Source organism: Flavobacterium sp. DG2-3, assembly GCF_030730925.1.
GTDB lineage: Bacteria > Bacteroidota > Bacteroidia > Flavobacteriales > Flavobacteriaceae > Flavobacterium.
This window is the reverse complement of sequence record NZ_JAVAMB010000025.1, coordinates 1-57,671: the sequence shown is the minus strand read 5'-3', so window position 1 is coordinate 57,671 and position 57,671 is coordinate 1. Positions and strand designations below refer to the sequence as shown.

Annotated in this window: 52 protein-coding genes (1 of these 52 running past the window's edge); 30 read left to right on the top strand and 22 right to left on the bottom strand. The window is 35.0% G+C overall.

Annotated elements, in window-relative coordinates:
* Positions 1 to 99 carry the 3' portion of an ATP-binding protein gene (locus Q9Q97_RS21810; protein ID WP_306161001.1) on the top strand. Its footprint begins 1,146 nt before the window's first position, so the window shows 99 of its 1,245 coding nt (coding positions 1,147-1,245); the start codon falls outside the window, past its left edge; its stop codon occupies positions 97 to 99.
* Positions 96 to 500: a response regulator gene (locus Q9Q97_RS21805; protein ID WP_306160998.1), complete on the top strand. Its 405-nt coding sequence runs from the start codon at positions 96 to 98 to the stop codon at positions 498 to 500. The genes Q9Q97_RS21810 and Q9Q97_RS21805 overlap by 4 nt, the downstream gene beginning before the upstream one ends.
* Positions 501 to 560: 60 nt before the next feature.
* On the opposite strand, the gene Q9Q97_RS21800 is transcribed toward Q9Q97_RS21805, so the two are convergent.
* Positions 561 to 1,919, bottom strand: coding sequence for a hypothetical protein (locus tag Q9Q97_RS21800; RefSeq protein ID WP_306160996.1), 1,359 nt, complete (start codon positions 1,917 to 1,919; stop codon positions 561 to 563).
* A 318-nt stretch (positions 1,920 to 2,237) separates the two neighbouring features.
* Between Q9Q97_RS21800 and Q9Q97_RS21795 the strand changes: the two genes are divergently transcribed.
* Both Q9Q97_RS21795 and Q9Q97_RS21790 read left to right on the top strand, forming a co-directional pair.
* The gene (locus tag Q9Q97_RS21795; protein ID WP_306160994.1) at positions 2,238 to 3,026 is read left to right on the top strand and encodes a polysaccharide lyase; all 789 of its coding nucleotides are present in this window, start codon (positions 2,238 to 2,240) and stop codon (positions 3,024 to 3,026) included.
* A gap of 290 nt (positions 3,027 to 3,316) precedes the next feature.
* The gene (locus Q9Q97_RS21790; protein WP_306160993.1) at positions 3,317 to 4,054 is read left to right on the top strand and encodes a DUF3667 domain-containing protein; all 738 of its coding nucleotides are present in this window, start codon (positions 3,317 to 3,319) and stop codon (positions 4,052 to 4,054) included.
* A gap of 10 nt (positions 4,055 to 4,064) precedes the next feature.
* Here Q9Q97_RS21790 and Q9Q97_RS21785 read toward each other — a convergent pair whose 3' ends face one another.
* Both Q9Q97_RS21785 and Q9Q97_RS21780 read right to left on the bottom strand, forming a co-directional pair.
* Positions 4,065 to 4,760, bottom strand: a complete 696-nt coding sequence (locus Q9Q97_RS21785; RefSeq protein WP_306160991.1) for a LytTR family DNA-binding domain-containing protein — start codon at positions 4,758 to 4,760, stop codon at positions 4,065 to 4,067.
* 1 nt (position 4,761) lies between these two features.
* Positions 4,762 to 6,402: a histidine kinase gene (locus Q9Q97_RS21780; RefSeq protein ID WP_306160989.1), complete on the bottom strand. Its 1,641-nt coding sequence runs from the start codon at positions 6,400 to 6,402 to the stop codon at positions 4,762 to 4,764.
* Positions 6,403 to 6,537: 135 nt separating this feature from the next.
* Here Q9Q97_RS21780 and Q9Q97_RS21775 point away from each other — a divergent pair, with 135 nt between their 5' ends.
* Positions 6,538 to 8,916, top strand: coding sequence for an outer membrane beta-barrel family protein (locus Q9Q97_RS21775; RefSeq protein ID WP_306160987.1), 2,379 nt, complete (start codon positions 6,538 to 6,540; stop codon positions 8,914 to 8,916).
* A 67-nt stretch (positions 8,917 to 8,983) separates the two neighbouring features.
* Here the strand turns inward: Q9Q97_RS21775 and Q9Q97_RS21770 are convergent, their stop codons facing one another.
* Both Q9Q97_RS21770 and Q9Q97_RS21765 read right to left on the bottom strand, forming a co-directional pair.
* On the bottom strand, positions 8,984 to 9,475 hold the full coding sequence (locus tag Q9Q97_RS21770) for an energy transducer TonB (RefSeq protein WP_306160985.1): 492 nt from the start codon (positions 9,473 to 9,475) through the stop codon (positions 8,984 to 8,986).
* Between the two features lie 2 nt (positions 9,476 to 9,477).
* Positions 9,478 to 9,762 carry a hypothetical protein gene (locus Q9Q97_RS21765; protein WP_306160983.1) on the bottom strand — a complete coding sequence of 95 codons (285 nt, stop codon included), beginning with the start codon at positions 9,760 to 9,762 and terminating at the stop codon, positions 9,478 to 9,480.
* 380 nt (positions 9,763 to 10,142) lie between these two features.
* On the opposite strand from Q9Q97_RS21765, the gene Q9Q97_RS21760 reads away from it, so the two are divergent.
* Complete coding sequence (locus Q9Q97_RS21760; protein ID WP_306160981.1) at positions 10,143 to 11,123, top strand: hypothetical protein; 981 nt, start codon at positions 10,143 to 10,145, stop codon at positions 11,121 to 11,123.
* 52 nt (positions 11,124 to 11,175) lie between these two features.
* Here Q9Q97_RS21760 and Q9Q97_RS21755 read toward each other — a convergent pair whose 3' ends face one another.
* Positions 11,176 to 12,198 carry an LLM class flavin-dependent oxidoreductase gene (locus tag Q9Q97_RS21755; RefSeq protein ID WP_306160979.1) on the bottom strand — a complete coding sequence of 341 codons (1,023 nt, stop codon included), beginning with the start codon at positions 12,196 to 12,198 and terminating at the stop codon, positions 11,176 to 11,178.
* Between the two features lie 178 nt (positions 12,199 to 12,376).
* The gene (locus Q9Q97_RS21750; RefSeq protein ID WP_306160977.1) at positions 12,377 to 13,984 is read right to left on the bottom strand and encodes an arylsulfatase; all 1,608 of its coding nucleotides are present in this window, start codon (positions 13,982 to 13,984) and stop codon (positions 12,377 to 12,379) included.
* Positions 13,985 to 14,273: 289 nt separating this feature from the next.
* Here Q9Q97_RS21750 and Q9Q97_RS21745 point away from each other — a divergent pair, with 289 nt between their 5' ends.
* Positions 14,274 to 14,954 carry a metal-dependent hydrolase gene (locus Q9Q97_RS21745; protein ID WP_306160976.1) on the top strand — a complete coding sequence of 227 codons (681 nt, stop codon included), beginning with the start codon at positions 14,274 to 14,276 and terminating at the stop codon, positions 14,952 to 14,954.
* Positions 14,955 to 15,122: 168 nt separating this feature from the next.
* Here Q9Q97_RS21745 and Q9Q97_RS21740 read toward each other — a convergent pair whose 3' ends face one another.
* Positions 15,123 to 15,959 carry an alpha/beta fold hydrolase gene (locus Q9Q97_RS21740; protein WP_306160974.1) on the bottom strand — a complete coding sequence of 279 codons (837 nt, stop codon included), beginning with the start codon at positions 15,957 to 15,959 and terminating at the stop codon, positions 15,123 to 15,125.
* Positions 15,960 to 16,238: 279 nt separating this feature from the next.
* On the opposite strand from Q9Q97_RS21740, the gene Q9Q97_RS21735 reads away from it, so the two are divergent.
* Complete coding sequence (locus tag Q9Q97_RS21735; protein WP_306160973.1) at positions 16,239 to 17,027, top strand: alpha/beta hydrolase; 789 nt, start codon at positions 16,239 to 16,241, stop codon at positions 17,025 to 17,027.
* Between the two features lie 282 nt (positions 17,028 to 17,309).
* On the opposite strand, the gene Q9Q97_RS21730 is transcribed toward Q9Q97_RS21735, so the two are convergent.
* Complete coding sequence (locus tag Q9Q97_RS21730; protein ID WP_306160971.1) at positions 17,310 to 19,283, bottom strand: sigma 54-interacting response regulator; 1,974 nt, start codon at positions 19,281 to 19,283, stop codon at positions 17,310 to 17,312.
* A gap of 202 nt (positions 19,284 to 19,485) precedes the next feature.
* Here Q9Q97_RS21730 and Q9Q97_RS21725 point away from each other — a divergent pair, with 202 nt between their 5' ends.
* The 5 genes from Q9Q97_RS21725 (at position 19,486) to Q9Q97_RS21705 (ending at position 25,443) form a co-directional block, all read left to right on the top strand.
* Complete coding sequence (locus tag Q9Q97_RS21725; RefSeq protein WP_306160969.1) at positions 19,486 to 21,933, top strand: sensor histidine kinase; 2,448 nt, start codon at positions 19,486 to 19,488, stop codon at positions 21,931 to 21,933.
* A 313-nt stretch (positions 21,934 to 22,246) separates the two neighbouring features.
* Complete coding sequence (locus Q9Q97_RS21720; protein ID WP_306160965.1) at positions 22,247 to 22,990, top strand: hypothetical protein; 744 nt, start codon at positions 22,247 to 22,249, stop codon at positions 22,988 to 22,990.
* 13 nt (positions 22,991 to 23,003) lie between these two features.
* The gene (locus Q9Q97_RS21715; protein ID WP_306160963.1) at positions 23,004 to 24,035 is read left to right on the top strand and encodes an alpha/beta hydrolase; all 1,032 of its coding nucleotides are present in this window, start codon (positions 23,004 to 23,006) and stop codon (positions 24,033 to 24,035) included.
* Positions 24,036 to 24,125: 90 nt separating this feature from the next.
* Positions 24,126 to 24,665, top strand: a complete 540-nt coding sequence (locus tag Q9Q97_RS21710) for a hydrolase (RefSeq protein ID WP_306160962.1) — start codon at positions 24,126 to 24,128, stop codon at positions 24,663 to 24,665.
* 7 nt (positions 24,666 to 24,672) lie between these two features.
* Entirely contained in the window at positions 24,673 to 25,443 is a 771-nt protein-coding gene (locus tag Q9Q97_RS21705; protein WP_306160961.1) for a carboxylesterase, read from the top strand.
* Between the two features lie 334 nt (positions 25,444 to 25,777).
* Here Q9Q97_RS21705 and Q9Q97_RS21700 read toward each other — a convergent pair whose 3' ends face one another.
* The 6 genes from Q9Q97_RS21700 to Q9Q97_RS21675 all read right to left on the bottom strand — a co-directional run bounded on the left by Q9Q97_RS21700 (position 25,778) and on the right by Q9Q97_RS21675 (position 33,622).
* Positions 25,778 to 26,332, bottom strand: coding sequence for a transposase (locus tag Q9Q97_RS21700; protein WP_306160960.1), 555 nt, complete (start codon positions 26,330 to 26,332; stop codon positions 25,778 to 25,780).
* 422 nt (positions 26,333 to 26,754) lie between these two features.
* Positions 26,755 to 28,179 carry a SusD/RagB family nutrient-binding outer membrane lipoprotein gene (locus Q9Q97_RS21695; protein WP_306160959.1) on the bottom strand — a complete coding sequence of 475 codons (1,425 nt, stop codon included), beginning with the start codon at positions 28,177 to 28,179 and terminating at the stop codon, positions 26,755 to 26,757.
* Between the two features lie 11 nt (positions 28,180 to 28,190).
* The gene (locus Q9Q97_RS21690) at positions 28,191 to 31,367 is read right to left on the bottom strand and encodes a SusC/RagA family TonB-linked outer membrane protein (protein ID WP_306160958.1); all 3,177 of its coding nucleotides are present in this window, start codon (positions 31,365 to 31,367) and stop codon (positions 28,191 to 28,193) included.
* A 641-nt stretch (positions 31,368 to 32,008) separates the two neighbouring features.
* Positions 32,009 to 32,452, bottom strand: coding sequence for a hypothetical protein (locus Q9Q97_RS21685; RefSeq protein ID WP_306160957.1), 444 nt, complete (start codon positions 32,450 to 32,452; stop codon positions 32,009 to 32,011).
* Positions 32,453 to 32,626: 174 nt separating this feature from the next.
* Positions 32,627 to 33,262, bottom strand: a complete 636-nt coding sequence (locus Q9Q97_RS21680; protein WP_306160956.1) for a hypothetical protein — start codon at positions 33,260 to 33,262, stop codon at positions 32,627 to 32,629.
* Positions 33,263 to 33,421: 159 nt separating this feature from the next.
* Positions 33,422 to 33,622: a hypothetical protein gene (locus Q9Q97_RS21675; protein ID WP_306160955.1), complete on the bottom strand. Its 201-nt coding sequence runs from the start codon at positions 33,620 to 33,622 to the stop codon at positions 33,422 to 33,424.
* A gap of 248 nt (positions 33,623 to 33,870) precedes the next feature.
* On the opposite strand from Q9Q97_RS21675, the gene Q9Q97_RS21670 reads away from it, so the two are divergent.
* From Q9Q97_RS21670 to Q9Q97_RS21650, 5 genes are all read left to right on the top strand, one after another.
* A complete protein-coding gene (locus Q9Q97_RS21670) occupies positions 33,871 to 34,488 on the top strand; it encodes an isochorismatase family cysteine hydrolase (RefSeq protein WP_306160954.1) in 618 nt (205 codons plus the stop codon).
* Between the two features lie 2 nt (positions 34,489 to 34,490).
* Entirely contained in the window at positions 34,491 to 35,021 is a 531-nt protein-coding gene (locus Q9Q97_RS21665; protein ID WP_306160953.1) for a hypothetical protein, read from the top strand.
* A 44-nt stretch (positions 35,022 to 35,065) separates the two neighbouring features.
* Complete coding sequence (locus Q9Q97_RS21660; RefSeq protein WP_306160952.1) at positions 35,066 to 35,917, top strand: alpha/beta fold hydrolase; 852 nt, start codon at positions 35,066 to 35,068, stop codon at positions 35,915 to 35,917.
* A 148-nt stretch (positions 35,918 to 36,065) separates the two neighbouring features.
* On the top strand, positions 36,066 to 37,472 hold the full coding sequence (locus tag Q9Q97_RS21655) for an NAD(P)/FAD-dependent oxidoreductase (RefSeq protein WP_306160951.1): 1,407 nt from the start codon (positions 36,066 to 36,068) through the stop codon (positions 37,470 to 37,472).
* Positions 37,473 to 37,632: 160 nt separating this feature from the next.
* Positions 37,633 to 37,833: a hypothetical protein gene (locus Q9Q97_RS21650; protein WP_306160950.1), complete on the top strand. Its 201-nt coding sequence runs from the start codon at positions 37,633 to 37,635 to the stop codon at positions 37,831 to 37,833.
* Positions 37,834 to 37,881: 48 nt separating this feature from the next.
* Here Q9Q97_RS21650 and Q9Q97_RS21645 read toward each other — a convergent pair whose 3' ends face one another.
* The 7 genes from Q9Q97_RS21645 to Q9Q97_RS21615 all read right to left on the bottom strand — a co-directional run bounded on the left by Q9Q97_RS21645 (position 37,882) and on the right by Q9Q97_RS21615 (position 45,668).
* Positions 37,882 to 38,127 (bottom strand): hypothetical protein, encoded by a 246-nt coding sequence (locus Q9Q97_RS21645; protein WP_125723558.1) that lies wholly within the window; start codon positions 38,125 to 38,127, stop codon positions 37,882 to 37,884.
* A gap of 961 nt (positions 38,128 to 39,088) precedes the next feature.
* Complete coding sequence (locus Q9Q97_RS21640; protein WP_306160949.1) at positions 39,089 to 40,108, bottom strand: cytochrome-c peroxidase; 1,020 nt, start codon at positions 40,106 to 40,108, stop codon at positions 39,089 to 39,091.
* Positions 40,109 to 40,454: 346 nt separating this feature from the next.
* Positions 40,455 to 41,321, bottom strand: coding sequence for an MbnP family protein (locus tag Q9Q97_RS21635; protein ID WP_306160948.1), 867 nt, complete (start codon positions 41,319 to 41,321; stop codon positions 40,455 to 40,457).
* Positions 41,322 to 41,517: 196 nt separating this feature from the next.
* Complete coding sequence (locus Q9Q97_RS21630) at positions 41,518 to 41,886, bottom strand: hypothetical protein (protein WP_306160947.1); 369 nt, start codon at positions 41,884 to 41,886, stop codon at positions 41,518 to 41,520.
* A 157-nt stretch (positions 41,887 to 42,043) separates the two neighbouring features.
* Positions 42,044 to 44,023, bottom strand: a complete 1,980-nt coding sequence (locus Q9Q97_RS21625) for a TonB-dependent siderophore receptor (protein ID WP_306160946.1) — start codon at positions 44,021 to 44,023, stop codon at positions 42,044 to 42,046.
* A 4-nt stretch (positions 44,024 to 44,027) separates the two neighbouring features.
* A complete protein-coding gene (locus Q9Q97_RS21620) occupies positions 44,028 to 44,951 on the bottom strand; it encodes a hypothetical protein (protein WP_306160945.1) in 924 nt (307 codons plus the stop codon).
* Between the two features lie 339 nt (positions 44,952 to 45,290).
* The gene (locus tag Q9Q97_RS21615) at positions 45,291 to 45,668 is read right to left on the bottom strand and encodes a hypothetical protein (RefSeq protein ID WP_306160944.1); all 378 of its coding nucleotides are present in this window, start codon (positions 45,666 to 45,668) and stop codon (positions 45,291 to 45,293) included.
* 534 nt (positions 45,669 to 46,202) lie between these two features.
* Between Q9Q97_RS21615 and Q9Q97_RS21610 the strand changes: the two genes are divergently transcribed.
* From Q9Q97_RS21610 to Q9Q97_RS21555, 12 genes are all read left to right on the top strand, one after another.
* Entirely contained in the window at positions 46,203 to 47,018 is an 816-nt protein-coding gene (locus Q9Q97_RS21610) for an alpha/beta fold hydrolase (RefSeq protein WP_306160943.1), read from the top strand.
* 56 nt (positions 47,019 to 47,074) lie between these two features.
* The gene (locus Q9Q97_RS21605) at positions 47,075 to 47,392 is read left to right on the top strand and encodes a phosphoribosylpyrophosphate synthetase (RefSeq protein ID WP_125723550.1); all 318 of its coding nucleotides are present in this window, start codon (positions 47,075 to 47,077) and stop codon (positions 47,390 to 47,392) included.
* A gap of 140 nt (positions 47,393 to 47,532) precedes the next feature.
* Entirely contained in the window at positions 47,533 to 48,165 is a 633-nt protein-coding gene (locus Q9Q97_RS21600; protein ID WP_306160942.1) for a hydrolase, read from the top strand.
* Between the two features lie 183 nt (positions 48,166 to 48,348).
* Positions 48,349 to 49,641: an alginate export family protein gene (locus Q9Q97_RS21595; RefSeq protein ID WP_306160941.1), complete on the top strand. Its 1,293-nt coding sequence runs from the start codon at positions 48,349 to 48,351 to the stop codon at positions 49,639 to 49,641.
* A gap of 263 nt (positions 49,642 to 49,904) precedes the next feature.
* On the top strand, positions 49,905 to 50,639 hold the full coding sequence (locus Q9Q97_RS21590) for a M17 family peptidase N-terminal domain-containing protein (RefSeq protein ID WP_306160939.1): 735 nt from the start codon (positions 49,905 to 49,907) through the stop codon (positions 50,637 to 50,639).
* Between the two features lie 5 nt (positions 50,640 to 50,644).
* The gene (locus Q9Q97_RS21585) at positions 50,645 to 52,531 is read left to right on the top strand and encodes an amidohydrolase (RefSeq protein WP_306160936.1); all 1,887 of its coding nucleotides are present in this window, start codon (positions 50,645 to 50,647) and stop codon (positions 52,529 to 52,531) included.
* Positions 52,532 to 52,542: 11 nt separating this feature from the next.
* Positions 52,543 to 52,977: a DoxX family protein gene (locus tag Q9Q97_RS21580; RefSeq protein ID WP_306160934.1), complete on the top strand. Its 435-nt coding sequence runs from the start codon at positions 52,543 to 52,545 to the stop codon at positions 52,975 to 52,977.
* A gap of 262 nt (positions 52,978 to 53,239) precedes the next feature.
* Positions 53,240 to 53,713: a Dps family protein gene (locus Q9Q97_RS21575; protein ID WP_306160932.1), complete on the top strand. Its 474-nt coding sequence runs from the start codon at positions 53,240 to 53,242 to the stop codon at positions 53,711 to 53,713.
* A 9-nt stretch (positions 53,714 to 53,722) separates the two neighbouring features.
* On the top strand, positions 53,723 to 54,391 hold the full coding sequence (locus tag Q9Q97_RS21570; RefSeq protein ID WP_306160929.1) for a YoaK family protein: 669 nt from the start codon (positions 53,723 to 53,725) through the stop codon (positions 54,389 to 54,391).
* A 52-nt stretch (positions 54,392 to 54,443) separates the two neighbouring features.
* Positions 54,444 to 55,376, top strand: a complete 933-nt coding sequence (locus tag Q9Q97_RS21565) for a sensor histidine kinase (protein WP_306160927.1) — start codon at positions 54,444 to 54,446, stop codon at positions 55,374 to 55,376.
* 15 nt (positions 55,377 to 55,391) lie between these two features.
* Positions 55,392 to 56,753, top strand: coding sequence for a sigma-54 dependent transcriptional regulator (locus Q9Q97_RS21560; protein ID WP_306160925.1), 1,362 nt, complete (start codon positions 55,392 to 55,394; stop codon positions 56,751 to 56,753).
* A 301-nt stretch (positions 56,754 to 57,054) separates the two neighbouring features.
* Positions 57,055 to 57,345, top strand: a complete 291-nt coding sequence (locus tag Q9Q97_RS21555; protein ID WP_095929144.1) for a GNAT family N-acetyltransferase — start codon at positions 57,055 to 57,057, stop codon at positions 57,343 to 57,345.
* Positions 57,346 to 57,671 lie beyond the last annotated feature (326 nt).

Genomic DNA, 57,671 nt, shown 5'->3' with positions numbered 1-57,671 from the left:
TGCAAAAAAATAATGGAAAACCATTCCGGATCTATAACCGTAGAAAGCCTACCAAACCAAGGTACAACTTTTGACCTTAACTTTCCGCCTATTTTATGACAAAAAAAACTCAATTCAACATCATCATTGCAGAAGACGACATGGATGATACAGAGGTAATCTTAGATGTATTCGAAAGAAATCCTAATTTTAATCAAATCATATTAGTTTCAAATGGCGAAGAACTCCTTAGCTATTTGAACAATCCTTCCAATTTAATACCCGATGTTATTCTGACAGATATAAACATGCCTATCATGAATGGCATTGAAGCCCTTCAGCAGATTTCAGAAATAAACAGTCTTAAAGATATTCCTTGTTTTGTCTACTCTACTGGCCTAAATCCGATTTACCAGCAAAAGTGTGACTTTCTTGGTGTTAAAGCTTGTTTGATCAAACCGTATACGATTAAAGAATTTGAACAGATTCCAGAAAGTATTGTTCGTTTTTTAGAGAAATAATACGAAACTGGAATCTGCATTACAATAAAGGAAAGAATAAGCCTTTTAGATATCGATATCTTACATTTCTTTTAAGTTGATTTCCTTTTTCTCTCCATCCTTATCAATCGTTACGCGTTTCTCAATACTGGCTTTATCAGTATAGTATTGCCTTGCCGAACCATAATTGGTCGTTGAACCTGCATATCCGTAATAGTTATAATAATTGGTGTAACCGCTAACATAAGAATAATTATAAGAATTAGAAAAATCAAAGCTGGCCATTACAACATAGGTTCCTGGCATCAGATCTGCAAATTCAAAATGTCCTTGATCATCATACACTTTTGCTTTTTTTACACCATAGCCAAAATCACTATTCAAGGGAACTTCTGGCATTTTGTTCTGTTTGCGAATTTTCTTGTTGACTTCTACCCATTCTTCATAATAAGCAGAACTTGGAAAAAGCGTAATCTCAGTTCCTCTTGGCGCATATTGTTTCTTAGCCGTATTCACCAAACCGCCTAATCTTTTACCCGAGTCTGCTCGCGCGTAGGCTGTTCCTATAATCACACTATTTCCTTTTGAAATTTGCTGAATAGAAAGTTCTTTATCAAATTGATTCTTGATAGGCTGATAATCCAGCTCTTCATTAACTGTAACTTCCCACATGTTTTTTCCCATAGACATTTCGCGACGCCAAAGACGATGGTCTTTTTTGTCTATGATATAATTATAAATACCTCCTGAAGCTTCTTCTAAAACAGTTACGAGCCAAGAATCGTGCTTTCCTGTTTTCGGAGAATAATAAACAAAACTTTTAACTTCTTTAATCGTATAATATTCTACATACACTTTGGACTCATCGCTATAGTAGAATTGTGGAAAACGGCCCTTATAGCCAACATCTAATGGCAATGTTACGATTAGATGGTCGCTCCAGTTGAAGTCAAAATAAGGTTCTTTTACATTTAATGTCAATTTTTTATCCTTTTTGGTTTTCTTCGAATAATAATTTCCTGTAATCGTACCGACAAAATCCAGATTTAATTTTGTTTCCTTTCGGTCACCGTTGTAACTAATCGCTTTCAGTGTTTGAGCATCTGCCACAGAAATGTGGGAAGTAGTTCTACTGTTGTCTTTTGGAGTATAAAGATTGGTTAAACTTAGCTGATTATTGGCTAATGCAATATCATATGTTAATGATCCTTGTTTTACCCAACTGGTATCTTTTACATAATAAACCGTATATAATGATTTTCCAGTTTTGATATATTTAGTATTTATATCCTTACTGCCTGGCTCAATTGCTTTTTGACTAACTGCAGCAAATGGAAGCAGCATGATTATATAGAAAATCTGTTTAACTACACTTGATGTTGCAACTTCTAAAAATGCTGATCTCTTTAATAAAGAACTTTTAATAGTAATGTTTCTCATTATTGATACTTTTTGGTTGAGACAAATTTACTGATGTCAAATGCGGAAAACAATACCTGATTTCATTGGTATTTGCACCAAAAAAGCTCTATTCTAAAATTGAGAAAAAACTTCCATTTTTCTAGAAATGAAACCATTAGCTTAAAAACAAGTCATTTTGTACAAATTATTTATTTCTCAGGATTATTGTATACGTAAAATCGTACTTAATTGCTCCTCTTATAAATTAATAATAATCAACTTTACACCTTTCGGTATCAAATACTTACTACTACTATTTACTAACTATTAATTGTTACTAACCTTAAAATTTAAAAGATGAAAAGAATCTTAAAATTAACTAGTTTGCTATTTACCATAGCATTAGTGTTTAATTCCTGCGAAAAGGAACAAGATTTAGAAGTGCCTCAAACTGCTAAAAAAGAAATACCGCAAGCTGCTAGCAAAGATAGCATTTCTGCCAATGCTGCATTGGAAGGAAGTACCACAGCCAAAGGTTCGGCTGGAGCAAGAACGATCACTCTGCAAACCAATACATTATCATGTCCTGGTGGTTTGTGCACATCGTATGGAGTTTGGTCTACCGGCGTATATACAGTTTGGTTTCAAATGAAATTCAACAACGGATTCTACTGGAGCCGTGGCGGTAAATGCGGATACGGAATCTTAATTGGTGACCAAAATACAGGTGGCGATGCAGCATGGGATGGAAACGGAGGAAGCGCCAGATTTATGTGGTATTGCCCAAATGGATCTAACTCTGCTAAAGGAAGCGGAGCTTATCTTCAGCCGTATGTATATTACAGAGATCAGCCTGGACAATATGGAAATGACTTTGGCAAAAAATACTACATCCAAGAAGGTGTAACTTACAACTGCCAGATTTCTGTGAAATTAAACACAGGATCGAATACCGACGGATATGTGAAATATTATGTAAATGGAACGGAGATATTGAATCAGAAAATTCGCTGGGTGACCAACGATGCTAAGCGAAATGTGAATGCGGTGAGTCTTCACACTTTCCGTGGCGGAAGCCAAGAGTATTGGAAAGCTCCAGTTACAAGCTCTATCTACTACCCAAGTGCCTCTTGGGATGCGCTATAGCATAATATAATTTTTTAAACCAATTTGAGCCGAAAAAACAAACCCTTACAACTTCGATGTTTTAATAAAAGCATCGAAGTTGTTTTAGTTTTAAACTAAATGGATATTGGTGTTTTATTAGACAATTCTATTTTTTGCAATTCATTTATTTTTTCGCTTTAAGCGGAAATTTATTAAATAATAAATACAAAAATTTAAGTACATTCGCGAATCTGTTTTACAAAATGCCACTATTGAAAGGATAAAACAGAAGAATTAACATAAAATTGACCAATAATTAAAACTGACCAATGACAAGTAACTGTTTAAATTGTAATGAAGAAATCGCAGGTAAATTTTGCAGCAATTGCAGCCAATCAGCATCCACACATAGATTTTCTTTATCTCACGTTATTCAACACGATTTCATTCACGGAATATTTCACTTCGACAAAGGTTTTTTCTATACCATAAAAGAGCTGTTTACTAGACCTGGAAACAGCATTAGAGAATATATTCAAGGAAAAAGAACCAAGCATTTTAATTATTTTGCCACCATCATTCTTTTACTGACCATAGGTTATTTTCTAAAAAAATGGACCAAAATCGATACCTCATCTATATATGATCAAACAGAGCTTTCTGGGCTTTTTAAAATATTAAAAGACTATTCAAAGTTTACCGTATTTTTACATATTCCGATTATAGCGCTTGGCAGTTTTTTACTCTTCAAAAAAAGCAAACAAAACTATACCGAGAATTTAGTGCTCAATCTGTACCTGCAGTGCGGAATCTTAACGATCAGCCTTATTTTGCCTGTCATTATGATTTTTACTGATAACCGAGATTTTCTTCTTGTAGTAAACAATTTCTTGACTGTGCTTACCTTTGTATATCTTATTATTTTCTACTATCAATATTTTTCTGTCTTCAATTTCAAAAAGTCTAGTTTAATTATTCGAGTGATAAGCATGGCACTTATTTTTTTAATTACTAAACAAGTCATGAATATTGTTTTGAATACTATAGGACAGCATTATTTGCATTGATTCGCGAGTATTAAATCAATTTATTTTTAATTTCTTTATACTTAGAACGGCCAATAGGCAGTAAAGCTCCGTTTTTGAGCTGCATACTGTACTTTCCTCCTGCTTCTACGACAATTTTGTCGGCTTGTTCCCAGCAAAGAATATACGATTTATGTATTCTTTCAAATGCTTCAGGAAGCAGTTTTTCTAAGGCTTCGAGTGATTTATCGTGTAATTCTATTTTGTTGTTTACTAAATGCAGTTCGGTATAAATTCCTGCTCCTTTTATGTATAAAATTTCATTGACTGGCACGAGCCTGAAGGTCTTTGCTTTTCTTACCGCCAAAAAACGCACATCACCACCCGATTGTTTTCCTTGTGCCGTATAACGCGTAAAGGCTTGCGCCAATCTATTTTGATCGAAAGGTTTTGGCACAAAATCCAAAACACCATAATTAAAGGCGGTAATCGCTTTATCGGTATAAGCCGAAATGATAATGGTTTGAAACGCACCTGCCACAAAAGTCTGCAGAATTTCAAAACCATCTTCTCCGTTGAGATTCAAATCCAAAAGCAGCAGATCAATGGAATGCTTTTCTATAGCTAAAAGACCATTTTCTAGCGAATCAGCAAGTACAATTTGTACATCCTTGTCAAAGAAATCCCGAGTCATTCGCTCCACTCTCTTCGCAATACGGGCTTCGTCTTCAATTATGAGTATTTTCATTTTAGTTTAAAATTTTAATAACAGTTTCCCACCCTTTTTCTACAGCATGAGAATCAAAAGACCAATTGGTGCCGTAGCTTTCTGTTAATCTCGCTTCTATATATTTAAATCCAGTTCCGATTCGCTTATTCTTTTTGGTTTGCCTGTTTTGAGCAAATGTCAGTAAAGTATATTGCTTGAATTGTTTTTCTCTAACGAATTTTAAGCAGAATACAATACAGCCTTGTTCTGGAGGAAGACTGTGCGTGATTCCGTTTTCTATAATAGTATGAAAAATTGCTGGCGGAATCATTTCAGTTTCTTCAATCCCTTCTTCCTGCCATTCATAACAAATCTCTTTTCTAAAAGACATTACTTCCAAATGTCGTCGGCACAAGTCAATTTCTTGTCGAATTGGGATAAGCGTATCTTCAGCAATATCATTCATAATATCAAATTCTTCGGCTAAAGCGCGAATAAAAACTACGCCTTCTTTGGGCGATTCTTCAATCCAGTCGATTAATGAAGTCAACGTATTGCGAAGAAAATGCGGCTGAATATTTTTCTTAACAAGTTCTAACTGCAATCTTGAAGAAAACAGCAATGATGCATTATGCGCTTCCTCCATTGCTTTCGCACGTATCGTATGCAGATAAAGCATGCAAAGCACCAAAATGGTAAAAGCAATAAACAATCCGAAATCATAAAACATAAAATAATTAACCGCTACTCCTGCCAATAAACCCGTAGCAACAATAAGTCCGCCTTTTACTTTTCTAATTACGGCATCGATAGCGATTAAAAGAGAAAACAAACGGGCTGTAATGGTAAAATACGCTGCCGAAATATCATAATGTCCATAAAAACCAATATAAACCGCCACAAGAGCCAAAAAGAGAAGCAATAAAACCAGTTTCTTTTTTTTAAACTCAAACTGCAGCATAAAATACCACGGCACGAGCATTGAAATGGCAAAAGTCAGCCAGCCGATAATTTTCAAACGAGTATAATATTCAGTGTAAGGAATATACAAATAGTACTTTATATATTCGATAATTAACAAGAAGAAAAAAAGCAGACAGATAATTCCAAAAAGCAAAACTGCTAATTCTTTTCTACTGCTATTGATATATACAAAGAAATAATATATAGCTGCAATCAGGAAAGCGCCTGCCATAAGATTCATAAAAGATATTACAATAAGCGGCGAACGATGAAGCTGGAGATAGCTCTTTAGTTTTACATCGTTCCCTCGTTGTACTTCTCTAAGATCGGTTTGTGTACCAACTAAGGTAACCGTATGTTTTCCTAGATTGGCTAATCTTTCTGGTATTTGATAGTACGTCATTTCTGTTCCAGGTATTTCAGCACGGCCCGCTTTTGCCATTTTACCATTATTTCCAATGAGAATACCGTCCCAATACACATCAAAAGCACCAAAAGAATTAACCTGAAGTCCTAATGCTTCAGAAGTATTTTTTCGCTTCTGTATCTCTATTTCGGTTTGGAATTTAAAACTGGAACTGTACGGATTGCCCCATTCAATCTGCTCATGATCGGAATCAACAGTATAGGTTACATCTGTTGTAATATACTCTTTGTAATGGTTACATGAAGTAAGCATTAGCAGCAATAAAATGATAAAAAAGTAAGATTTATACATGAGATAAAGATAAAATAAATATCGAATGGAGAAATGCATTTGAGAAGTTCTCAGAGCCGTTTGCATGTTTTTGATCGCTGTACTTTGTTTTATGGGCTAATCTTGCATAACAAAATCAATCAAAAATCAATCAGCATGAAAAAACTACTAATCAACACTTTAGCTTTCCTTATTCCGTTTTTCGGAATAGGACAGCAAATTACTATTTCTGGCAAAGTTCAAGATAGTACCACAAAAGAAGCATTGTCTTATGTAACCGTAACGATACAAGACAGCGCTTCTAAAACCATAACAGCCGGCGTTACCGATATTCAGGGTTTGTTTCATTTGGAAGGAATTCTAACCGATTCTGCAACCATTTCTTTCAGCTATGCGGGATATCAAAATCATATCCAGTCCTTAATTCTATCAGGAAAACCCAAAATACAACTCGGCACAATTAATTTAAGCACCGATGCGGTACAATTAAAAGCGGTAGAAATAAATAGTCAAAAAGCAAACATTAGTTTAAAACTCGACAAAAAAGTTTTTGAAGTTGGCAAAGATGTGCTTTCTCAAAACGGCTCTGCTCATGATGTTTTAAATGGTGTTCCTTCAGTGCAAGTGAGTCCAGCTGGAGCCATAAGTCTTAGAGGCAACAGCAATGTATTGGTATTAATTAACGGAAGACAGTCTGGACTTACTCAAAACAATGCGTTTGACCAGGTTGCAGCCGATCAGATTGAAAGGATTGAAGTTATTACCAATCCGTCTTCGAGATATGATGCTGCGGGTTCTGCGGGTATTATTAATATCATCTTGAAAAAGAACAAAAAAAGCGGTTTTAGCGGTCAGGTACGATTAGTTGCAGGTTCTCCAAACGATAGCCGTCTCAATCCGAGCATTAATTACAAATCAAACAAAATCAATATTTTCTCTAATTTCAGCATTCGCTCAAGCGATTATGAAGGTTTGTACACTACCAATCAGGTAACGAATAGTACGACCGCGCCAAATTACATGAATCGTGTGCAAAATGAAGACCGCCATGATGATGGGAAATTGCTTTATTTGGGTGCTGATTATTTTATTAATGAATATCAGACGATTACCGCTGCTTTTTTAAAGAATGCAACTCGTGACAACGATAAAACCAATTTGCGATACAATTATGATAGCGATACAGAAAGTACAACGCCAGATAGTCTCTTGGTGCGAAATGGAAAATCACAAGAAAAGCGCGATTATAGCCAGTTTGAATTTAATTATACGCGAACTTTTAAACAGAAAACAAAAAAATGGACCATTGATGTGCAATACGACTGGTGGAACAGCGACAAAAAATGGGATCTTTCTACAAAGCGTTTGCTTCCTAATGAAATGCTTTATCCGAGCATTAGAACAAGTTCGATAGGAAACAGCCGAGATTTTCTAGCTCAAACCGACTTTATACAGCCTATCGACAGTATTTCTGTTTTGGAATTTGGAATAAAAACAGAAATTCGAACGGTTTCTAGTGACTATTTAGCAGAAGAACAGCAGGATAATAATTGGGTAGTGTATCGAGATATTGATAACGATTTAAACTATGATGAAACCATAACGGGCGCTTATACACAATTCAGCAGTAAAATCAATAAATTCAGCTATATGCTTGGCTTGAGAACCGAGTTCACCAATATTTCAATTAAAGACGCAGAAAACGCTTATAATGATCAAAAAAAATACAATAAACTGTTTCCTACGGTTAATCTGAGTTATGAGTTTGACGAATCGACTTTACAATTAAACTACAGTAAACGCATTAGACGTCCTTCTTTATATGCCTTATATCCTTTTAACGAAGTCACCGATTTGAATGCGCAATACATAGGAAATCCCGATTTAAATCCTTCTTATACCGATGCTTTTGAAATGGCGTTTCTAAAAACTTGGAAAACATTCACCTTAAATCCTTCTGTTTATTATCAATATGAAAAAAATTACATTCAGGATTATACGTATCGCCAAGATGATATCTTTTTAACAACTCCAATAAACATCGATTATGAAATACGAAGCGGAATTGAATTATCGACTTTATACAATCCAGTAAAATGGCTTCAGATTAATGCCGAAATGAATTATTTTCATTTTAAACAGAAAGGAAATTATATGCAGGAAAATCTAGATTTCAGCAGTGAAAACTTTACCGCTCGTTTAAGCACGCAGATCAAACTTCCGTCCAAATTTAGTTTTCAGGGAAGATATAATTTCCGTGGCGAAAAACGCAATGCGCAAACCACCAACAATGCTTTACAATCTATTGATTTCGGATTGAGCAAACTTTTACTGAAAGATAGAGCGACAATTGTTTTTGATGTTACGAATGCTTTTAATCTCCGTCAGAACAAAAGTGTTACAACAGGAACCGATTATGTCATTAGAGATAACAGCATCCCAAATGCGGCAAGATATCGCTTGAGTTTTGTGTATCGATTTAATCTAATAGATCCAAAAGGAATTAGACAGGCGAATGATGCGAATAGAAATTGATATTTTTCTTGTGTTTCTCTTTCAATTTTGTCTTCAGAAGTTACTTTTCTGTAATTTATCCTTTTTATTAATTGTCGTTTAGTAGAACATAATATGGGAAACTGTACAAACATCTTACTGGCTGTCCATTTTTTATAGCTGGTTTCCAAGCTGGACATAATTTCAGAACTCTTACTAATTCTTCACCCGACCCGTAACCAAAATCGCGCATAACTTCTATATCAGATAAGGAACCGTCTTTTTCTATTATAAATCTTGGAAAAATACCTCCAGAGGCTTCATTTTTAACAATTCGTTCCGTTCGCACATAATTCTTTTTTATAAAAGCATGAAACTTGAATTCTCCGCCTATGAATTCTGGTTTCGTATCAACATCCATGATTTTATAAATTTTATTATCATTATTAAAGATAATTTTTTCTTCTTTAATAGGCTTCTGAACTACAGTCTTTGGAGTGTCAACACGATTTATTGTTTTCTCAGGACGCTTTTTCTCGTTTTCTTTTTTACAGCCTACTAATCCCAACATAATTACTATAAGAAGTATTTTTTTTATCATTTTTATTCTTTTTCTGTTTTGTCTTCAAAGCTAACTTTTCCGTAATTTATTTTTTTCATCTCATACTTAAAAGGAAGGTGCCAATCGGCTGTCCATTCACCATTTTTAAAAATAAAAGACAAATGTTTTCTATTGCCATTTTCTGGCGTGTAAACATTAAGATTATCATCTTCTTGGGGCTGATAATCAAAATCAAAACAATCTCTGCTATTAAGTTGAATAAGCATTATTTCATTGGTCAAATCTTCGGATAGTGTTTCGTCTGGCAGATATCCCATTCCATCCATCGTTTCTTTACTCCATCCTAAGCATTTGTGTAGTGTCCATGTAAACTCATTGCGTGCTTTATTTCGAGATTTTCGAATTTTTTATGATGCACAATCTTGTTCATCGTAGCTGGAAAACAGGTACACAATTTAATTTCTTTTCCTGATTTGCACATAGTTTTGAATTTCTAATATTTTAATTACTAAAAACAGTATAAAACTACACTATAATTTCATTTCGATGGTGATTATCAAGTACTAAGTATAGTTTAAATTAACGTAATTTTACTTTATAATACAATGGTAAAATAATATATCTTCGTATTGATAACCAAAAAAAACAAAAAATTAATTGAAAGCAATTAAAAATCTCCTAATTGTATTTTTTTTTATTCTTAATCATGCTTTCTTCTTGCAAGAATGATGAAAAGATTTCTACTCAGAAAATAGTCAAAGAAAATTTGGGCTCAGAAACTAAAAAAGACTCTCTTAAAAAAGAAAAATCGGCAGTCTTGTTTTCTTTTGAAAATCAAGACAATACCGAAGTAATAAAAATAACTGCCAGTGAAGTAAGTGACGATAATAATTTTTTTCTTGTTGGCGACAAGAACATACTTATAGCTTCAAAGTATAAAAAAAACAAAAATAAACTACAATTTATTAAAAGTGATACATTGCTTATAAGTGACTATTACTACGTAAATGTAGATCCAAAACACATCTTAAGAAAAAAGATTAGAAGCGAGGATTATTTTCTATTTGAAGTACAAGAATCTCCAATGGGTAATGGAGATCCTGTCTTTCATTTAGATTTTATTATGCTAAACATTAATACTCTAAATTTCTATACATTGAAATATAGCGGAGAAGCTACTGTAAGATCTGGCCAAGCTATTGATGGGGAATTTTTGAAAAATGAAATTTTACAATCTAACATTGCAGTCCAAACAGAATTATATGAATTTGCAAATAAAAGCAAACTGGTTTATAATCCCTCTGAAAAAGAGAAAGATATCAACTATTACAAAAATTTTGAACAAAAATGGTATTTAGATAATGATAAACACTTATATCCGTCTGTTATAAAAAGCACCTATTATAACGAAGATCTATTTCATTTTAATGGAAATTATACTAATGATGAAATGATTGAAAATACTGATTTTAAGATTGTTTCCTATTTTCGAAATAATATCATTGGCTTTGATAAGAATAAAAAATTGTACTTTCCAATTTGCATAGAATCTTGTGTTTCAGGATGTAACAAGAAAATAGAATTTATATCTGAAAATGAAATAGAAATATCATACTCCGAAATAAAAACACAAGAGTCTGATACTATTGATTTGAATAAAATTAAATTCACCAATACGGTTTTGTAAAATTTAAAGCAAAAGCCCTCTTAAAAAAGAGGGCTTTTTGTATCTAAAAATCTTATCTCCAACCTAACGCAGGAGCAACATGTTCTACAATAGAAGACAATACATGCACATTGTAATCGACACCCAAAGTATTCGGAATCGTAAGCAATACTGTATCTGCTTCCTGAATCGCTTCGTCTTGAGCTAATTCTGCAATTAGTTTATCGGGTTCGGCGGCGTAGCTTTTACCGAAAATGGCTCTTTTATCTTGTTCGATATAACCAAAACTATCAGCAGCTTTTCCTTGTCCTCCAAAGTAATATCGGTCTTGTTCGTTTACTATGGCAAAAATAGAACGGCTTACCGAAACTCTTGCTTCACGATCGTGTCCTGCTTTTTTCCAAGCTTCTTTATACAATCTAATCTGCTCGGCTTGCTGAACGTGAAAAGGTTTTCCGTTTTCGTCATATTTTAGCGTAGAACTCTGAAGATGCATTCCGTTTTCAGCAGCCCAAATAGCGGTTGCATTAGACGCAGCTCCCCACCAGATTCGTTCTCTTAATCCTTCAGAATGCGGTTCAACACGCAACAATCCAGGCGGATTCGGAAACATCGGGTAGGGATTGGGTTCTGCAAATCCTTCTCCGCTCAGTTTATCCAAAAATTCTAAGGCTTTTTTACGGCCCATATCAGCATCGGTTTCGCCTTTTTCTGGTTCATAGCCAAAATAACTCCAGCCGTCAATAACTTGTTCTGGCGATCCTCTGCTTATTCCCAATTGCAAGCGTCCTCCCGATATCAAATCGGCAGATCCTGCATCTTCTACCATGTACAATGGATTTTCATACCGCATATCGATCACGCCCGTTCCGATCTCAATTTTGCTCGTTTTAGCACCAATTGCCGAAAGCAGCGGAAAAGGTGATGCTAATTGCTGTGCAAAATGATGCACGCGGAAATAAGCGCCATCGATCCCGATTTCTTCTGCAGCTACTGCTAAATCTATAGATTGCAATAAAGTATCTGCCGCTGTACGAGTCTGATATGCTGGATTACTATTCCAATGCCCAAATGATAAAAATCCTATTTTTTTCATAAATGGCTTATTTTTTTATTCTCTCAAAGATACGCATCAAAATTGAGTAATTCTATATTTCACCATATTATTTGTATATACAACAATTAAAAAATTCGAAACTAAAAAAGCGTAAAATTTTTGATCGTTGCATATAGAAAAAAGCCGAACATAACTGTCCGGCTTTGTCTTTTACTATTTAATCTACACTCAACTTAGGGAGAGTTGTTTTCTTTTCATTCATCATTTTTTTCACCTGCTCCATAGTTCTAAAACGGTCTATTGTCATTTCTCCACTAAATGTGGCACTTTGAAGTGGTCTTGGTGGTATTTGGGCATAAGTCTTCATAATATCATCAATAGCCTGATTAAAAATTACAGCAGTCCAAGTTTTCTCTGTCCAGCTGTTCATAAACAAATCATAGCGTTCTTGCGGATCCTGCCAAAGATTATAGATTGCTGGTATAGTAGCAATATAGGTTTCATCACCTCTCCATCCCAACTGTTGTCCCGGCATATCACTTCCTGCAATAGCACCATTATCTCCTCGGGTATTAAAGACTGCTTTAAATTTTCCGATACGCACGGCACCAGGAGATAATTCAGATTCTGTAAAATAAAACCATCTGTCACGCAAAGGTTTTCCTTTTTTAAACAATACATTAGACATATCATAGCTGTCAAATACCATATCTACACCTGCTCTGTCTTTTTTCGGAAGCTCTACGCCAGCCAGACTAGCAAATGTTGCCATAAGATCCAATCCGCCTACAATATCGTGGCTTTGGCTTCCCGCTTCAATTTGTCCTGGCCACCAAGCAATAGCTGGCACACGGCTACCTCCTTCTCTATCTGTTCCTTTACTTCCTCTAAAAGGAGTATATCCAGAATCTGGATGTACATCTTGCCAAGCACCATTATCTACGGTATAAATAACTATCGTATTTTCGGCAATTCCCAAAGAACGAATTTTATCCATAATTCGGCCTACATTGTGGTCCATTTCTACAACAGCATCAGAATATTTGCTTTTTCCTGGAGACTTGCCTGCAAATTCTTTTGAAGGAAGGTTAGGCTGGTGATTTTTAGCAAAATTGATGCACATAAAAAACGGATCTTTGCTTTTTGCATATTCATCAAGCTGCTTTAAATTGTTCTCTACCATCATCATATCCAGCTCTGCAATATTCTCTTCTGTAACTTTAGATACCTCACGCGCTTTTCCGCCTGCTTCACCTTCAAGCACACCTGTTGTAATTTTTTTGAAAAGATCTAGCATTTGTGTAGACATCTCCGGGTTCCAAGACTCAAAGGCATACGTATAAGCATTTAAGTGATAAAGCACTACGTTTTGCATTTTATCAAAACCATGGTTAATTGGCATTGCGTAATCGGCTTCTCCTAAATGCCATTTTCCTGAAAAATACGTTTTATAATTGGCTTTTTTAAGCACCGAAGCCAATGTCCATTCTTCTTTTGGCAAACCGCCACCCTGTCCCTGAAAAGCAACTGTTGTCATACCGCTACGGTTCGGAATACGGCCCGTTAGCATTGCTGCCCTTCCAGGCGTACAGCTGGGCTGTCCGTAAAACGACCAAAACTGCATTCCTTCTTTTGCCATTTTATCTAGGTTTGGTGTAGGCATACCACGACCAACTCCTCCTCCATAAACTCCTAAATCTCCCCAACCAGTATCGTCTGAGATTACCATTATAATATTAGGCTTCTTTTTGGTTTGGGCTTCAATATCGACAAATGTTAATACTGCCAAGCCTGTTAAAAGTACTGCTAGAACATTTTTTTTCATGATTTGTAATTTTAGGATTATTACTATTTCAACTAAAATTACCTCTTTGCTCTGAAAATTATCAGTCTGTTCATTTATTTGATGTTTCACATTACAATATGAAACTAAGTTTTTAAAAATAAAACAGTTACACAATCAATTAATCAGCAAAAGAGTAACTTTATACAACCTTATCATTTCTGAGAGCATGAGCTGTTTTTTTTTATTTTTTTGAAAAAATTGCTTTTCCTAAATGGCACATTTCTTGGAAAAAATATTTTAATTATTAACTGATTTAAAACTATTTATCATGAAAATTACGTACTACGGACATTCTTGTTTTTCTGTTTTTGCAGGCGGGAAACATATTCTTTTTGACCCTTTTATTACACCCAACGAATTAGCCAAAGAAGTTGATGTTGATGCTATAAAAGCAGATTATATCTTTATTTCTCATGCACATTACGACCATATTTTGGATGTAGAACGAATTGCAAAAAATACTGGAGCCAAAGTGCTTGGGAATTTTGAAATCTATAATTGGCTATTGAAAAACGGAATCGAAAATGCGCATCCAATCAATCCCGGTGGAAAATTTACTTTTGATTTCGGAACCGTAAAATGTGTCGTAGCCCAACATCCGAGCAGTTTTATGGATGGTTCTTATGGTGGTATTGCCTGCGGATTTGTACTGTCAACCGCTGATGGAAATTTCTATTACAGCGGCGATACGGCACTAACGTTAGACATGCAGCTTATTCCAAAATTTACAAAATTAGACTTTGCTGTTTTTCCTATTGGCGACGGACTTACCATGGGAATCGAAGAAGCTATTGAAGCCTCTAAATTGGTCAGTGTAAATAAAGTTTTAGGCGTTCATTATGATACTTTTGGTTTTATCGTAATGGATCATCAGAAAGCTTTAGATTCGTTTCAAAATGCTTCAATCGAATTATTTCTGCCTAAAATAAACACGACGATCGAAATCTAAATTTGGTTATTTTTCTCGGTTATATTTCGCTAAAAGCTATTTTTTAGCGAAATATCATTTTATAAAATACAAGCTCAAAATAATCTTTCGATAATTTTCAAAAAAAAGGAATAGCTGCTGACACTATTCCTTTTAGCATATAAATGAGTTCTGCTGATTGAACTGCAATTATACGTAATTCACAAAATTAATGATATATTGTGCTGTAAGTTCTGGATATTGATGCTGAGGTCCGTGTCCTGTTGCCGAATATACAATCATCTGCGCATTTGTCATCTGATTGATAATCGGATACCAATTGTCTACCGCAAAACTGATATCGTGATCTCCAGAAATAATTAAAATAGGCGTTTTGGTCTTTTTAAGCTGCTCTCTAAAGTTTAAAGGATCATCTCTAAAAGTATCTCCTCCGCCAAAATACAATTGAAAAACATCCATCGTAGAAGGAATTTTTTCTACCTCGATTTTCTTATGAATTCTATCGTGTGAAGCTTTTGCGGCTGCTTTGCTGGCTTCTGATTTTGGTTCGAAAAACAGAACAATTTCATCTTCAAAATCATTTAATGGTTTTAGCGCCGCATCAAAAAATACCTGCTCAATCGGAATCTCGTTTTGCCCTGGCGGATTTGTTCCCACTAAAACAGCATGTGTCACCAGATTTGGATACAATAAAGTAGCCGTCTGCGCTACCAGTCCGCCATACGACCATCCTAAAACAATAACTGAATCTAATTTTAAGAAATCGGCAAGATCTTTTACATCTTTCGCCACAATCGTAATATCTGGAGCAAGACTTCCTGTAGAAGAGCCAATTCCAGAATAATCAAATACAATAACGTTGAACTCTTTTGCCATCTCTGCAATAAAAAGCGGATCCCAAGTATCGAGCGTTCCTCTAAATCGGTTCACAAAAATTACTGCTTTTCCTTTACCATAAGATCGATACGCAATTTTACGATCGCCTAAATCGGCAAAGTGTGTCTCTGCGTCATAAATTTTTTCCATAATTATAAGTTAAAGATTGAAATCAATTCGTTTTTTATCAAACAGACAAAGATTAAACCAAAACATAGAAAGCTTATAATAAAGCATTTACCATTTCTTGCTATTTCAAAAATTATGATATTTCAAGAATCAAATCCCGTTTTTAACGATATATAATAATTCTAGAATTAACGTACAGAACAATGCTTTTATAATCAATCCTTTACAAAAAAGGCATCTATTTTGCATTTTGTAAATGAAATTGTACTGATTTCCAAAAACTAACCTAATAGCTTCGATATGATGTATTTATCTAATAAAAAAACGATTATGTTAATCACTGGAGCGTTCATCAGCCATGCCTGCTGGAAAAAATGGATTGTTTTTTTTGAAGATAAAGGATACAAAGTTGTAGCGCCGCCGTGGCCTTACAAAAATGAAACGGCAGCTGTTTTAAGACAAGCGCATTCTGAATCAAAAATTGCCTCAACCCGTCTATCTGATTTATTGGATTATTATACCGAAATCATTGATAAACTTCCCGAAAAACCCATTATAATAGGCCATTCTTATGGAGGTCTTTTAGCGCAATTACTTATTCAGAAAGAACTTGGTTCGATCGGAATCTGCATCAACTCTATTCCGCCTGGCAATCTCATACATTATAATTTTTCGTTTTATAAAAACCTATGGAATCTTTCAGTCCATTTCACTTCAAAAAATAAAACCTATTTAATGCCTTTCAAAAAATGGCAACATCTTTTCGGAAACCAAATGTCATTTGATGAACAAAAAGAAGCTTATGAAACATTATTAATTCCCGAATCTAAATCGATTCTCCGGGACATTTATACTAAATCTGGCAAAATCGATTTCAAAAAGAAACACAATCCTCTTTTGTTTTTATCGGGTTCAGAAGATGCTTTTGTGCCTGCTTCTTTAAATTATTTAAATTTCAAACAATATAAAAACCTGCATTCTATTACTTGTTATAAAGAATTTCAAGATTTAAATCATTTGAGCATTCATCAGAAAAACTGGGAAACTATTGCTGAGTTTACAGCCAATTGGCTTCGAAAAATCTCTTGACCTGTTGCGCGTATTGGACGCGGATTAAACGGATTCGCTATCGCGAAGACGCAGATAAAAACGGATTTCTAATTTTATATCCTATTTTTCAATTAGCTGCTTCTATAGCTTAACTTTATTGTTTGGCTAAAGCCTTACAACTTGTTTTATTTTTGACCTCCAGTTAAAACTGGAGGCAATTGATTTAATAAATCATAAAAAAAATCCGCGTCAATCCGCGTCTTCGCAATAGCGAATCCGTTAAATCCGCGTTCTAATTCATACAGCATGTATACTGGAGATTTAAATAATTCCTTTCTTTATGTCGAGTTTTTTAATCTTCGAATTTAAAGTTGATGGATGAATGTCTAAAATTTCTGCAGCACCTCCTGCTCCAGAAATTTTTCCGTTGCATTTTTTAAGGATATACAAAATATAATCGCGTTCGTTTTCTAGTATTGTTTTGATTGAAAAGGATTCTGAAGGGTGTTCTGGATGCATTTTGGAAGACATAGAAAGTTCAATTTCTTTAATCGTATTTCCGTCTGTCAGTAAAATGGCGCGCTGCATAACATGTTCGAGTTCTCTGATATTTCCCGGCCAATTGTAATTCATAATCTGCTGCAAAGCAAAATCAGAAAGAATTGGCGCTTTTCTACCCATTTTATCGCTGTAAACCGCTATAAAATGATTCGCTAAATCTGGAATATCTTCTTTTCTCTTTTTTAATGGCGGAACCATAATCGGGAAAACATGCAGACGATAATACAAATCCATTCTGAATCTTCCCGCAGCTACTTCTTCTTCCAGATTTTTATTGGTCGCCGCTATAATCCTCACATCTATTTTCATTGGCGAAGTGCCACCAACACGTTCAATTTCTCTTTCCTGCAACACGCGAAGCAGTTTTACCTGCAATTCTAAAGACATTTCTCCAATTTCATCCAAAAAAATGGTTCCTCCGTCTGCCAGCTCAAACTTACCGATGCGTCTGTCGAGGGCGCCTGTAAAAGATCCTTTTTCGTGACCAAAAAGCAATGATTCTGCAAGATTTTCTGGAATAGCACCACAATTAATAATGACCAAAGGTTTGTCTTTTCTTGGCGATAAAGCATGAATACTTTGTGCAATTTTTTCTTTTCCAGTACCGCTTTCGCCTAAAACCAAAACAGAAGTATCGGAAGGAGAAACTTTTCGGATATAATTAAAAACCGTATTCATCTGCGAACTGTTTCCAATAATTCCTTCAAAACCTTGTTCGCTGTTTGTTGGTTTTGCATTCTTAATTTCCACTTTTTTAAGAGGCAGATTTACATCTTCTTTAGAATAAATTTTAGCGATAAATTGGCTGAAAAGAAGTTCAAGCGAACTCAAAATCCGTAAATGCTCTTGAGAATAAACATTGAGATTACGGCTGTAAAAAGTAAAATGATAGCTCTGGATCGTGGCAATCGAAATCGGAAAAACCAAATACGATTTTATGCCAAAATTATGTGCAATCAAAGCCTTTATTGGAGCTTCCTGAAAGTTATTGATTAATGCCTCTTCACTATAAATAATAGGCTTTTTATCTATTTTGGACTTTCTGTAGGTTTCGTTTATTTCTTTTTCAGATACTTCCGCTATTTGAGAAAGTTTCTGCAAACTGATAACCTGATACTGATCCAAATTTCTACGGACAATTCCCAGATTATCATAATGTGCCGTAGTCACAAAACCTGTTTCCAGATAATCAAAAGGAATAAAGGTTTGTGCCGCTTTCGCGAAAGCTAATAAAGCTTCTTCTTTCTTTAAATTTGAATTTATAATCTCTGTAATTGCTGCCTGAAGCTGAAATTGCTGTATCAATTGGCTTTCTAAACTATATTGCTGGCGATAAAAAGCGATTTCTAAAGTGGTTAAAACATCCTGATCTCGAAATGGTTTTACAATAAAACCGTAAGGCTGTGTAGTTTTTGCCTGATCTAATATACTTTTACTAGAATTGGCAGAAATAAATATAAAACCAATATATTTTTCTTTAAGGATTTGTGCCAATTCAATACCATTTCGGTTTCCTTTCAGCATAATATCCAAGAAAACCAAATCTGGTCGTGTAATCTCAATTTGCTCCAAAGCCTGCTCCACCGACCGTGCTATTCCTGTAACTTCATAATTTGCTTTTTCGAGAATTAACTGTAAATCGTGAGCTTCAATAAACTGATCTTCTACAATTATTATCCGTTTTCTAAATTCTGAAGAAACAGTTTCATATCCGTTATCGGGAGACTTTTTCATAAGTGAGTAAATTTGTCTTATATTGCACTTAATTTATTGATACAAAAATAGTTAATTATAACAATTAAAATTAACGGTTTCCAAATTTAGATAAATTAAAATCACAATTAACCTTAATTTTCATATTATTTTTCAAATAATCACAAATGTTTCTATTTATATTTGTTAATCAAAAACTTACTAAAATTTTAATCTCTAAACCATGAAGCTACTTTACTCGTTTTGTCTGCTCCTCTTAATCGCAGTTAATTCTGAAGCACAAAACCATCCTGCAACAGCAAATTATGATTTAAAAAAGAAGCGTCTTTTAATACACAACAGTTCGTCTTATCTGTACAATTCTAATCAAGGCGCAATAGATGCTGACAGTGCAGTGGTATTAACGTGCAAGGCCTATAAACTTCCTCTTGCTTTAGCTTATGACGAAGGATTTAATGACGGTTCGTATTTAATTGGAAAAGATCTCATCGAAAAAGAAAATATCGACGCTGCACAAAAGCTTTATTTAAAATCTAAAGGCGCTGATAAAGTAAAACTCGCTCTGCAATTGGGAATCTATTATTTGTTCAAGCCTTATGCAAAACCAGAAGATATTACCAATGCCAATCTGTATATATCTGATGCGGTAAAAGTCAGCAATCAATTAAAAATACAAAAATGGCAACACGAGAGTTTAATGCTTTTAGGGAAGTTTTATTTCCAAATCAATAATTATCCTGAAAGTAAAAAATGTTTCTTACAGGTTGTAAACGAACGCCGAAAGCAAAATGACAAAACAGCTTTGGCGTATGCTTTACTTAATCAGGCAACGTATCAGTACGATTTAGATCCTGAAAAAGAGAAAATCTTAAAAGAAGCCGAAGCCCTATTTACAACTTTAGGTCTTGAAGAAAAACTTATTGAAACCAAAGGAAAAATATGTACGATTTATTTCTGGCACGGAAAAATAAACGATGCCAAGAAAATATTGTATCAAAATATTGCTTTGATGCGAAAAATTGGTTTCAGACAGCAGCAATTTAGCGAAACTACGATTTCTTATATCGAAGGCGTTCAGTTTAATATTAAAGATGCTTTTTATTATGCGCTGAAAAGTGTCAAAACCATGGAAGCTACAAAAGACTTTACTTTTGCCGACATCTTTTACATGCGTTTAGGAATTGCCTATTTGCAAATGGGACATACAGATGAAGCGATAAAAATGTCTCAGAAAAGTATTGAACACGGGCAAAATAATTTTAACAGCGGCAGCTGGTACAAAAGTTTTATTACAGCTACAGCCTCTTTGTCTCTGAAAGGAAAAAATAAAGAAGCCATAGAATATATGAATTCCATAACAAGCAAATTTGACCCTCCAAATAGACTTGATGACATGCTTATGAATTATGCTTACGCTAATTGTTATTGGCGCATAAAAAACTATGTCACAGCCGAAAAACATTTTATAAAAGCTGTAGAAGCTGCAGATGGTATAGATTCACCGCTGACGTTTAGAGACGTCTGCAATACTTATTCGTCAGCTGCTTTGTTTTATGCCAATCGAAACAATCTCCAAAAAACAAAATTGTATTTGGACAAAATTGACGCCGCTTCTAAAAAATACAACAAGAGATACGACTCAGAAGCAGTGCAAATGTCACTTTATAAAATAGATTCCCTCAATGGTGATTTTAAGTCGGCGCTGGCGCATCATAAACTGTACAAAAAGTTTAGTGACTCAATTTTAGATTATTCGAAAAACAAACAAATTGAAGAACTTAGAATTCAGTACGAAACTGAAAACAAAGAACAAAAAATCAAACAATTAGACAAAGAAACCGATTTACAGGAAACGGCTTTAAAAAAATCAAAATTATTAAATACCGTTTCGATCTGGAGTTTGGTTTTGTTGGTTCTTACTATTGCTTTGCTGTACAATAGGTATCGACTGAAACAGAGAACAAATGCTGAATTAGAATTGAAAGAAAAAGAAATCAATCAGAAAAACATCAATTTGAGGCATTTGCTTGATGAAAAAGAATGGCTTTTAAAAGAAATTCACCATCGTGTCAAAAACAATCTTCAAACTGTGATCAGTCTTCTGAATTCGCAATCGGCTTATTTGGAGAATGATATGGCATTATCGGCTATCAAAAACAGTCAGCACCGTATTCATTCGATGTCGCTTATTCATCAGAAATTATACAATTCAGAAAATATTGCTTCGATTAATATGCAAAATTACATCAAAGAATTGGTTGAATATTTAAGAGAATCTTTTTCGCTTGGACAGCGCGTTCGCTTTGAACTTAAAATTGATCCGTTAGAATTGGATGTTGCGCAGGCGGTTCCGTTGGGACTAATCTTAAACGAATCGATTACCAATTCTATAAAATACGCTTTTCCAGACAACAGAACGGGAATGATTTACGTGACACTCGAACCTACTACCGAAGACAAATACCTGCTGACTATTGCAGATAACGGAGTTGGTTTTGATGCGAATATTAGCAGTAAAAAAATCAATTCGTTTGGTCTGAGTCTGATAAGAGGTCTTAGCGACGATTTGGAAGCTTCTTTTTCTATGGAAAATAATAATGGAACAATTCTTAAAATTGAGTTTTCTAAAGAATTTCCAATCAATGAAAAAAGAAGAGAGTTTAGAGACTAAGCCCTAATTTCTTTTAGACGCGGATGAGACGGATTCGTTATCACGAAGACACGGATTTTTATATAATTTATTCTAACCTAATCTTATAGGTAAATAAAAAAATCCGTTCATATCCGCGTTTTACGAAGTAATCCGTTTCATCCGCGTCCTTATTTTATTAGCTAGCGAAATCTCACTAATCGAAATTCGTTTAGCGAAATATAGCGCTTTTAAACCCTTCAAAAAGTGCTAAGTCCTTATTATTTAGCGCTTTTTGGGTATGGCATGTAAATTGGTTTTTTAGGGAAGTTAACCCATAAAAAACCAATTTATTATGAAAAAATCAATAGCATTAATAGTCATTCTATTGCTACATTTTAGCAGTGCACAAGCCTGCGATAAATGCGGCACTTACAACAACAGCGATTTTAAAATAAAATCGGCTACAATAACTCATAAGGCAGATTTAGGTCTTACAGTTTGGGATATTAAAGTGGAAGGAACCGCAGGAAAAACAATGCCTAAACCAGTCGGACAGTTAAATGGAGCTCCAGTTTTGGCATACGTTTTTCCGACTACTTTAAAATCTTCTGATATTGGTTTCGGTCAAGTGGAAGGAATTGTAGCGCTTGCCCTTACCTCTCATCCAGATTTTGAAGATACTCCACTTTGGGATGAAAGTTTGGACGGAAATTACCTTAATGATGGTTTGGTATGGCACGCACACTGGGTTTTGCTTGTAGAAGATAAACGCGTTGCTGGAGGACTTTCGGTAAAAGAATTCACAAAAGGAGATCCGAAAGTGGTTCTTCCTCCAACAAATCCAGGAATGGCAATGTATATGGACAGCCCAGGTTTTAATATCGTGACAAAAGGAAATTCGATTAAAGTGATTGTTCCTGATTTTAGAATCAACAACAAAACCGATTTTAAATTTGATGCCGTAAGCTGTTATATGGAAGTCAGCACGGGCGCTGGCGGTTCTCATGATGCCGAAGGTTCTAAACCAATGCTTGGGGTATACAAAGTTTATACAGTTGCGAGCGGAAATCTTTCATTGCCTTATTCTGTAAAATAAAAGTCTACACATTATGAAAAAATCAATCATCCTAAAAATGATACTTCTTCCTTATATAATTTTAAGCAGTTTGCCCGCAAATGCACAAGGCGATTACGCTACAGATCCGCATCTTACGCCAGCTGTAAAAGCTTTTTTAAAACCTTTAAATGCTGGAGGAGCGCCATTAGAATCGCTTCCGGTTGCAGATGCACGAAATGTATTGGTTGGCGCGCAAAATGCCTTTAAAGTTGATTTGTCTGGAATTGAAGAATCTGAAAAAGAAATCACCGCAGACGGTTACAAAATCAAGCTTAATATTGTTCGTCCCGCTGGCGCAAAAGGAAAACTGCCTGTTTTTATGTTCATTCACGGTGGCGGCTGGGTTTTGGGAGATTATCCTACCCACAAAAGAATGGTGAGAGACTTGAGTGTGCTTACGGGTTATGTTGGTGTTTTTGTCAATTATTCTCTTTCTCCAGAACACAAATATCCACAGCCTGTAAATGAGGTTTACGCTGCCGCGAAATGGATTGCAGCGCATGGAAACGAAATTAATGTAGACGGAAGCAAATTGGGAATTGTCGGCAACAGCGCTGGCGGAAATCTAGCTACAGCGAGCGCTTTAATGGCTAAAGAAAAAGGAACGCCTTTGTATAAAGTGCAGATTCTTTTCTGGCCTGTAACCGATGCTAATTTTGAAACAGAATCGTATAAACTATACGGCAAACAGCGTTTTCTAACTGATTCTTTAATGAAATGGATGTGGGATCAATATGTGGATCCTTCTAAAAGAAAAGAAATCTATGCTTCGCCATTGCAGGCAAGTCTTTCTCAGTTGAAAGGTCTTCCTCCAACTTTAATTCAGGTTGCAGAAAATGATATTTTAAGAGACGAAGGAGAAGCTTACGGACGTAAATTAAGCGATGCAGGAGTGGTTGTAACAACGGTGCGCTACAACGACGTCATTCACGATTTCGGATTATTGAATGGGTTGGCTGAAATTCCGCAGACAAAAGCGCTGTTTCTTCAGGCTGCGGCGGAACTTAAAAAATACCTGAAGTAAAATTTACCCTAAACAAACATAACATTTTAAAATTCAATGCTTTACATAAATAAAATTTGTAAATTTAGTTTCCAAATTAAATAGATCGTTATGCTTGTACAAGAAAAAACTGGATTGATTGTAATTGATGTTCAAGGAAAACTAGCACGGATTGTACACAACAGCGAAAAGCTGGTGTCTAATCTGGAGAAACTTATCCGAGGCTGTCAACTACTTTCAATTCCGATAATTTGGGCAGAACAAAACCCGAAAGGACTTGGTGCAACAATTCCAGAATTAGAAAAATTATTGCACCAACAGCAACCAATTGAAAAATTTTCTTTCAATGCGCTCGATAATGAAGATTTTAAAAAAGCAATTATAAATTCTGGTAGAAAGCAATGGATAATTTGCGGAATTGAAGCTCATATCTGCGTGTATCAAACTGCTTTGGGACTATTATCAAAAAACTTTGAAGTCGAAATTGCGGCAGATTGCGTTTCTTCTCGAGCAGAAGAAAGTATTGGAATCGCTTTACAGAAATTGCAGCATAAAGGAGCTGCATTAACAAATGTTGAAATGTGTCTTTATGAACTGGTTAAAGATTCGAGACAAGAAGTTTTCAAAGAAATTCTAACATTAATCAAATAAAAGAATCATGTCAAACTCCAAAACAATTGTGCTTATTCATGGAAATTTTGTTAACGACAAAACTTGGGCAGAATGGAAACAGCACTATGAACAAAAAGGATATACCGTTTATGCACCAGCAAATCCTGGACACGATGGAAATCCTGCCGAATTGAGAGCCAAGGTTCATCCTAACCTCACTAAAACAGGCTTTATAGATGTTGTCAATAATATCAGCCGATTAATAGACACTTTACCCGAAAAACCTTTGGTAATAGGACATTCAATGGCTGGAATGGCTGCTTTAAAATTAGTCGAATTAGGCAAAGCCGCAGCTGGCGTAAGTATTGACGGAGCGCCTCCAAAAAATGTGTTTCCGCCTTTTCAAACCTTAAAAACGGTAATTCCTGCTTTTGGTTTTTTCTCTTTTAATAAATACTTTATGGGAAGCCGAAAATGGTACGATTATGCTTTTTTTAATACTATTCCAGAATCACAAAAAAGTATTGCTTTTGAGAAATTTGCAGTGCCCGAAAGTTATAAAGTAAGCCGAGAACTGGTTTTAAATTCGTTTTCTAATATCAATTTCAAAAAACCGCATGAACCAATTTTGTTTATTGGTGGAAGCAACGATCATATCTTTCCTCCTAGCTTAACAGAAACAATTGCGAGCAGATATAACGGAAATGCAGGTCGTGTTGACCTTAAAATATTCGACGGCAAAAGTCACTTCATCTGCGGAGAACCAGGCTGGGAAAGCGTTGCCGATTATATTTTAAATTGGTATGAAAAATTGTAAAAAAGATTTAATATAAATCAAAAGCCCTGTATCGTAATTTTGATACAGGGCTTTTTTGATGAAAATTATTTATCAGAATCCAGATTCGTTAGCGCGGATTTGCAATCCGTGCCCGCAAAGTCAAGTATGCGAAACAGTTGAACTTCAAAGTAAGTATAATACAACAACATCCAAATCATTTCTAGGTCTGCATAATTCTTTCGCCGAACTAAAATAAAAAATAAAGTATAAAACTGTACTTTTTATTTTTTTAGATATTGAAGGAAATACTTTGCGGGCACAGATTGCAAATCTGCGCTATCGTTGCGTTAAGTATACAAAATAGTTAAATACTTTAAAATAAGCACAATACAACAACATCCAAATCATTTTCTAAGTCTGCATAATTCCTTGCTGAACTAAAATAATAATCTTCAGGAGAAGCTACAGTTTTGTCTTTGACAGGATTATTATGAATATAATCTATTTTTTGCTTTATAAATTTATTGCTGTAGATAAGTTCTGCATGATAACCATTCTGCCAGACTTTATAAGTCTGATCCTTTTTTAAATGCTCACACGCTTTTTGAAAATATTCCAGCATCCATTCCCTTCTGCTTTCAGGTTCGTTTATTATAGTCTGTACTATTTTTTTTGACGTAAATTTTTTAAAATCTCTAATAATATCAGATAAAACAAAACCATTAGTTCCTTTGCAGAGCAGATGAATATGGCTGCTCATAATACAATAAGCATAAATTTCTAAACCTTTGTTTTCCTGACAATATTTTAAAGCATTTATTAAAACGTTTTTCTGGTTTAGCCTTGTAAAGATATCAATCCAGCCTACAGCGGTTATAGTTATAAAATAGGCTTCTTCAGTTGTTGTTGCTTTGTATTTTGTTGACACCAATCTTTTTCCTACAAAAATAAAAAGTAAAGTGTAAAACTATAATTTTATTTTTTAAAGATATTGAAGGAATTACTTTGCGGGCACAGATTGCAAATCTGCGCTATCGTTGTGAAACGGATTCGTTTCACGAAGACGCGGATAAAAACGGATTTTTTATTTTTATCTAAAAAGTCAAGCTAAAGTCTACTTTAATTATAAATTAAAAAAATCCGTGCAAATCAGCGTTTTTACGAAGTAAATCAGTTTCATCCGCGTCAAAATACGCAGCAAGATTAATTTAAATTTAAAAATAAAATGGCGCCAACTGATTTAAATTGGTATGAAAAATTGTAAAAAAGATTTAATATAAATCAAAAGCCCTGTATCACGATTGTGACACAGGGCTTTTTTGATGAAATTTATTTTATTATAATCTAAATTTATTTCACATCAAACCAAAGTTTGGTTGTCAATAAATCTTTTCCTTGATCGGTAATGGCAGCCTGATAGCTTGTTCCATTTAAAGACTGCTCTGTACCAGGATAGAAAAAACGGGAAGGTATTTTTCCGTCCAAAACTGTTGCTGGACCCGCTGTTAATACAGGATAATCCAATCTTCTCCATTCTGCAAAAGCGTCTAAACCTTGACCAAAAAAGGCAATCCATTTTTGTGTTCCAATAGATTTAGCATAATTAGTTGCATCGTATTTTACACTTGCTTGGTTCAAATAATTCGAAATAACTGTCGCGTCATTAATACCAAATTGATTAAATGATGCTGTAATGGCATTTTTATAAAGCTGTTCTGCATCTCCGCCTATATAACCACGTGCAGCTGCCTCTGCAAGATTGAACAATACCTCAGAATACGAATAAATTACAGCAGGTGATGTTGACGTAAGGAAATAAGTTCCTGGTTTTGATGTTTTAGCAAAACCTTGGCTGTTAGCATCACTATTTGATAATCCATTTCCACCTCCAACGTAGGTTCCAACACTTGCATCAGATGGCAATTGTGCATAAACTGGCAAACGAGGATCCGAAAATTCTTTTAGTTTGTCAACCATAGTTTTAGAAATACGGTAGTCATCACGAGTTTCAAACCAAGCTGAAGCTGGATTTTGCTGTGGCGAGCTAATGTACGTAAATTTAAAAGTATCGTTATTGCTGCTTAAAACTCCTGCTGCATCATTAGTGGCGTCAATTGCAGCTTGTTTAGCCAAAGCTGGTTCTCTGTCAGCAATTTTTAAAGCGATACGCAAACGAAGCGAGTTTACGTAACGTTTCCACTTTGCAATGTCTCCTTTATAAACTAAATCACCAGTTACTGTTCCATTTGCTGCACCCAATAAAGACTGAGCGTTTTTCAAATCTTCAAGTAATCCTGTATACACTTCTTTTTGAGTGTTGTATGAAGGCGTTATACTTTGACCAGCTTCTTTGTACGGAATACTTCCGTAAGCATCTGTCAACAGTAAAAATGTCCACGAACGAAGCGTTAATGCAATTCCTTTATAATTTGAATTGGCCTGTGCATCTGGAAAATTGATGATGGTATTCAAATCTGTGATTAAGGTTGCGTAACCAGTGTTCCATAAAGTAACAAATGAAGCGTTTGAAACATCGTATCTGTCTGGCTCTGTATATTGGATTTTTGCCCAATGCTGCACAAATAATAAAGAAGAGTCAAAGTTATTTGTAGAACCCCAATATAAGTCGGCTCCTTGTTTTAACGTACCTGTTAACAAATAAGGCGCCAATGGTGTTTCGGTTGCATTTGGATTTTTATTGATATCATCCAACGTGTCGCTGCAAGAGCTAAACGTTAAGGCAAAGAGAGTTATATATGCTATTTTTTTCAACATGAGTCTGAGTTTTAGAATTTAAGATTAACATTAAGACTGAAATTTCTGGTCGTTGGTAAAGCTAAACTTTCCAATCCTTGCGCATTTCCAGTATTGAAAGCGGTTTCAGGATCAATATTTGGTGCGTCTTTGTAGATAAAGAACAAGTTACGGCCAACAGCAGTAATACTTGCCCCTTCTAATCCAAGTCTTCTTGCAAATGCTTTATTGACATTGTAAGACAATTTTATTTCTCTCATTTTTACAAAAGTTGAGCTGTAAATGTATGCTTCGCTAATGTTGTAAGATGCTTTGTAATATTCCTGTGCACTTAACACCGTTGTATTTGGAGATCCATTTTCGTATACTCCGTTAAAAATCATACCGTCGTCATATACGGTTACACCCGCTGGGGCAGTTCCGTTTACCAATGTTTTTGTAGTTCCGTTTACATAATAACTTAAACCGCCGTTTTCAGCTCCACGTCCAGGAAGAGTTGAAGCCAATACTCCTGTATAAGTTCCTGTTCTGTTGGTTCCTGAGAAAATTTCTCCTCCTACGCTTGCATCCACTAAGAATGATAATTCAAGATTTTTATACGTCAAGGTATTGGTAACACCTGCCAAATAATCTGGAGTGTAATGTCCTAAAACTCTCTTCGTCGGATCTGCTTTTGGAAGTCCGTTTGCTCCTACTACAATATTCCCGCTCGCATCACGCAAATAGGCAGTTCCGTAAAGCGCTCCATAAGCCTGACCTACAGACGCTAATACATCTACACCTCCAGAAGTACCAATTGTATAGTTTTGAATTTGTTTGGCATAATCCAAAATTTCAACTTCACTAGTGTTTTTAGAATAATTGGCTCCAATATTCCATTTGAAGTTTTCTGTTTGAATAGGAGTTCCGTCCAATTGAATTTCTATACCTCTATTGTTTATTTTTCCAGCATTGATTAACTGAGAGTTATAACCGCTTGAAGTTGTGGTTTTAATCTCCAAAATCTGGTCAAAACTATTGGTATTGTAATAAGCAGCATCAAAATGAAGTCTGTTTTTAAAGAAAGTAGCTTCTAAACCAACTTCGGTGGAGCGTGTTGTTTCTGGTTTCAGGTTTTCATTCAATTTTCTTTGTGAAGAAGTTTGAATTGGATTTCCGTCAAAAGCCGTTTGGAAATTATAAACCGTAGCCAATTGATACGGATCTGCATCGTTACCCACTTCAGACCATCCACCACGTATTTTTAAGAAATCAAGCGTATTGCTTTTCAAATTGAAAGCTTCAGATAAAACCAAACTACCATTAATAGAAGGATAAAAATAAGAACGGTTGCTGCTTGGTAATGTAGATGACCAGTCATTACGCCCTGTAACGTTTAAGAAAGCATAGTTTTTATAACCAAATTGCGCAGAAGCATAAGCACTATACACTCTTAATCTTGATAAGTTGTTTGATGATGTTAATGGATCACGCGAATTGGTTAAAGTGTACAAATCTGGTACAGCCAAACGTGGCGCTTTCTGATAATTGTTGGCATCGCTATGATTACGAATATTAAATCCGGCAAGAGCATCTACAGTAAAATCGTCGTTTAGTTTTTTAGTATAAGTAAAAATACCTTCTGTGTTTTGCTCATTTACTGTGTAAGCATCTTCAGCATAAGATCCGAAAGGAGTTCCATTAGTACCATATCTGATCTCATATTTTCTTCTGTCATTATAATAATCAACTCCTGTACGGAATTTAAAATTAAGTCCTTCAGCCAATTTTGCATCCAAGTGAACGTCTCCAATGATACGGTTACGCTGCTGGCTTGTAGTGTTATAATACGCATTCCAATACGGATTACTATAATAACTGTTGTTCCAGTTCACTTCTCTATTGCTTTGAAGCTGGTTAATATCAACCTGACGACCGAACCAAAGGAACTGCAGCATTACACCTGCGGCACGATTTCCAGAAGGACCTCCTGGTAAGGCTGGAGAATTAGTGGTAATGTAATTTGCCGTTACCCCTACTTTGATACCTTTTGAAATTTGGTAATTCGTATTAAGCGTAAAGTTGGTTTTATTCACTTCACTATTAGGCACTGTTCCCAATTGTTTTTGATTGTTCACCCCTAAACGGAAATCCGATTTTTCATCTGATCTGGCTACCGAAATACTGTTATCATAAGTAATACCTGTGTTAAAGAAGTCTTTCACATTATTAGGATGTGCTACAAAAGGTACAGCCGCTCCATTTGAGTAAAATTGCGGAATAAGTCTTCCGTCCATTCTTGGTCCCCAGCTTTCGTCAACACCATCATTTACACCGCCACCTTTTCCATCAACAAAACTAAATCTTCCATTTGATCCTTGACCATAAGAGTTTTGAAAACTTGGCAAAGTAGACACTTGTGAAATTGTAATTCCAGAATTCAACGTAATTCCTAATCCTTTCTGGCTTTTTCCAGATTTTGTAGTAATCAACACAACACCATGCGCTGCACGCGATCCGTAAAGTGCTGCAGCATTTGGCCCTTTCAATACAGTCAATGTTTCAATATCATTAGGATTCAAATCGGCAATAGCATTTTTAAAATCACGAGTTGCTCCTCCAACACTTCCTAACTGTGAGTTATCTACCGGAACTCCATCTACCACAAACAATGGCTGGTTGTTTCCTGCAATCGAAGTTTCTCCACGAATGATAATACGAGACGATCCCATATCTCCTTGTGAATTGGTAATACGAACTCCCGCTAATTTTCCGCTAAGACTATTCAAGAAGTTAGTTTCTTTTGTTTCAGCAATATCTTTAGTCTTAAGCGCTTGTGTACTATACCCTAAAGATTTCTTTTCTTTAGAAATACCCAAAGCCGTAATTACAACTTCTGATAATTGATTTTGTTCTTCTGTAAGGCTTATCGTTACTGGATTTTCATTTACCACAACTTCAGCTTTTTTATATCCTAGATAACTTACTAATAAAGTGTAAGGCAATTTTTGTCCCGTTTGGAAGAAAAACTTTCCATCAAAATCCGTTTGAACCCCGTGCGTAGTGCCTTTAATAGTGATAGAAGCCCCAATAATAGGCTCTTTTGTAACGGCATCAATTACTTTTCCTTCTAGTTTAGACTGAATTAATGGCTTGTTATCTTGTGCTTTAACTCCAATTGAAATTAACAACACACATAAGTAAGCATATCTTTTTAATTTTATTTTCATTACTTTATTTTAGTTTAAAATAGGTAAGCCAAGGATAATTTTATCTTCCTGCTTTCCTTTTAGAGATGACTATTTCTTTTAAGCTTCTGCCATTTCTGCAACTGCAAAAATGGTTTTCTCTTTTAGCTGCAGCACATTCGTTTTTTCATTTTTACTTTTTTTTTGGATTACTATTATTTAAAATTGGCCTATAAAATTTTAACCCTATTTAGGGTTTTGGTATTAATTGATAATGAATTAAAAAAGAGGAATTTTAACTGCAGTAACGCATTCGGCCGAATTGCCAAATGGTTTTGCTTATTTGAAATGGAAGTGTGTGGATTTTAATCACTGCGTTTCTTAGTTATTTTTAAACTCTACTAATTTGATAGAACAAAAGTAAATTAAAAATGCGATTTCCCAAATTTTAAATAAACTTTTTGCAAAAAAATTGTTAACGAAAACGATGCAGATATTATAAAATACTAAAAACAAAATAGTTACAAAATACTATTGATTTTGTGTTTTTATAAGAATTATAGTAAAAGAGAAAAATTAAAAGTCGTTTTAATTCTTTTAAATTCCATTTTAATAAAGTAAAAAACAAAAAAAAACTCCAAGATCGTAAAACCTTGGAGTTTGTATTTTGTTTTTTAAAATGATTACATTTCGTTAAACTCGTGTAAAGATTTTAATGTAGTTTCATAAAATAAAATTGCAGCGATAAGATTTCCTTTATCTGAGTAAGGCATCATTTTTCTTTGAAATTCTACTGTCGTATCTAAGAAAGTAGTCGTTCCTTCTGCCTGACCGTCTAATATTTTTTTGTTGTCTGCTGTATCAGGAATACCCAAATCTGCCATTGTAACACCTGGTTTAGTAACCAAAGCAATGTACGGAAGTGTTTTAACCAAAACTTTAATACGCTCAATGTACAATTCTAAAAGTTCTCCTTTTTGCATACCACTTAATTCTTTTTGATCATGGTATTTACGAATTAAAGCTGTTGTACTAATGATACTTCTTGGTGCATTTTTTGCCTGCGCAGAAACAGCAGCAGTTGTCAAGAAGAAAAGGACACATAATAAAATAATCTTACTCTTCATTTTCATAATAGATTTGGTTCTTGAATAAAAACAAAAATATATAAATTATGTTAAAAAGCAACTTTTATATTTCCTTTTTCACAATAAAATTACATTTGTTACGTTGCGATAAGTAAAATAGTACACCAAAACCCCAGAAATTAAGGATTTTTCGGCAGTATAACTACGTATTGTTTAAGACTTAATAATTCTAAAACGACCCGGATATTTGATCCAAATGCTTTTTTTGTTGCCGTAATAATCCATAAAATCTTCACAAACAAACACAGCATGCGCTTTTGACCATGCGACAACACCGCAATATTCACTTCCAGATTGTCTTTTTAATTTCTGAATCTGCTTGCCTAATTTGAATCCTAAGTATTTATAGATGGTTGGAGTATAAACCGTTCCTTCTTCCAATTCTTCCAAAGCTTTCTCAAAAGTGGGTTCGTTATCGATAATCTGCATATATTTTGCCATTACAGCATAAGTCAAAATAGCATAATCTCTTATTTTTTCACTGTCACAATTATCTTTGATATAAACAAAACCCGCAGATTTTGTCGCCTTATTTACTTCACTGCTGTCTAAATGAAAGGTTGCGTTGTTTTTTAGCGTAATCTTATAAGAATCATTCGCTAATTTTTCGCTTATAAAAAGATTGTCAAGTCCGTATACATTTAAAGATGCTTTAATAAAAGCTATAGAAGAACAATTGGTACGCTCACCTTGTTTAAAACTTTCGAATATTTTTTCAGAACTCAACTGCGAGTATGAATTGGAACAAACAAACATTAAAAGAAAAAAAACTGAAGTAATCGATTTCATGCCTTATATTATATATGGTTTCTCAAATAGTATTTTGAGAGATTATATTAGATTTTTACAAATCTATAAAAATCAACTCATATTTTTTACATCTTCAGTTCGATCTGTTAAAAAAAGTCCATAAAAAAACGTCTCAAACAAAATTGAGACGTTTTTGAATTATTTTTTTTCTTCATTATTCAACTTATCATCGAGTTCTGGCGCTTCGCCTTTAAACTTTTTGGTATCAGCATCATAATTTTCATCGTTAGTCAAAACTTCATCGTGTTCTTTATATTGATGTTTTCTAGTATCAGTTCGATGATCTGCCCCGCCCTGTTTTGGGTTCGGGTTTTTCTGGGTTTGATTATTCTTGTCCATAATTCTTTCCTTTTTAAATGATTATTAAAATTAGCGTAAATACAGCCTTTCCTAATTATATAATCCTTTTCAAAAATTATAAAATAAAACTGCATAAATCACTCTAGATCAATTGACCATATTTCGAAAATTAGTTAAATATCGCAGTTTTCCTTTTCTGAAAATTCACGCAACAGCAACTAAACTGTACTAGAAAGCAAATGGCATATTATTAGTTTACAACGACTTAAATTAAAAAACTAGAAATTATGAGCTTGTATCAACTTCAAAAAACCGCCATTGTCATTATCGATCCTTTTAATGATTTTCTTTCTGAAGGCGGGAAATTATATTCGGTTACAAAGGAAACCGTGGAAGGAAATGGAGTGGTTAATAACATCAAAAAGCTATTAACTGCTGCAAGAGAAAAGAAAATCCAGATTATTTATGCACCCCATCGGAATACCCAAATTAGGGATTATCTCAACTGGAAATTTATGGCGCCTTCGCATTTAGGAAGCAAAAGCATTACGCTATTTGAAAAAGATTCGTGGGGAGCCGAATTTCACCCAGAGCTTAGTATGCAAGAAGGCGATCTTATTGCTCAAAATCATTGGACAGCGAGTGGTTTTGCCAATACCGATTTAGATTTTCTTTTGCGTCAGCATAATATCGACCAAATTGTTCTCGCAGGCATGAGAGCCAATACCTGTATCGATTCTACATCAAGATTTGGTGTCGAGCTGGGTTATCATGTTACCTTAATCAAAGACGGAATTGGCGCTTTCAACTGGGAAGAAATAAAAGCAACAGTCGAAACTAATTTTCCTCATTATGGACATGTGCTTTCTACTACAGAAGATTTTATAAAAAATATCAATTCATAATTATGGAATCTTTTACAGAAAGTATCACAACCGCTGTAATTAATGCTCCTTTTGAGAATATTAATTTGACCGAATGGCTTTTTACTTTAAAAGATAAGGAATATCAGGAATGCTCTTCTTCTCATATTGCTGCGGGAAGTTCGTTGACCGAAGAAGGTTTAAGAACATCTATAAATGGGGAACAGATAGCAGGAAACATGCTGATTCAGCATTATATAGAAGATATTTCTAAAAGAGATCACTGCACTGTAAACTCTGTTTCGGATTCTTTTTCTGCTTTAGGAAATACTACTTTATATGTAAAATGGGAATTGAAAGTAAAAAAACTATCCGATTCTTCATGTGAACTTTCCAATCACGTCGTGATCTCGCTTACGGAACATTTTATAAAATCACTTCAAAATGCAGGGGTTTCAGATTTTGAACCCATTCGAATTACTATGAAAAACAATTTGGAAGAACACAATAAAGAAGAGACTCCATTCTTTGCAAAAAATATCCAAGAAAAAGCTTTATCGGGAATTTGGAATTAGATAAGACTATTCAAAACAAATAAATCAATATTAACTTTATTACAATGGAAAAAGAAAAAACTTTAAGTAAGGCAAGCCAGTCAGAAACTAAATTTGCCACTGTTCAAGATTATAAAATAGCGTATCGCTCAATTGGCGAAGGATTACCCATTATTCTCTGCAATAGGTTTCGAGGGAATCTAGACGATTGGGATCCCGCATTTTTGGATGCATTGGCAAAAAAATACAGAGTGATCACTTTTAATCATAAAGGACTTGCTTCTTCGACTGGTACACCGCATGAAACGATTTTAGGTTTTGGAAAAGATGCTATTGATCTGGCCGATGCTTTAAAAATTGACAAATTTATACTAGGCGGATGGTCGTTAGGCGGCTGGGCAGCACAAGTAATAACAACTGAATTTCCGAACCGAATTACGCACACCATTTTAATTGGAACCAAACCTCCAGGAAAAGTAAATCATAACCTAGAAGAAATTTTTATTAAAACAGCCTATATTCCAGATTACACGCTCGAACATGAAACTATATTATTCTTTGAGCCAACTTCTGAAATAAGCCGAAATGCAGCGGTAGAAAGTCATAAAAGAATACAGGAAAGAGAAAATAAAGATCCAAAAGTAAGACCAGAACTTTGGGAATATTACAGTAAATCTCATGACGATTATATAAATGATCCTTATAATACTAGAGAAAAATTAATGAAGACCAATGTTCCAATCTTAATTATTTCTGCTAATCATGAAGTTTGCTTTCCTCCAGAAAACTGGTTCGAGCTCAACCAAAAATTGCCAACCGCAACACTTATCACGATTGCTCAGACAGGACATGGCCCGCAGCACCAATATCCTGATATGATTGCCCGTTATATTGACAACTTTATAGAATCAAACTAAAAAAGCAAACCAATAAATACAACTGACTGATTTTCAAAATATTAAAATTCTTATATTGAATATATTCCAGTTTTGAAAATCAGTAGTTTAAATACAATAGTTGATGTAACTTTGCAACTTCATACTAAAGTAAGCTATACAACAGAATATGTGGATTATATGTCAGGAATGCCAAGGACAGGGCAAAATAAATCGTGGGCTCACTAAGAAGGCACAACGCATTTATAAGGCAGAATTGGCTGAATATGAGAGAACAAAAAGCACCGATTCTCCTCCTGTTAAACCTAAAGCTCATCTACATTTATGCACTAACTGTTCTGGTTCTGGATTAATTCAATCCGATCATTTTACACCAGTTAATACCGATTTTCCACATGTTGCTATAATTGGTGCCGGTATTGGAGGCGTTGCTTTGGCTGTCGCCTGTCTGCACCGCGGAATTCCTTATACCATTTACGAAAGAGACAGTAACTTTGACGCCAGATCTCAAGGCTACGGACTTACGCTCCAACAAGCCAGCAAAGCCATGAAAGGCTTAGGAATTACTTCTTTAGACGGAGTTATTTCGACAAAACATATTGTTCACAATACAGAAGGAAAAGTTTTAGGCGAATGGGGAACTCGAAAATGGCTGGAAACTAAAATTAAAACACCTATAAAACGAACCAATATCCACATCGCAAGGCAGTCGCTTCGGTTGGCTTTACTCGAACAGCTTGGCGAAAAGACCATTAATTGGGGATATCAATTGATAGATTTTCAAGAAAGTAAAGATGGTGTTGAATTGAATTTTCAGGTAAATGGAGAATTTAAAAAAGCTAAAGCCGATCTTGTTGTGGGTGCTGACGGTATTCGAAGTGCAGTGCGAAAACTAATAATTGGCGAAGATGCAACTCCGCTCCGTTATTTGGAGTGTATTGTAATATTGGGAATTTGTCCACTAAGTTCGCTTGAAGATGTTTCGAGTCCGTTATTAGATTCGGCAACCGTTTTTCAGACAGCCAATGGCAATGAACGCATTTATATTATGCCTTACACTGCCGATTCTGTCATGTGGCAATTGAGTTTTCCAATGTCAGAAGAAGAAGCCAAAGAACTAAGTGCAAAAGGACCTGAAGCTCTTAAAGAAGAAGCGATTCGCAGAACGCAATGGCACGCTCCTATTCCGCAGATTTTAGAGGCTACACAATCAAGTTTAATTTCTGGATATCCTGTTTATGACCGCGAACTGCTTAGTTCCGAATTATTAGAAAAAAATAAAAACAGTACTTTAATTGGCGATGCCGCGCACCCGATGAGCCCGTTTAAGGGACAAGGCGCCAATCAAGCTTTGTTAGACGCTTTAAAATTGGCTAAAAAAATTACCAAATGTTGCAATGCAAAGTCGCAATGGAGAAAAAACGGACTTCGAAAAAGTGTTTTAAAAGAATTTGAAGCCGAAATGCTCGAACGCAGTGCAGAAAAAGTAAAAGGCTCTGCCGATGCCGCGCAATTTTTACACTCTGAAATTATACTTCGCGAAGGCGATGAACCACGTGGAAGATGTAAGAAATAATACAAAAAGCTAAACAAATCCGGTTTAGCTTTTTTTTATATCACTCTATATTTCAGACTCATACATTAAAATTAAACAATAATTTAATATTATTTTATAACAAAGTCCAAGACGATATTTCTAATTTTATAATCTCATAAAACAATTAAATTATCACGTCATGGAAAATTTACAAATTAATTTCAGTCCAAACACCAAAACCTGTACAGACCGAACTTTGGTTTGTAATGGCGATAATAACGAATTAATCTTTCGTAAAACTTATGTAGGAGATTGGGGAGATTGGGACGAGAAACCAGAAGATCTGCCAAAAGAGCCTCTTTATCTGGATCAAAGTACAAGTTTTACAAGTGCAGTGTAAACTAACAAAAAATAACATTAAGCAATGCAATTATGCTGTTCTACATTATTAAGCAAGAACGCTAATTGTATTGCTTAAATTTTCTTTGTTTATAAAATCCAAAATAAATTCTTTCACTTCATTGCTAGCAGTTGTGGTGGCAAATGAATTAATGTAAAATTCATCGTCCTTATCACTAATATGAATAATTTCTGTGTAGCCTTTAGTTATCAAACTGCCTTTCAGCTTAATTATATTTACTTCTTGTTTTCCATCAAGTTCCTTACGAACCTGTAATTTTATAGCTCTTTCCATATTCAAATACTTTTAAATAATTAACTATCATTCAGTTACTAAATTTAAAACATTTAATCTATCGAAATCAGAATTTAACACTGTCGGGAACGTATTATTTATCAACATATTATAAACATTTCTCATTTTATTCTAAAAAAAATGGGAATACTAGTAAAATCAAGTATTTTCAAATTGAAACGGGTTTGCTTTCGCGAAAGTGCAGATAGAAACAGATGCCAGAAATTCAATTTTTTTTACAAGTAAAAGAATCCGAAGGATTCAAATATTTATAGAATTTATGCTGGACCGTGGGTATGACCCCTTCAGGGTCACATGTCTACGTTGAAAATTTTATGCTATAAACATTTGAATCCTTCGGATTCTTTTAATGTGAATCTAAAAATTATTTCCTTTCTCAAGGTAACTTGAATGATAATTCCAAAACAACAAACAACAGCCTATTTCCCTATAAATTCTTTTTCGTTCTTTCGCGAAAGCACGTATAAAAACAAATAAATGAAATCCGTTTTTTCTACATATCAAAGCAAAAGAATCCAGAGGATTCAAATATTTATAGAACATAATTAACACCGCTGATATTTGACCCTGAAGGGGTCATACTCACGCTACAGCATAAATTTTCTATAAATATTTGAATCCTCCGGATTCTTAGATATGAACTTAGAATCAAATTCATTGTCGCTCTTTCGCGAAAGCGCGTGTAAAAACGAATAAATAAAAATCCCTTTTTTATATGTTAAAGCAAAAGAATCCAGAGGATTCAAATATTTATAGAACATAATTAACGCCGATGATATTTGACCCCTTCGGGGTCATACCACGGTCCAACATACATTCTATAAATATTTGAATCCTCTGGATTCTTGTATGTGATCTAAATAATTTCCTTCTTAAACGTGACACTTGAATGATAATTCCAAAACAATAAACAATAAACAATAAACAATAAACCAACTGACTAATTCCCAATAAATTCTTGATCGCTCAGCGTTTTCATAAATGCAATAAGATTCTCTTTTTCCTCTTCGGTAAGCGGAATTCTATTCCCATTATTCTTAAAAATAGGATCCAGATTATCAGCTTCTAAAACACCCTTATCAAAATAATCCAAAACCGATTTTAATGTTGAAAATTGGCCAAAACTTCCGTAAGGTGCTGTATATTCTATGTTTCTCAAACTCGGAACCCTGAAACTCATAAAATCGGCTGGGATTCCTGTAACTCTTCCGCGTCCAGCTTCATTAGAATCTGTATTCAATGGAAAACCAATATTTCTGAAACTTTGGTCGGTAAATAATTCGGTGCTATGACAGCTGGCGCATTTCTGCTGAAAAGTAGCATAACCAGCCTCTTCACTTTCTGTAAACGACTGGCCTTCTTTGCGTTTTACTTTATCATATTTACTATTGGCAGAAATTAAAGTATATTCAAACTGCGCAATACTCTGGTAAATCCGATCCGCAGTAATTTCCTGATCTCCAAATGCTTTTCTAAACAAATCATTATAAGAAGCGTCATCTTTAATTTTACCGATAACTTCCAAAATAGAAGAATCCATTTCTTCATGCGTAATAATCGGAACTAGTGGCTGCGTTTCTAACTGCAATCTGCTTCCATCCCAATTAAAAAACTTCAAAAACATCAGATTTTGAATTGGAGGTGCATTTCGAAGTCCGATTCTTCCTTCGATTCCAATAGCTCTTGGATTATGATCGGCAAAAGCACTCGCCTGAATATGACAGCTTGAGCACGAAATTGTATTATCGGCACTAAATCTTTTGTCTGAGAAAAGTTTTTCGCCCAATTCGGCACCATATTTTGTGGGTTTATTTAAACTCACATAAGGATTTACTTCTGGAAAATCAGCGGGAATTTGCAATGAAAGCTCAGGATTATCATAAGAAATCATATCCGAATCGTCGCTGTTACAAGAAGCGAAGACGGATATAATTATTATGAAGCCAAATATTTTTTTCATTTGTAATGAATTTAAAATAGAGCCGTCTTTAAAATTCAGACGGCTCACAATAGATTTTTTAAACCTGCAGATTAAAAAGTTTCACGCAGATTTATGAAGATTTCAGCAGATCAAATTTGATTTGATTTGCTGAATCTATATTGATTAAGATAAGTTGCTAAAGTTTTTTTTCCATAGCCCCTAGTTTTAACTAGGGGATTTTTTGAAATAGCAAATAAGCTAGGCTTTAGCCAAACTATTGCATTTAGGCTAAAGGCTCTTTTTTGCCAATTCATACACCTCCATCTAAAGATGGAGGCAATTCATTTTTAATACCTATAACAATTATAATCTCAATCAGTTTAATTTAGTTTTCTACGCTAGTCACAGAAAACATTCCTGAAATATCGCTTGTTCCGTTTCCTCCAAGATTATCCACAAATTTTACCATTTGAGCTGCTGTATGAACATTTGGAGTTGCGTTATCGTTTGCTCCTTCTCCTGTCGATAATGTTATAGTGTTGATTTTTCCGCTCAATAATTTGTCGAAATCAGCTTTAATTTTGATTTTCGGAGCGTTTTGCCCGACAATAGCATTAACAGTTAAGTTTAAAGTAACATCTCTATAAGCATTTACGCCTTGTTTATAAGCACCTTCAGCTCCTGCTATCGTACTTCCGGTATGAATAGACATTACTTTATTATCGGTATCGTAAAAACCTTCCACTTTTGTAAAACGATATCCTGTTCCCCATTCCCACATCATTTCAGTATCATTGGCTCCAGCTGCTGCGTAAAATTTAGGAAATCTTGTCTGATCCAAAGTGTTTTGCTCTGTCTTGATTCCCAAACCGAATTTAATCTGCTTGTAATTTGCAGATGGCACATTGCTTAAAACATAGCTTAAAGAAGCCATTTTTGCCTGATCGATTACCGTTGCTCCTTTATCTAAATCATTTACATTGTACGGCACTTCGCTTCCGTCGTCTTTTATTAGACGAATATTACTGATTACATATTTCACCTCAGAAAAATGATGAATCTGTCCTGCTGCTGAAGTATTTGTCGTTGCCGAAGCAGAAGCTGCATCGCCTAAAACAATAGTTTTATCTTTAAATGTATTGTTGAATTCTAACGTTACATTGTTTGCAGCTGGCGCATCGTCATCGCTTGAACAAGAAACAAATGCCAAAGCGGCAGCAGATAATAAAAGGTATTTTTTAAAATTTTGCATTTTTATGATTTTAATTTTTGTACTGTATTTTAAAACTTTGAAATTATTTTAACACATAGAGACATAGCTTTTAGGAATTACTAAAGGTGTTTCACTTGTAATAAAACACAGAGAACTATGTGTTAGAAACTAGTTTCTTTCTTTTATCTTTTTCACTATCAAAAAGAACTATGTCTCTATGTGTTAAAAAATAAAATTATAAAATAGGCGGCGGTACAAAAATTTCAAGGCAAGGCTCTGTCTGACCATATTCTTTATAAAGAAAAACCTTTTTAGCGTTTATATCTTTCGGAGTCAAAACAGCAAATTCAATATTAGAAATTAAAGCGATATCAATCTGTTTACTGATGCTTCTCAATTCTAGATCGGTGTTTTTTTCTGTGTCCTGAAGTTCTTTCTTTAAATGGCATTTACCATGACATTGCAGTTCTGGTTTTGCTTTGTTTTCACAAAATTCTTTTTCTATGGCATTCTGATTCAGTTTAAAGTGCACAATGATAAGCGCCTGCTGGAAAGAAACCAGCAGGAACAAAATCGTCATTGTGATACTAAAAACTTTTTTCATTTTTTACTCTTTGAGTTGATTTTTTTTAACACATAGAAACATAGATTTTTAGGAATCTATAAAAGGCGTTTCACTTGTAATAAAACATAGAGGCTATGTCTTATAAACTAGTTTTTTTCTATTCTCTATATTCTATTTTCTATTCTCTATATTCTAATTAAAAATTCACTTTTAAAGACGTGAAAATATTACGTCCCATTCTCGGAATATTTCCCCAGTCGGCATAAGTGCTGTAATATTCGTTTAATAAATTCTCGGCACCAACCTGAATCGTGCTTTTTACTTTATTGATTTTAAAAGAATAATCAGCAGAAATATTCCAGATTGCGTAAGCACCAGTTAAATCTTCGCCATATTCTGGACTGTAATTAATCTGCTCAAAATCGCCATTGACAGAAGTCTGGATTCCGAAATTTTTATACATATAATGCAATGAAGTCAGATAACTTAACGGACGGATAAATGGCAGATTTCCTCCTTTATCATCCATTCCGCGCGCATAAGTCAGCGTTCCTTTCCAGTGCAGGTGCTCCAAGATATCGTAACTCACATTGGCAGACATATTTAAAAGCGTGGCATAATCTAAAGATGTATAACCTTTAACTCCAACCGACTGATAATTCATCGGACTTCCGAGACTCAAGATTTTACCAATAATATAATTCTGAATGTAGAAATAGTTTATTTTTCCTTGAATGCTTAATCTTTCGTTTTTAAACCCTGCACTCGCATTTCCTTCATACGAGATTTCATTTTTCAAATTCGGATCTCCGATATAATCGTAACGGTCAAAACTATTGTAGATATAATAACCGTAACCTTCAGAAACAGAAGGAGCTCTATGGCCGTAACCTGTTCCTACAGAAAAATTAAACTGATCGATGTTTAAATGATATCCCGCATTTAAACTTGGCAGAAATCTCGTTTTTTCTTGAGGCGCTCCTGGATGAAAAATCCAGTTGAATTCTATATACTTCGAATAATTGTAATTCACTCCCAAAGAACCGCCCAAATTCACCTGACTTCTTTCTGAAAGATCCCAAGAATTATTCATCGAAAGTCCGGCAAAACGTGTCGTAACCCAAGGCCAACTGTAGGCAAACATGGTTCTTTCGCTTCGATCTTGCGGATACATGCGCATTTCTGCAATAGAAAGATTATCGTAAGCATTCAACTGAATTTCAGAAGAGTAATCGTCCTTTTTCAAATTCGCTTTCGAAACCAATCCGTAAGTTGTGCTCCAGCCTGGCATATCCATGTGAACCAAGTTTTCTGGTCGCGTCGTGTCGTCCATATAATGCTCAATGGTATTAAAATATATTTTTGTATCGACTACTCTTACTAATCCTTCTTCAAACAATTGCTTGTAAGCCACAGAAGTAATTAACGCACGTGAAAGCCACAAATCCATTGGCAATGCAGGATATCCCACATTTTTTGCCATATCAAAAATAGCGTCCAATCTTAACGAAGACAATTCACTGGTTTTATATGCCAATCCCAACGAAGTGTTGAATTTATTGTATTGCGAATGTTTTACTTCATCGTTGTTTCCATCAGAATAATTATCTGCTGTTCGATAAGAAATACTTCCATCGGCAACAAATTTAGTTCCTGAATAAGATACATTTCCTAAATTGAAAAACTGCTTATTATTAAACTCAAATCCCGTTTGGTAAGCACCATTCCATTTTTTCTGAAGTCCGAACTGCGTGCTTTTTCTTTTTAAATCGATGCTTCCTGCAATGGTCGAACCGTGGAGGCTTCCCTCCTGTCCTGATTTAATATCAATTGCTGCCAGATTATTGCTTTCCACATAAGATGTAATCGGATCCATTTTATCGGTACAAGCGCCAAAAACGTGCATTCCGTCAATCGTAACTGTCGAACGTTCGGTACTCATATTGTTCAATAAAGGCTCCCAAGCATAAGCCCCACGTTTTATAAAACTGATATTATCTGACGAAGACAAAAATTCATCTACCGAAACAGCCATTTTCATCTCTGTTTCAATTTTCTTTTTAGTCGCACTTTTTACCGTTACTTCTTCTAATTTTTTTATGCTATCGTGATGTGCATGTTGATTTTGAGCTGTAACTGAAATTTCAAAAAAAAGCAGCATTATAATATATTTCATGTTATTAGAATAAAGTATCAATATAAAGTTCACTTTTCACACCTTCGACACCAGGCGTATGATCCGTCGGAACTATCGTTCCTTTTACGATCAAACCGTTTTGGTTCATCATAATGAAGTTCAATGTCCAGTTTCCTGTCATCGTATAATTCACAACACCATGATACAAGCCGTCAGTTTCCTGAGTTAAATCTTTATTGTTTGGCGAAGAGTGATTTCCCATTGAAGGCTCAGGCATTCTCGGATCTAATTTTAATGTATAGCCCGCAACTTCTGAATAAGAAAACTGCGACGGATCTGGAAAAGTTCCCGCAGGTGTTGTTGGTTTGTTATACTTATAAATGCCAGCAACCAACGCATTTTCTGAAACGGTAGGTTTTTGAGGCGAAACCAATGCAATTACGTATTGTTCTCCATCATTTCCTGCAAAAGCAGTCATATTGAGGTTTTTATTGCTTTGTTTTTCAACAGTAACATCTTTATTGATCTCATACTTTTGGTTGTCGGCCGTAAAACTGATGTACAATTTCCAACTAGCCTTTGTAGTGCTTTCTCCTGTAAAAACAGAATAACCGCTGTAGTATTTATTTGTAGCATCATAAGTAACATTGTACTCATGCGGACATGAACTTTTGCTTCCGTCTGCATTACTCAATATTGGCAGAAAAGTCACTGCAGCAGTTGTTAGCTCTTGGTTGTTTTGAGTATTGGTAATTTTCAGACGAAGCTCATTGTAGCCTTTGTAAAATGCTCCGTTTAAAGCTTCTATACTAATTTTATAGTTTCCGCTTGTAAGCGAAGTAGCTTCTTTAAATTCGTAACTTTCAGGAACTTCAGAACCCGTTTCTGCTTCGTAATCTGTTTTATCAATTGTACAGGAAGTAACCGCGAATAACAGTGCGATTATCCAAAAATTAAAAGATTTCATTTGATGAATGTTATAAAAAAACGTTTACAATATAACATTAAGCCATAATTTTTTGAATAGCAAAAAGGCCAAATGCTGTTAAAATAAGCCAAGAAATGGCAACGCAAATGAAGATTGCATAAAGCTATTTTCTTCACTTACAAAAAGAAGATCAAAATCAGTTCCAAAAAAATAATTACTTAATATCGATAAGCCAAGATTTTAAATCTGCGCTAAGCGAAAAAGTAAAACAATTCGAAATTCAGATTCCAAATTGGAATTTGGAATTTTAAAAAATTGGAATTTCAAAAGTTTGGAATTTGGAATTTAAATATTGGAATTTAAAAACTAATGTTGATCCTAAACCGTGTAGAGCGGAGGATGAAAAGTAGGAGAAGAAGCCCCGATTGGTTTCTTTTCGAACAAAATAGAAGCGTTATCTTTTGATTCGATAACTGGAATTACGTTAAGATTGATTTCTGCAGTGTTTTGAACATAAACAAGCTCTAGTTTGTCTTTTAAGCTGTCCTGCATTTTTCTTTCGTTATCAGAATATTTTTTAATGCTTTTTTGAAGTTCGCATCGCCCGTTACAGCTATTAAAAGCCTGTTTACGCTGAACGCAAATGGTTTGAGCAATTTCTTTCTGATTGATTTTAAAAGAAGCATAAACGAACAAGCTGCCAAAAGATGGCGACAGTATTAAAATAGAAAGTGCTATAATGATTAACCTTTTCAATGCTTGTTCAAATAGTTTGGTGGCAAAAGTACATACTATTTTGTATTTATTTTAACTAATCTTCATTTTTATTTTATAAAAGGCAAATCCAATTTTATGAGCAAAAAAGCGAATTACTCATAAATTAACGAAATATCGTAAATAAAAAAATACCCATTTTTAATCAAAGCCTTTAAAATAAAGACACTGCAAATAAGGCATGTTAATTGGCAATAGTTATCGCATTCAAATAAACCACTTTAAGAATGCTAAAAAATATGAAAACAATTAGGCTGCCATTTTCAGGTCGGGATCCCGCAATTTCGTTCGAGGAAAAATCAAACTTCCACAGAAAAGACTTCGATAAACAAAAAAATTTAAGTCGATTTTTCACTTCTTAATCTAGATTAATCGACAGCTGTTTCATTTCATGATAAGTTTGCATCAGAAACCTAACAACAATAAACAAACTATAATCTATTTGTTAAAAGTTTAAACATAATTACAAATTATTCAAATATTTAAAAATAAAATTAATCCTAAAATCAAAAAATCATGAGCACATTTACAGTAAAAGACGGAACACAAATTTATTACAAAGACTGGGGAACTGGACAGCCAATTGTTTTTCACCACGGATGGCCTTTATCAAGTGACGATTGGGATGCACAAATGATGTTCTTCCTTCAAAAAGGGTACAGAGTTATTGCACACGACCGCCGCGGACACGGACGTTCTAGCCAAGCTGCTGAAGGGAACAACATGGAAACTTACGCATCTGATATTGCTGAATTAGCAGAGGCTTTAGATTTAAAAAATGCTATTCACGTAGGGCACTCAACCGGAGGCGGTGAAGTAATTCGTTACGCTGCAAAATACGGAAAAGGACGCGTGGCAAAAGCGGTTATCATTAGCGCTGTACCGCCAATAATGGTTCAAAACGAATCTAATCCTGAAGGTGTGCCATTGTCAGTTTTTGACGAAATCAGAAAAGGAACTGCCGCTAACAGAGCACAATTTTTTTATGACTTCCCTATTGCATTCTACGGATGGAACCGCGAAGGACAAGAAGTTCAAGAAGGGATCAAACAAAATTGGTGGCGTCAAGGAATGATGGGTTCTGTATTATCGCACTATGAAGGAATTAAAGCATTTTCTGAAACCGATTTTAGAGAAGATTTAAAGAGTTTGGATATCCCTGTTTTGGTTTTACATGGAGAAGACGACCAAATTGTTCCTTACAATCAAGCGCCAAAGTCAGCTGCATTACTTAAAAACGGAAAATTGATTTCGTACCCAGGATTCTCTCACGGTATGCCGACAATTAATGCTGAAACTATCAATAACGATATTTTAGAATTCATCAAATAAATCATTAATCGCTGCCTGTAAAGGTTGTTTACAGGCAGTTTTAATCCTCTTCAATTATGAGTTATTTTCAGCAACCCTCTTTTGATACCGTTGTAGAAGCTTTGCAATGGCTGAGCACACAAGGTTTTACAGAAAACTTTAATCTGGACAGCAACTGCATTCGTTACAACAACAATACGCAGAGCATGTCACCAGAAGAATTCAAGATTGAATATTTATTCCGATTTGAAGGCGATACCAATCCTGGAGATGAAGATATTGTTTATGGAATTAAATCTGAAATCTACAATCTAAAAGGTGTTTTAACCAGCGCTTTTGGAATTTATGCCGATACTGTTTCTGCCGAAATGATTAAGAAACTTTCTACGCATTAATATCAAAACTCCTTAATAAAATTACGATATATCGTTACTAATTTTTCACTGCTCGAAACTTAAAACAGTGTTCTGCAGTAAATTAAAAATATGGCATTTTATTAGCCAAAAACCAATTAATAAATTTTAAAACAAATAATATGAAACCATCAGTTAACTTATTATCACCAGACAATCACGCATTAGTATTAATCGATTTTGAAGGACAAATGGCCTTTGCAACACACAATATTCCATTAAGCGAATTACGTACCAATGTGGCAATTGTAGCTGGAGCATCAAAAATATTTGATGTAGCAACTGTTGTAACTACTGTTGCAGAAGAAAGCTTCTCTGGACCTGTTTTTCCTGAAGTTGAAGAGTTTTACCCAATTGCTACTTCTGGATATATTGACAGAACTTCAATGAATACTTGGGAAGATGAAAATGCTTATAAAGCAATTGTGGCTAAAAACAAGAAAAAAATTGTTCTTGCTGGACTTTGGACTGGCGTATGTATTGTTGGCCCAGCTTTATCGGCAATCGAAGAAGGTTACGAAGTTTACATTATTACGGATGCATGCGGCGACGTAAGCGTTGAAGCGCACGAACGTTCTGTACAAAGAATGATTCAGGCTGGAGCAATTCCAATTACTTCTATTCAATATTTATTAGAATTGCAAAGAGACTGGGCACGCGAAGCAACTTACGGTCCTGTGACTTCTTTAATGAAAAAATACGGTGGTTCTTACGGTTTAGGAATTCACTACGCACACAACATGTTGAAACATTAAATCAAAATTCAATCTCAAAATTCAATTTCAATGTCAAACTTGAAACTTGAAATTTGAAATCCATAAAAACAAACTCTCTAAGCCTTCATTATTTTGGAATCAGCAAAATCCATATCAAACGCCAAATTACTTTTTCTTTTTCTCTTTTTTGGAAGCTTTGCATCGGCTCAAAATTTTAAGTTGATGCGTTATGATGAAAATTATGAATTCTTAAAAGACTCGAACAGAAATTTTTACGAACGATTAAAATTCATTCCGTTAAATCAAGAAAAAGACATTTACATGTCAATTGGCGGCGAAGCCCGATATGAATATGTTTATTTCAATAATGAAGACTGGGGGAGATTTGATACCGGCAGCAACAATTTTATACTCCAGCGCTATGATCTTCATGCTGATATTCATTTAGGAAAAAATGTCCGCGTCTTTGCACAGCTTAGAAGCGCTTTGCAAGATGGAATATTCAACGGAACGATAGGTACAGATCAAGATCAGCTGAATGTGCAGAATCTTTTTTTGGATGTAAATGTCTATCAAAAAGAAGATCAAAAAATAATCATCAGAGCTGGAAGACAAGAACTTGACTACGGTTCTGGAAGATTAATTTCTGTACAGGAAGGACGAAATGACCGATTGTATTTTACTGGAGGAAAAATAATGTATGCCTCTGAAAGGCTTTACATCGATGCTTTTGCCATGATGCAGGATGCTGTGAATTCGGGTGTTTTTGATAATAAAATGTCTAAACAGCTGAATCTCTGGGGAGCTTATTCTAAAATAATCATTCCAAAAGCAGGAAATCTTGATTTGTATTATCTCGGAATACGAAGAGATCGATCTGTTTTTGAAGAAGGAATTGCTCCAGAAAGAAGGCATACTATAGGCACAAGATTCTGGAAATACGGAGGCGGTTTTATTTACAATCTAGAAGCAGCTTACCAATTTGGCACTTTTGGTTCGGGAAATATAAATGCTTGGACAGGCTCTATAGACGTTGGATATATGTTTGAAAACACCAAATTTAAACCTACGATAAATCTTAGAAACGATTACATCTCGGGGGATAAAATTCAAGGCGACGGCGATTTGCAGACCTTTAATCCGCTTTTTCCAAAAGGAGGCTATTTCGGATTTAATCCACAAATTGGGCCAGTTAACTTGATTGATATTCATCCTTATGCCACGATGGATCTACTTTCGAACTTACAGTTCCAGCTTGATGTAGTTTTTAACTGGCGATATTCACTCGAAGACGGTGTTTACAGACCAGGCGGAAGTCTAAATCGTTTAGGAAGCATGTCAGACAAACGGTATATTGGAACAGCTTATTTGGCCAGTTTAACCTATAATTTCAATAAATATATATCCATTTCAAACGGGTTTCAGTATTTCAAAACTGGCGCCTTTATCAACGATATTACTCCGAATGCTAAAGATGGTATTTTCTTTAATGTGCAACTCGGATTCAAATTTTAAAACAACAAAATTAAATTTTTAACACATAGAAACATAGCTTTTAGGAGTGAATAAAAGGCATTTCTCTTGTAATAATACACATAGTATCAACAATAATCAACTTTGTCAAAGTTTTAAACTTTGACAAAGTTCTCCCAATACTTTTCAGATAGGACTATGTGTTAGAAACTAGTTTCTTTCTTTATCCTTTTTTCAAAACAAGAAAAATCTATGTCTCTATGTGTTTAAAAACAAATCAAAATAATAAAACTAAACCCTTAGCAATGAAAACAAACACAGCAAAATACAGCCTGAGATATTCGTATCTGATGCTCTTACTTATAACATTTGCAGGCTCGCTTAGTAACAATGCTTTTGCACAAACAGCTTCAATTGGTTCGACTACAACTTGGGGGAAAGTAGACGGAATTGCAGTAAACGGATTGGTTCAGGGACCATCTGCAGCAGAAGCTGACTTACAAGTTGCCTGCGTTTTTGAATATACAGAAGGTGATATTACCAACCCTCCTGCCCTGCCTGCCAACCTTAACGGAATGGTACATTTAGACGACGCGCTAAAAGGCATTATTACCGAACTGCGCAAAAGCGGGAAATTTACAGGCCATTCGCTTGAAACTTTATTGATTACGCCTCCAAAAGGCACTTTAGCTTCGAAAAAATTATTATTAATAGGTTTAGGAGATCGCAACAAATTTTCGCCTGATTTAATGATTAGCGTAGGAAGCACTGCCATGCGTGAAGCTTTACGTTTAGGCGTTTCAAACTATTCTTTTGCAAGCGATATTAAAGATGCAGGAATTGATTCTCCAACCGCTTTGGTTGCTGAAAATGTGGTTTTAGGTGCTTTTGAAGCGTATAGAACAGAAACGTATCTGCAGGATAAAAAATTAGCCACACACAAACCTTTAAAGAAAATAATCTTATTGGCTGGGCCTGCTTATTATACGGTTGCAGGAGAAGGAATTAAGCAAGCAATTGCAAAGTTGAACACTAAATAAAAGTTATGAAAGCAGATTTAATTTTATTTAATGGAAAAATCCATAGTTTCAATGCAGAAACGCCAAATGTGACAGCAGTTGCAATTAAAGACGGAAAATTTATTGCAGTTGGAAACGACAGCGACATTATGACTTTTGCTGCTGAAGAAACCAAAATCATTGATCTTCAAAACAAAAGAGTCGTTCCTGGAATTAATGATTCGCACATTCACCTTATTCGAGGCGGATTAAATTATAATTTAGAATTGCGTTGGGATGGCGTTCCTTCTTTGGCAGATGCACTTCGAATGCTGAAAGAGCAAGTAGATCGCACTCCAAATCCGCAATGGGTTCGTGTGGTTGGCGGCTGGACAGAATTTCAATTTGCCGAACGCAGAATGCCAACTCTAGAAGAAATCAATGCCATTGCACCTGATACTCCTGTTTTTATTTTGCATTTGTATGACAGAGCACTTATGAACAGAGCAGCTTTAAGAGCAGTTGGCTATAACAAAAATACGCCTGCTCCTCCTGGAGGACATATCGAACGCGATTCTAATGGAGAACCTACAGGACTTATTATTGCAACTCCAAATGCGATGATTTTGTATTCGACTTTGGCAAAAGGTCCTACTCTTTCTTACGAGCACCAAATCAATTCGACTCGTCATTTTATGAAAGAATTGAACCGTTTCGGAATCACGAGTGTTATTGATGCGGGAGGCGGATTTCAGAATTTCCCAGACGATTATAAAGTCGTGAATGAATTGAATGAAAAGAATCAATTAACGGTAAGAATCGCGTACAATCTTTTTACCCAGAAACCAAAACACGAGTTTGAAGATTTCTCGGATTGGATTGATACGGTAAAATTATATCAGGGAAATGATATGTACCGCCATAACGGAGCGGGTGAAATGCTCGTTTTTTCTGCTGCCGATTTTGAAGATTTCCTTCAGCCAAGACCAGATCTTCCTGAAAACATGGAAGCTGAACTAGAAAAAGTAGTTCGTCTTTTAGTAGAAAATCGTTGGCCTTTCAGACTTCATGCCACTTATAACGAAAGCATTACAAGATTTTTGAATGTTTTCGAAAAGATCAATCAAGACGTTCCTTTCAACGGGCTTCCTTGGATTTTTGACCATGCTGAAACCATCGATGAAAGAAATATCGAACGTGTAAAAGCTTTAGGTGGCGGAATCGCTGTACAAAGCAGAATGGCGTATCAAGGTGAATATTTCACAGATCGTTACGGAGCAAAAGCAGCTGAAAATACACCGCCAATCAAGAAAATGATTGAAATGGAAGTTCCAGTTGGTGCGGGTTCAGATGCTACACGTGTAAGTAGTTACAATCCATGGGTTTCTATGTATTGGATGACCGCTGGAAAAACTGTTGGAGGACTTCAATTATACAATGAAACGAGATTGAACAGACAAACTGCTTTAGAATTGTATACAAGAGGAAGTGCTTGGTTTTCGCAAGAGCAGAATAAAAAAGGAGATATTAAAGTGGGAATGTTTGCTGATTTAGTGGTTTTAGACCGCGATTACTTTACAATCGATGACGAAGACATCAAAAAAATCGAAGCCGATTTAACGATTGTAGACGGAAAAATTGTGTATGCTAACGGTGATTTTTCTTCATTTTCTCCGCCGCATATTCCGATTTTACCAGATTGGTCGCCAACGAATATTTACAACGGATATCCAGTAAGAAGCGGTTTGCAGAGTGCGATTGAAAAAAATGCAAAAGCAGATGCAAAACCAAAACTGACTTCGCAGGTTCACAGTTGCAGCGGAAGCTGTGATGTTCACTTACACAATCACGACGCGGCGCGAATGAGCAATGTTCCGGTAAATAATTATAATGCATTCTGGGGCGCTTTAGGCTGTTCTTGTTTTGCTTTCTAAATTTCAAAAAAATGATCGAAATTATAAAACAAATCCTCCATTCTGATTTAGGAACAGCATTTAACAATGCAGCGATTTTAATTTTTAGAGTGCTGCTAGCTGTAGAACTTTTCAGAGTCCACGGAATGAAAAAATTCAGAGTCGAAAACGGACAGAAAGAACACGTTCCGAATCCGTTGCATTTGCCTGAAAAACTAAACGGTCTAGTGGCAACATTTTCAGATACTGTAATTCCGTTTTTCATCATTCTCGGACTCGGAACAAGACTTGCTGTTCTCCCAACAATCGGTGTAACGGCAGTTGGTTATTTTGTGGTCCATAGAAACGATTCGCTCGAAGTGCGCGACGTTCCGTATATGTACACTTTATCGCTATTATTGCTTCTTGCGCTCGGCGCGGGAACATATTCGCTAGATTATTATTTGCTAGACTTATTAAATAATTAATTTTTTTAAACACATAGAAACATAGCTTTTAGGAGTATACAAAAGGCGTTTCACTTTCATGAATACACATAGCACTGCCTGCCAACTTTGTCAAAGTTTAAAACTTTGACAAAGTTCTCGCAAAAAATTACACACAGAACTATGTGTGAGAAACTAGTTTCTTTTTGTATCCTTTTTCAATAGCAACGAAAATCTATGTTTCTATGTGTTTAAATTAATTCAGAATTAACATAAAAATTTATTCATCAAACCCAAATTAAAAATGAAAACAAACATCGGAATCAAACAAGAAAACATCTCAAAAATCGCAGCTATTTTGGCTAAAGTTCTTGCAGACGAATTTGTACTTTATACTAAAACAAAAAGAGCGCACTGGAACGTTGAAGGCCCAGATTTTTATAACAAACACCTTTTCTTTGAACAGCAATACGACGCCATCGACGAGATTGTAGATACTGTTGCAGAAAGAATCAGATCTTTAGGTCATTATACGCCAGCTACACTAAAAGATTTTCTTGCCTTGACACATCTTACAGAAGAATTACAAGAGAAAAACGACAGCAATGGTTTTATCAAAGAATTGCTTGTAGATCACGAAAGCATCATTATTTATTTGAGAGAAAACATTAATCTTATTGCCAACGATTTGCAAGACGCTGGAACAAGCGATTTTATTACAGGATTAGTAGAAAATCATGAAAAAATGGCGTGGATGCTTCGCGCACATTTAAACTAAAAACAAATTATGGAAATTCAACAAAAAAATATTTGGTACGTAACCCTGCTTCTAACCATGATAGCAGGGTATTGCGATACCGTCACTTTTGTCGCTGCCGATTCGATATTTTCGGCGCACGTAACGGGTAACTTTATCGTCTTTGCTTATCAAATTGTAAAAGGTTCAGATATACATGCGTGGGTAAAACTGCTTACTTTTCCCATTTTTATTATTGCAGTAATTACAGGAGGAAGAATCGCGCAAAAAGCTACCAATCGCTATACTATTTTGTTTTGGGAAGGCGTGCTATTGGTTTTAAGCGGTATCGCATCGTACGTTTTTGGCTATTTGCAAAACTTCGAAGAATGGACAATGTATACAGTTGCTATGACAACCGTTTTTGCTATGGGACTTCAGAATGCTTTTGGAAAGCTTTACGCTAAAGAAACCCACGGTCCGACAACTATGATGACAGGAAATGTAACTCAGGCTTCTCTAGATCTGGGCAATTTGCTGAAAAACGGACTTAAAGATGCGGAAGTATTTTTAAGTTTTAAGAAACAGCTGGTTACCTTAATCGGATTTTTGGCAGGATGTTTTCTTGGGGCTGTTGCCGGAAAATTCTTCGGATTAGGAACTTTAATCGTGCCTGGAGTTGCTATGATCATTTGCTACCTATACCATCGAGACAGCTAGAAAAATACTCATTTTGGAATACAGATTTATGATATTATAATATCTTAAAAAAATGATTTTCACCCCTATTCTATCCATCAAAAAACACTTTCTTGCCTTATGCATAATGGGTTTGCTTTTGCTTGGAAATACGGGTATGGGTCAAGAAAATCAAAATCTGCTTTCTCCAAAAATAACAGCTTCAGAAATTGATGCTCAACAAACAGCGCTGTACCAAAATATTTTAGTTGGATTTCTCTTTCTATTGCTTTTGTACAGCGCTTTTAGATTAAAAAAGAAGAAAAACGAAGAAATAGAAATACAGCGCCAGCAGATTGCTGAACTCAACGAACTCAACAAAAAACTGCTGACCGAAAAAGAATGGCTTCTAAGAGAAATTCACCATCGGGTAAAAAACAACCTTCAGATTGTCATTAGTTTACTAAATGCACAATCGGCTTATCTGCATAACGAAGATGCATTAATGGCCATAAAAAACAGCCAGCACAGAATGCATGCCATGTCGCTCATTCATCAGAAATTATATCAGTCTGATAATCTGGCGAATATTAATATGGATTGGTATATTCACGAATTAATCAATTGTATGAAAGATTGTTTTCATACCGCTCAAAAAATTAATTTTGTTTTAGAAGTGGAAAAAATCTATCTCGATGTTGCCCAAGCTGTTCCCATCGGATTGATTATAAATGAAGCCGTTAGCAATGCCATAAAATATGCTTTTCCTGATAATCGAATAGGAAAAATAAGCATTGTTCTTAAAAACATCGGCGAAAAAAACTATAAACTTCAGATTTCTGATAACGGAATTGGGCTTTCTCAAAAACTTGAAAATATCGAACGAAATTCACTCGGCATGAATTTAATAATCGGATTAACTGACCAGATTGATGGCACTTTTAATATGAAAAATGATAATGGATTAAAAATCACAATTACCTTTACAGGAAAAACCGAGTTTGACGAAACGGCCGAGAACTCTTAAATGACATCATTATAGATGAAGGAGAAAATACTAATTGTTGAAGATGAATTTATAGTTGCAAATGATTTGAAAATCATGCTGCACAAAGCCGGTTATCAAGTGGTTGGAATTGCCGCTTCTGTGGCTCAAGCTAGAAAATTAATCGAAGATAAAAGTCCGGATTGGATTCTATTGGATATCATTTTAAAAGGAGAATTAACCGGAATTGATCTCGCAAACGAACTTCGCGAAAAAAATCTGCCTTTTCTGTACATTTCTGCCAATACCAATCAAAGCACGTTAGAAGCGGTAAAAGCAACACATCCGTACGGTTTTATGGTAAAGCCTTTTCGAGAAAAAGATCTTATTGTAATGCTTGACATTGCAAAATACCGATTCGATCAAGAAAAGGAAGATTTGGCTGTAAACCAATTCCATACTGAAGCTCAAGAAATCAAAGGAATTATCGGTCAGAGTCCGCTTTTGAATGATGTTATAGAAAAAATAAAAATTGTGGCTCCAGCCGAAACTTCTGTGCTTATTTTAGGCGAAAGCGGCACAGGAAAAGAAAGAGTCGCACATGCTATACATGAACTTTCAGCACATAAATCGAACCCGATTGTAGTGGTTAACTGCGCCGCTTTACCGCAATCTTTAATAGAATCTGAACTTTTCGGGCATGAAAAAGGTGCTTTTACGGGCGCGAATGCGTTACGAATCGGAAAGTTTGAACAAGCTAATAACGGAACTATTTTTCTTGATGAAATTGGCGAACTGCCACTCGATTCTCAAGTGAAATTATTGCGCGTGCTGCAGGAAAAAGAAATTCAGCGTTTGGGAGGAAATAAAACGATAAAAATCAATGTTCGTATTGTGGCGGCGACCAATAGATCGCTGGAAAAAGAAGTTGCCGAAGGGCGTTTCAGACTTGATTTGTATTATCGATTAAATGTATTTCCGATACAGTTGCCAACTTTAAAAGAACGAAAAGAAGATATTGAAATATTAGCCCATTACTTTCTAAAAAAGTATGCAGCGAGCTCTAGAAAAAATATCAATAGCATAAGCGCAAAAGCTTTAGAACAATTAAAAAAGTACAATTGGCCAGGAAACGTGCGCGAATTAGAACATTTAATAGAACGAAATGTGCTTCTTGCCAAAACAAACGAAATTGAAAAATTTGACTTGCCGTCGAGCGTTGCCATTCTCTCTTTAGAAACTGGCACAGACAAAATAAAGTCAATGGAAGAAATGGAAAAAGAACATATTATGAATGCGCTCCAAATCTGCAACGGCAAAGTTTCGGGTAATGGCGGTGCCGCAGAACTTTTAAAAATGCAACCGCAGACTTTGTATTCTAAAATGAAAAAATTAGGAATTAAGCAGGGATATAATTAAATTGCTTTATTGATTTAACCGCAAGTAACGCAAAGATTTACGCAAAGTGCGCAAAGGATTTTCGCAAAGAACGCAAAGTTTTTTAAGGATTTAATTAAGATTAAAAGTTCGCAAAGCTTTACCTATAAAGCTTTGCGAACTTTTAATCTAGATTCCGCTTAAGCTTTTTATAAAAAATCTTAGCGAGCTTTGCGTAAATTCTGCACGAGCAAAAGCAACCAAAAGAAATTAATCTACATTAAGAGGACTTAACCGACTACTTAGCGAACTTTGTCCTTATAAAACAACTAAAACCAAAAAAATGGAAACAATAAAACTAGAATTGGACGAGAAAAAACACGGTGCTTTTAATCTTTATGTTGACGATAAAAAACTGGGAGAAATGACGGTAAGTATCAAACCTGATCTATTGACGGTTTATCACACTGGAGTTGAGCCAGAAGCAGAAGGAAAAGGTTATGCTAAAAAACTTTTAGAAGAAATGGTTTCTTATGTACGTGCCAATAATTTGAAGGTTTTACCGCTTTGTCCTTATGTTCATGCGCAATTTAAAAGACATCCAGACGAATACGAGGATATTTGGAAAAAATAATTAATTTTTAATAAGGAACTTCATAGTTTGTCATCCTGACGAAGGAAGGATCACACTAGTAAATCGACAAAGATTGGCAGTTTATTTCACGCAGATTTTAGCAGATAATTTGGATTTCCTTTATCGATAAAAGATTTTAGCAGATTTCCTAAAATAAAATCTATTTTAATCTGCTAAAAACTTCTAAAATCTAAGTGAAACAAATCTATACGCAAAGTTTATTTCACGCAGATTTTAGCAGATAATTTAGATTTCCTTTATCGATAAAAGATTTTAGCAGATTTCCTAAAATAAAATCTATTTTAATCTGCTAAAAACTTCTAAAA

Coding starts and splice junctions, on each gene's coding strand:
- Q9Q97_RS21805 (WP_306160998.1), top strand. CDS start 96: ATGACAAAAAAAACTCAATTCAACATCATCATTGCAGAAGACGACATG.
- Q9Q97_RS21800 (WP_306160996.1), bottom strand. CDS start 1,919: ATGAGAAACATTACTATTAAAAGTTCTTTATTAAAGAGATCAGCATTT.
- Q9Q97_RS21795 (WP_306160994.1), top strand. CDS start 2,238: ATGAAAAGAATCTTAAAATTAACTAGTTTGCTATTTACCATAGCATTA.
- Q9Q97_RS21790 (WP_306160993.1), top strand. CDS start 3,317: ATGACAAGTAACTGTTTAAATTGTAATGAAGAAATCGCAGGTAAATTT.
- Q9Q97_RS21785 (WP_306160991.1), bottom strand. CDS start 4,760: ATGAAAATACTCATAATTGAAGACGAAGCCCGTATTGCGAAGAGAGTG.
- Q9Q97_RS21780 (WP_306160989.1), bottom strand. CDS start 6,402: ATGTATAAATCTTACTTTTTTATCATTTTATTGCTGCTAATGCTTACT.
- Q9Q97_RS21775 (WP_306160987.1), top strand. CDS start 6,538: ATGAAAAAACTACTAATCAACACTTTAGCTTTCCTTATTCCGTTTTTC.
- Q9Q97_RS21770 (WP_306160985.1), bottom strand. CDS start 9,475: ATGATAAAAAAAATACTTCTTATAGTAATTATGTTGGGATTAGTAGGC.
- Q9Q97_RS21765 (WP_306160983.1), bottom strand. CDS start 9,762: ATGGATGGAATGGGATATCTGCCAGACGAAACACTATCCGAAGATTTG.
- Q9Q97_RS21760 (WP_306160981.1), top strand. CDS start 10,143: ATGCTTTCTTCTTGCAAGAATGATGAAAAGATTTCTACTCAGAAAATA.
- Q9Q97_RS21755 (WP_306160979.1), bottom strand. CDS start 12,198: ATGAAAAAAATAGGATTTTTATCATTTGGGCATTGGAATAGTAATCCA.
- Q9Q97_RS21750 (WP_306160977.1), bottom strand. CDS start 13,984: ATGAAAAAAAATGTTCTAGCAGTACTTTTAACAGGCTTGGCAGTATTA.
- Q9Q97_RS21745 (WP_306160976.1), top strand. CDS start 14,274: ATGAAAATTACGTACTACGGACATTCTTGTTTTTCTGTTTTTGCAGGC.
- Q9Q97_RS21740 (WP_306160974.1), bottom strand. CDS start 15,959: ATGGAAAAAATTTATGACGCAGAGACACACTTTGCCGATTTAGGCGAT.
- Q9Q97_RS21735 (WP_306160973.1), top strand. CDS start 16,239: ATGATGTATTTATCTAATAAAAAAACGATTATGTTAATCACTGGAGCG.
- Q9Q97_RS21730 (WP_306160971.1), bottom strand. CDS start 19,283: ATGAAAAAGTCTCCCGATAACGGATATGAAACTGTTTCTTCAGAATTT.
- Q9Q97_RS21725 (WP_306160969.1), top strand. CDS start 19,486: ATGAAGCTACTTTACTCGTTTTGTCTGCTCCTCTTAATCGCAGTTAAT.
- Q9Q97_RS21720 (WP_306160965.1), top strand. CDS start 22,247: ATGAAAAAATCAATAGCATTAATAGTCATTCTATTGCTACATTTTAGC.
- Q9Q97_RS21715 (WP_306160963.1), top strand. CDS start 23,004: ATGAAAAAATCAATCATCCTAAAAATGATACTTCTTCCTTATATAATT.
- Q9Q97_RS21710 (WP_306160962.1), top strand. CDS start 24,126: ATGCTTGTACAAGAAAAAACTGGATTGATTGTAATTGATGTTCAAGGA.
- Q9Q97_RS21705 (WP_306160961.1), top strand. CDS start 24,673: ATGTCAAACTCCAAAACAATTGTGCTTATTCATGGAAATTTTGTTAAC.
- Q9Q97_RS21695 (WP_306160959.1), bottom strand. CDS start 28,179: ATGTTGAAAAAAATAGCATATATAACTCTCTTTGCCTTAACGTTTAGC.
- Q9Q97_RS21690 (WP_306160958.1), bottom strand. CDS start 31,367: ATGAAAATAAAATTAAAAAGATATGCTTACTTATGTGTGTTGTTAATT.
- Q9Q97_RS21685 (WP_306160957.1), bottom strand. CDS start 32,452: ATGAAGAGTAAGATTATTTTATTATGTGTCCTTTTCTTCTTGACAACT.
- Q9Q97_RS21680 (WP_306160956.1), bottom strand. CDS start 33,262: ATGAAATCGATTACTTCAGTTTTTTTTCTTTTAATGTTTGTTTGTTCC.
- Q9Q97_RS21675 (WP_306160955.1), bottom strand. CDS start 33,622: ATGGACAAGAATAATCAAACCCAGAAAAACCCGAACCCAAAACAGGGC.
- Q9Q97_RS21670 (WP_306160954.1), top strand. CDS start 33,871: ATGAGCTTGTATCAACTTCAAAAAACCGCCATTGTCATTATCGATCCT.
- Q9Q97_RS21665 (WP_306160953.1), top strand. CDS start 34,491: ATGGAATCTTTTACAGAAAGTATCACAACCGCTGTAATTAATGCTCCT.
- Q9Q97_RS21660 (WP_306160952.1), top strand. CDS start 35,066: ATGGAAAAAGAAAAAACTTTAAGTAAGGCAAGCCAGTCAGAAACTAAA.
- Q9Q97_RS21655 (WP_306160951.1), top strand. CDS start 36,066: ATGTGGATTATATGTCAGGAATGCCAAGGACAGGGCAAAATAAATCGT.
- Q9Q97_RS21650 (WP_306160950.1), top strand. CDS start 37,633: ATGGAAAATTTACAAATTAATTTCAGTCCAAACACCAAAACCTGTACA.
- Q9Q97_RS21645 (WP_125723558.1), bottom strand. CDS start 38,127: ATGGAAAGAGCTATAAAATTACAGGTTCGTAAGGAACTTGATGGAAAA.
- Q9Q97_RS21640 (WP_306160949.1), bottom strand. CDS start 40,108: ATGAAAAAAATATTTGGCTTCATAATAATTATATCCGTCTTCGCTTCT.
- Q9Q97_RS21635 (WP_306160948.1), bottom strand. CDS start 41,321: ATGCAAAATTTTAAAAAATACCTTTTATTATCTGCTGCCGCTTTGGCA.
- Q9Q97_RS21630 (WP_306160947.1), bottom strand. CDS start 41,886: ATGAAAAAAGTTTTTAGTATCACAATGACGATTTTGTTCCTGCTGGTT.
- Q9Q97_RS21625 (WP_306160946.1), bottom strand. CDS start 44,023: ATGAAATATATTATAATGCTGCTTTTTTTTGAAATTTCAGTTACAGCT.
- Q9Q97_RS21620 (WP_306160945.1), bottom strand. CDS start 44,951: ATGAAATCTTTTAATTTTTGGATAATCGCACTGTTATTCGCGGTTACT.
- Q9Q97_RS21610 (WP_306160943.1), top strand. CDS start 46,203: ATGAGCACATTTACAGTAAAAGACGGAACACAAATTTATTACAAAGAC.
- Q9Q97_RS21605 (WP_125723550.1), top strand. CDS start 47,075: ATGAGTTATTTTCAGCAACCCTCTTTTGATACCGTTGTAGAAGCTTTG.
- Q9Q97_RS21600 (WP_306160942.1), top strand. CDS start 47,533: ATGAAACCATCAGTTAACTTATTATCACCAGACAATCACGCATTAGTA.
- Q9Q97_RS21595 (WP_306160941.1), top strand. CDS start 48,349: ATGCGTTATGATGAAAATTATGAATTCTTAAAAGACTCGAACAGAAAT.
- Q9Q97_RS21590 (WP_306160939.1), top strand. CDS start 49,905: ATGAAAACAAACACAGCAAAATACAGCCTGAGATATTCGTATCTGATG.
- Q9Q97_RS21585 (WP_306160936.1), top strand. CDS start 50,645: ATGAAAGCAGATTTAATTTTATTTAATGGAAAAATCCATAGTTTCAAT.
- Q9Q97_RS21580 (WP_306160934.1), top strand. CDS start 52,543: ATGATCGAAATTATAAAACAAATCCTCCATTCTGATTTAGGAACAGCA.
- Q9Q97_RS21575 (WP_306160932.1), top strand. CDS start 53,240: ATGAAAACAAACATCGGAATCAAACAAGAAAACATCTCAAAAATCGCA.
- Q9Q97_RS21570 (WP_306160929.1), top strand. CDS start 53,723: ATGGAAATTCAACAAAAAAATATTTGGTACGTAACCCTGCTTCTAACC.
- Q9Q97_RS21565 (WP_306160927.1), top strand. CDS start 54,444: ATGATTTTCACCCCTATTCTATCCATCAAAAAACACTTTCTTGCCTTA.
- Q9Q97_RS21560 (WP_306160925.1), top strand. CDS start 55,392: ATGAAGGAGAAAATACTAATTGTTGAAGATGAATTTATAGTTGCAAAT.
- Q9Q97_RS21555 (WP_095929144.1), top strand. CDS start 57,055: ATGGAAACAATAAAACTAGAATTGGACGAGAAAAAACACGGTGCTTTT.